Origin of the sequence: Dankookia rubra (genome assembly GCF_004355005.1) — a bacterium.
Lineage (GTDB): Bacteria > Pseudomonadota > Alphaproteobacteria > Acetobacterales > Acetobacteraceae > Paracraurococcus > Paracraurococcus ruber_A.
The window spans coordinates 1-46,596 of the sequence record NZ_SMSJ01000045.1; the positions used below are offsets into that span (position 1 = coordinate 1).

Genomic DNA, 46,596 nt, shown 5'->3' on the forward strand with positions numbered 1-46,596 from the left:
AGAGCGGGGAGCCGGTCCATCCAGAGCTTGAATCAAACATCATGCGGTTACGTCAAGCGCCCGGCGAAGCCTTCCAACGCGACCCAGCAACACCGGGGATGAGCAGCTACCATTATTGAGCTGACTCCGGTGTTCTTGAATCAAGCTGCGTAGCGAAACTGCGGATGGCGGAAGAATGCGCAACGCGCTTTGGCCGTTTGGACAGGCTGCGCATGTGGGCACCCGGGGCAGATTCACGGGCAGGGTCGAGGCGGACCCGGTATAGCAACGGCTGAAGTTGTTGGCAGACAGCGGCTTTCAAAAGCCGAACCGATCGATACTGCACCTGCGTGCCCGTGAATCCGCCCCGAGTACCGCATGTGGGTGATAACTGTCTGTTTAATGTGCCCCTTGCTGCAGGCGAGCGGCCTGGCGGTGACGGCCTGCTTGACATCATCGTTCAGGCTCTCATCCGGGTTGAGGTCGAGGCTATAGGCCAGGAGGTAGAAAACCGCGATCTGATCCTGGCGACCGTCCAGCCACGCGCGCACCAGACCTGCCCGGTGCACCTGCAACCTGTCGAGGATGAGGAACACCTTGCGGCCGGCGTCACGGACTAGGTGCTCGAGGAAGCGGATCAGGATCGGCGCCTTGATCGCGCCGTCGAGCACCATCCAGCACACCTCGCCCCTGTTGGTCACCGCCGAGACCAGGCCGACATTGGCGCGTCGGTGGTTGGGGCGAACCACCGGGGTTTCGCAGCGTGGAGCGTAGCTCCGGCCGGGCTGTGCACCTAGCCCATGCTGACGGAGAGGCCCAGAAGGTCGCGCAGGAACTCGACGCCGCCGCGGTAAGAACTGTGGCAGATCAGCGGCAGTGCGACGATCACTCGCCGCCAGTTATTGTTGCCCGCCAGCTCAAACAGCATTGCCTCGTCGGGCGTCGCAGATGAGAAGGCGTCATCCAACGCCGCGCGGGCCTTGTGCGTCTGCTGGTCGACGAATTTGCTGCTCATCCCGTGCCGAGCGGCCAAGCCGCTGACTGTCTCTGAACTGGCCAATCCCTTGATGGCCAGGTCCTTGCAGTTGCTCTCGGACAGCAGCCTGATTACCGCGCCTGGACCTCAGTCCATACCCGCCCGACCTGTGAAAGCCCGACGGTGCCAATACCCATCCCGACAGCGCCAACCCCGCATTGCGTGTGACCCGGTTTTGACCACGCCGGTGCACCGGCGTTTCTCCTTCATTGCCGCTTGCGCTAGACCTGGCACGATAGGCGGGATCACCCACGTGCTTCGCGTTGGCCAACGTCATCCCTCGCCCGGCATAGGCCCCGAAAGTTCGGCCAGGATCTCCTCGGTATGCTCCCCAAGCCGCGGCGGCAGGCGGGTTATGCCGGGCGGCGAGGCAGAGAAGCTCTGCGGGATGGCAATGGTCACCATGGTGCCCTGCGACGGGTGCTGCATGCGCCGGAAAAAACCGGTATCCGCGAGGTATGGATCGCTCCAGAGATCCTCGATGCTGTTCATCGGCGCCGCCGGCACGTCCAGTTCCTCTAGCAGAGCAAGCCACTCTGCCGTGCTACGGGATCGCATCCCCTCCGCCACGATCGCGTAAAGCGCATCGATATTTGTGGCGCGAGCGGCGTAGGTATTGAAGCGCGGGGTGTCGATCAGCTCGAGCTGGCCAAGAGCACCCAGAAGATTGCGCCAATGCGCTTGGTTCTGCGCCAGCAGGCAGATATACCCATCCTGTGTCGCGTAGGGCCGGCGGTGTGGCGTAAACATACGCGGATAGCCAAGCCCTTTCTCCGGCTCGTCCAGCACGCCGTGGTAGAGGTGGTCCGCCAGGTTGAAGGCCAGCATGGTCTCGAACATCGGCACATGCACCGCCTGGCCCTGGCCGGTCGAGGCGCGGTGTACCAGCGCCATTGCCACCATGCTGGCCGTTACCAGGCCGCACAGCTTGTCCGCCATGGCCATTGGCACATAGCGCGGCTCGCCATTCGCGCGGGCGTTCATCGCTGCCAGGCCGCTCTGCCCCTGTATCACGTCGTCATAGGCCGGCCGGTCGCGCCAGGGGCCATCTTTGTGGTAGCCGGAGGCCGCGACATGCACGAGGCGCGGATTGACCGGCGCCAGCGTGGCATAGTCGATGCCAAGCCGCTCTGCCGCCCGGGGTCGCATCGAGTGGACCAGCACGTCCGCGCCAGCGACAAGGCGCAGCAACGCATCCTTATCCGCCGGCTGCTTCAGGTCCAGTACGACGCTGCGCTTGTTGCGGTTCACCGACAAGAAGTAGGCAGCCAACCCTGGATTGCGCGCAGGGCCGAGGTTCCGCATCGGGTCGCCGTCCGGTGGCTCGACCTTAATAACGTCGGCGCCCATGTCGCCCAGCGTTTGCGTGGCCAGCGGGCCCAGCATGTTGATCGTCAGATCGATGACCCTGATGCCCGTGAGCGGCCCACTCATCGCCGTTCTCTCCTAGTGCGACCCTGCGCTATTCGATCGTAAGCCCGGCATCGCGGATGATGGGTTGCCACTTTTCGTACTCGCTCTTCACGAAGGTCAAGGTCGACTCCGGCGTAGAGTCCAGCGGCTCGGCGGCCACAGTGCGGAGGAACTCACGAAAATCCGTATCGGCAATGACCCGACGCATCGCGCCGTGCAGCGCCGCAATCGGCCTGGCTGGCGTGTGCGCCGGCGTCAGGATGGCGTTGTAGGTATAAGCAATCATCTCCGGGATGCCGCTTTCCAGCGCCGTAGGCACGTCGGCGAGCGCGCTCACCCGCCGCTCCACGAATTGCGCTAGCAGGCGAAGGCGGCCGGACCGGTGCGCATCCACTGCGTTGCCGGCAGAATCGATGTAGATCGGGACATGCCCGGCCATCACATCCTGCAACCCGGGGCCGGCGCCACGATAGGGAATGTGGTTCATTCGCAGCCCGCCGGCCTGACGCATGAACAACTCGGCCGCCAAGTGCGCCACGCCCCCGGTGCCCGAGGTGCTGAAGGAATATCGCCCCGGCTCGCGCTTCACCAGCGCGACCAGTTCGGCCAGCGTCTGCGCCGGCACCAACGGGTTCACGCCAATACAGATCGGGACGACACAGATGACGCCGACGCCGGCGAAGTCGTTCACCGGGTGAAAGCCCGGCTGGCGCATCAGGTTCGCGGCGATGGAGTGGCTGGATGAGACTGCGACCAGCAGCGTATACCCATCCGGCCGGGCCCGCGCCGCCTCGGCGCTGCCGATCGTCCCGCTCGCCCCGGTGCGATTTTCGACGACGATGGGCTGGCCCAGCAGCGGCGCCATTTTTTCCGCCAGCTTGCGCATAACGATGTCTGTCGGACCGCCGGCAGCGAAGGAAACAATGACTCGGATAGGCCGGTCTGGATAGGCCGGCTGCGCCCAGGCGCGGGGGCGAGCAGCCATGCCGGCCAGGCCACCGGCCAAGAGGGTTCTGCGCCGCATTCTATAGTCCTCCTTAGCTTCCCCGGAATTGCGGTTCGCGCTTCTCGGCGAAGGCTTCGATGGCCTCATGGTGATTCTCAGTGAAGGCAGTGCGGATCTGGTGGAGGGCCTCCAGCTCCAATATCGTCGCCAGGCTTTCCGTCTCGGCGGCGAGCAGGTTTCGCCTGATGTAGCCGTGGGCCATGCGTGGCCCGCGGGCGAGGCGCTCGGCGAAGGCGGCGATGGCAAGGTCAGTCGCCGGGTGCACCGCGCCAATAAGGCCAGTCCGCAGCGCCTCCTAAGCCGTCAGAATATCGCCCAGCGGGTATAGCTCCCGCACCTTGGCCGTGCCGAGCAGGTGGGTGAGGGTGTAGGTCCCGCCGAAGTCACCGGAGAAGGCGATCTTAACAAAAGCGGTGCCGAACTTCGCCGAATCTGCGGCCAGACTAAGGTCACAGGCGAGGGCAATGCCAAACCCGGCGCCAAAGGCGGAACCGTTGATCATGGGTTTCAGATGCTGCTTGAGCGCTAGGGGGATGCGTTGCTTCCAGAGTAGATCGTCGATCCGCTGTTCCTGAGTACGCACCGCGCGGATTACCATTGCCTTCATGTCGCCACCTGCGCAGAAGGCGCGGCCAGCGTCAGTCAGTACGATGGCGCCGATCGCGGTATCGGCGGCCAACTCCTCCAAATCCTCCAGCTCCTCCAGCGCGGCCATCAGCTCCCGCAGCATCTCGTCGGAGAAGGCGTTCAGCCGCTCCGGCCAGTTCAGAGTCAACGTGGCGACAAGGCCGTCGCGGTTAAACTTGAGATCGGCCATTTCTCAGCTCATCGTCAGGCCGCCGGAGATGCTGATCGTCTGGCCCGTCATGAAGCCGGCATCGTCCGAGAGCAAGAAGGCGATGGTTCCCGGGTAGTCCTCTGGACGTCCCAGCCGGCGGAGCGGGATCGCCTTGGTCAGTGCCTCCCCGAGCTTGGTGCCGGCCGAAGCACTGAACTGGGCAAACAAGGGCGTATCGGTCGGGCCTGGGCAAAGCACGTTGAGCGTGATGCCCTGGCGGGCGAGTTCGCGCGCCATAGTCTTGGTGAAAGCGATGACGCCGCCTTTGCAGGCAGAATAGACTGCCTCGCCCGAGGAGCCGACGCGCCCGGCATCCGAGGCGACGTTCACCACCCGCCCGAAGCCGCGCGCTGCCATGCCCCGCAGCACGATGTGCTGCAGGTGTAGCGGGCCATAGAGGTTGATGCGGATGACCTTGTCCCAAAAATCCAGCGTCGTATCGAGGAAGGGCTTGGGCAGATCCCAGCCGGCGATGTTCGCCAGCAGCTCCGTCGGGCCATGCGCCGCTTCGAAGCCACTAACTGCATGCTCCACCGCCGCATAATCAGTGATGTCGGTGGGATAGACGTGGACTGCGCCAGACGGCGCCATCGCGGCGGTCTCTCTGGCGCCTGCCTCGTTCAGGTCGAGTACGCCGACGATACAGCCTTCCTCCGCCAGCCGCAGCGTTGTGGCGCGCCCGATGCCGCTGGCGCCGCCCGTCACAATCACACGCTTTCCGCTCAATCCCCGCATGATGCCGTCCTCTGCTTATGTGTCGACCGCCATTGACTAGATCGGGTCCGCGAAGGTGGGGAAACGTTTGGCGCGAAAGCCCGCGACCCCTTCCTTGAAGTCGATCAAGTCGTTGGTTAGCAGCATGTCCCGGTTGGCCATCGATACCGTCTCGTGCGGCGTCTGGAACAGGGTCTCCCACAGCTCCGCTCTGATCAGCCGCATGGACTGCGGTAAGCAGTTGCTGGCTGGTAAAGTCGGCGGCGTAGCGCTGAATTGCCGCCGCCAACTTCTCCACCGTACGCAGCCGGTGCGCGAAGTCGAGGCAGAGCGCCTCCGACGCCGCCACCTTGCGGCCGGAGAGCAGCAGGTCGAGCGCATTGGCATGGCCCACCATCTGCCGGAGGATCCACGCTATGCCGTATTCGGCCACCAAGCCGAGCCAAGCCACCGCGTCGTTCAGCGTGCTGCTTATCGACTTGCCGATGGCCGAGAACAGCGAGTGCCGAGTCTGGTAGTAGGCACGTCGGTTCATGTTGAAGAGGCGCCGCTGCTTGGTGATCAACTGGGCCGGGTGCACGCCGCCAAACCCGCAGATATCCACACTGGCGAAGAAGGCGTGTCCTGCTCCGGTAAGCACGGTGATGCGCACGGCCGAATCTGCCTCGGCCTGCAACAGAGCCTCCACCAGACTGTCATCGAGCGTTTTCAACTGATCGGGACGGTTGAGCATGCGACCAACGACCTGCAGTAAGACGGGAGCTTCTGCCATAACTACGTGAGGCTGCCACGGCGGGCGCACGTGCGGCCACCGCCCAACCGCAAGAAACACATCCGTGGAATTTATGCGGCGTGCCCCGACCGGCTGCACTTGCATGATACGCTTCGCGGCATGCAAGAATTGTCTTCTATGTCGGCACGCTGGCTTGCCGGCAGCCTTGCCTCCCTGCTTCTCCTCCTGCCCTCTGCAGTCAGGGCGCAGGCCGAGTGGCCGCAGCGGCCGGTTCGCTTGGTACTGCCCTTCGTAGCCGGCGGCGGCACCGACATCACCGCGCGCTTGCTCGCGCAGCGTATGACCGATCGACTCCGCCAGCCGGTGCTGATCGAGAACCGGGCCGGTGGCCAGGGCAATATCGGCGCGCAGGTCGTCGCCCGCGCGGCACCTGATGGTTACACGATGCTCTACAATACCTCCTTTATCGTCACATCGCCGGCAATGACCACTGCGATGAGCTATGACTGGCGGCGTGATCTCACCCCGGTGGTCGGCACCGTCAGCGTGCCGCTCATCCTGCTTGTCCACCCCTCGGTGCCGGCGCGGACGCCGGCCGAATTTGTCACGCTGCTGAAGGCGCGTGGCACTGAGCTTTCCTATTCCTCGGCCGGAATAGGGAACACGACGCATCTCGCTGTGGTGCGCCTGCTGCGGGAAATCGGCGCGAGTTCTACGCACATTCCCTATTCCGGCGGTGGGCCGGCGCTCACCGACCTTATGCGGGGCGTGGTCCAATTCTACATGGACACGACCAACACCGCGATCGGCTACATACGCGACGGCAGCGTACACGCTATTGCCATCGGCAGTGCCCGACGGGTCGACAGCCTGGCGGAAGTGCCGACCGTTACGGAATCGATGCTTGCTGGTTACACCGCCGAAAGTTGGGCCGGTGTGATGGCGCCCGCCGGAACCGCGTCCACTATCATCGAACGATTTAGCCGCGAGATGCTGGCCGTGCTCGCCGAGCCAGAGCTGCAGGCCCGGCTCGAGCAGTCAAGCACTATCCCGACGGCACTCGGCACCGAAGCCTACCGTGTCTTCCTCGAGAGCGAGGCGGCGAAGTGGCAGGCAGTGATACAAGCCGCCAGCATCCGTTTGGAGTAGGGCCATGCCGCGCGCCGTACTGTGTGAGGAATTATCTGGCCCCGACAGATTGCGTTTGCGAGAGGTCGCCCCGCTGCCGCCGCCCGGTCCGGGGGAGGTTGCTATCAAAGTCAGGGCCGCCGGCCTCAACTTCCCCGACCTGCTAATGAGCTGGGGTCTCTATCAATTCCGGCCGCCGCTACCCTTCGTCTCCGGCTTCGACGCGGCGGGGGTCGTCACCGCGACTGGATCCGGGGTAACGCGCTGGCACGAGGGCGATGCCGTCATTGCGCTGATGCCTTTCCACGGTGCCTTCGCCGAGCAGGCGGTGGTCGCGGCGGAGCGCCTTTTCCCGCTGCCGCAGGGTTTCTCCTTCGCCGAGGGCGCCTGCTTTCATGTCGCGACTGCGACGGCCGCCAATGCCTTGATGCAGCGCGGCGCGGTGCAGCCGGGCGAAACCGTACTGGTGCATGGCGCCGGCGGCGGGGTCGGTTTGGCCAGCGTAGAGGTGGCGAAGCTGCTGGACGCGACCGTCATCGCCGTCGCAGGCGGGGCGGAGAAGCTGGCCGCGGCGCGCGGCCGCGGTGCGCACCATCTGATCGACCACCAGAGCGAGGATTTTTGCGAGCGTGTCATGGAAATCACCGGTGGCCGTGGTGCGGACGTTGTGCTTGACCCGGTCGGTGGCGACACCTTCGACGCCTCACTCCGCTGCACGGCCTGGGCCGGCCGCCTTCTTGTCGTAGGCTTCGCCGCCGGACGGATCCAAAGCATTCCTGGAAACCAACCGTTGCTGAAGGGCCTCTCGGTCGTCGGTGTGCGGGCGCTGGAAGATGCGTCGCGCCGGCCGGAGATCGGCGCGGCCTACCAGGGCTGGATGTACCGCCACGCGACCGCAGGACGGCTCCGCCCACACATCTCTCACAGATTCCCGCTGGAAGAATTTCGCGAAGCGCTGGCCGCGCTGCAGGGCCGGCATGTCATCGGGCGTGTAGCCCTCATCATGGAGTAGGTCATGACCGATCGCTACGTTCACTACCAGCGCCTGCTGTTCGACCGCCCGCATCCGCGGGTGCTGCGCGTTACCATGAACAACGGTCGAATGAATACGGCCGACCAGCGCATGCATGGCGAGCTTGGCGCGGTGTGGCGCGACATCGACGCCGACCCGACGGTCTCCGCGGTGCTGCTGACTGGCGGGCCCAAGGTGTTCTCAGCCGGCGGCGACATGGCGCTGACCGAGTCCATTGCGGATGACTGGGAAGCTCGGGTCCGCAACTGGAAGGAAGCAAAGGACATCGTCTACAACGTTATCAATTGCTCGAAGCCGATCGTCAGCGCCATCCGCGGCCCGGCGGTCGGGGCCGGTCTCGTTGCTGGGTTGCTGGCCGATGTTTCCGTGGCAGCGAAGGATGCGCGTATCATCGATGGCCATACCAAGCTAGGCGTCGCAGCCGGCGACCACTGCGCGATCATCTGGCCGCTGCTCTGCGGCATGGCGAAGGCGAAATACTACTTGCTGCTCTGTGATACGCTGAGCGGCGAGGAGGCCGAGCGCATCGGCGTCGTCAGCCTTGCGGTGGACAACGAGGCGCTAGACGTTAAGAGCCTCGAGATCGCGATCCGCTTGGCGGAGGGCCCACCCTCGTCGATCCGATGGACGAAGTATGCGCTGAACAACTGGCTACGCCAGGCAGGGCCTATCTTCGATGCCTCGCTGGCGCTGGAATTCCTCGGCTTCACCGGGCCCGAAGTGCGGGAGGGAATGGCCGCTTTCCGCGAGAAGCGGCCGCCGAATTTCCCAACGGACTCGCCGTTGTAATCACGAGGCGCGGTACCCCCGGCGAGGCGGCGGCCGCTGCCTCCTTTACCGCGGCGACGATCCGCTTCAGGCTGCGCTCGAAGCGGTCGGCAGGAGCACCCACGAGCAGCGCGGCCGAAACGCTGCCATCGGCGGCGACAATTGGAGCGGCGCATCCCGCTGCTCCCTGGATCGTCTCGCCGACGGTGACGGCAACTGCCTCCCGCCGTACCTCGGCGAGGATCTTCCGCAGCGCGGTGATGCCGGTGACGCTGCGCGGCGTGATCGCCTTCAGCGGTGTCCGCTTGAGATAGGCCTCGAGCCATTCGGGATCCTGGAAGGCCAAAAGAACGCGGCCGGCGGCGGAACTGTAGAGCGGCCGCGTGCTACCAGCCGGAACGACGTAACGCACAGGCGCGGAGCTGGCGATCACCTCAACATAGGTGACTAAACCAGCCTCACGGTCGATGGCGGTCAGGAAAACCGACTCTCCCGTCCTTTCTGCCAGCCGTTCCATTGCGCTGCGAACCTGGTCGTGGGTGCGCTGCGCGGTCAACATGCCGGTCGCCAGGCGGAAGGCCTGCGGGCCGAGGCTGTAGCGCACGCCGTCATGCTGCAGGTAACCGCGCGCCACGAGCGGCCGTAGCAGCGAGAGCAGGCTGCTCTTTGGCGCCTCCAGCGCTGCGCTGATATCCATCAGCGGCAGGCCCTGGGGCGCAGCCGAAAGTGATTCGAAAAGCCCTACCACGCGCATGAGAGAGCGCGGCGAGTTGCCAGTCTCGTCCATCATCGATCCATTGTCATGCCCGTGGCCTGTATGATCGGGCGCCATTTCAGCAATTCGGCCTGCATATACTCCCGCGTCGCCTGCGGCGATACGCCGGGAACCGGCTGCACCGAGACACTTGTCAGGAATGCCTGGAAGGCAGGGTCCGCCATCGCCCCCTGTGCCGCGTCCAGAAGGGCCTGCATTGTACTGGGCGAGATGGCGGCGGGGGCAAGCAGCGCGTTGTAGGTATTGGCGACCATCCCGACCACCCGGCCTCGATCGCGGTTGGCACTTCGGGGGCCGCGGGTGAGCGCGCGCGCGAGAAATTCGCAATGATGCGCAGCCGGCCGGCACGATGATGCTCGAGCGTGGTGGCGAAAGTGCCGATATAGACCGGCACGGACCGGCACGTGCCCGGCAAGCAGATCCTGCAGGGCCGGCCCGGCGCCGCGGTAGGGGATCTGCGTCATGAGCAGGCCACCGGGCCTGGCGCATCAGCAACTCGGCCGTGAAGTGGGCGATCCCGTCGGCGCGGGATGAGGCATAGCTGATGGCGCCGCGCGGCTCGCGCACCAGCAACGCTATGAGTTCGGGCAGCGATTGAGCGCGAAATGCCGGATGCACCGCGATCACCATCGGCACTTCGCCGATGAGGGTAATCGGCGCAAAGTCCTCAATAGGATCGAAGGTCGGCGTCCGCATCAGCGAGGCGGCGATAGCGTGGGAAGAGGAGGTGGCGATCATCAGCGTGTAGCCATCCGCCCGTGCCCGGGCGACCTCGGCCGCCGCGATGGTGCCACTAGCGCCAGCCTTATTCTCGACAACGACGGGGTGTCTGAAGGTTGACGTCAACCGCTCGGCGAAGCGCCGGGCGACTAAGTCGGTCGGGCCGCCCGCAGCGAAGCCGAGGTGAATGCGGATCGCCCGGTTTGGATAGGTGTCCTGCGCCCGCGCAGTGAGGGGCAGACTCAGCAAGCCGAGCAGAAGCAGGCCGCGCCGGTCAGTCATGCCGAAATCCTCCCGCGTTTCCGGCAGACTAGCGCAACCGCTCTTACGAACAGCATTCGAATATTCAAACCTGCGCCGATACGCCCTATGCTCGTCGGCCGGAGGACCAGCTATGGAAACCGAACCCCGCATCGTCACGCGCACCGAAGGCATGGTTGGCATCATCGAGCTTGCCCGGCCACAGGTGTTCAACTGCCTCTCCGTGCTCGGCTTTGCCGAGATCAAAGCCGCGCTGCACGGCTTCGAGGCCGATGCGGCCGTGCGGGTCGTGTTGCTGCTGGCCCAGGGCAAGCACTTCTGCACCGGCGCGGAGCTTGGCGAGGTCAAACGGATGCGCGAAAACCGTGGACTTTTGTCCGGATTTCTCGCGGCGGGGCACGAGGCGCTCGCCTCGCTCGAGGCCAGCCCGCTCCCCGTCGTTGGCGCCGTGCAAGGGCTCTGTCTGGCCGGCGGTCTGGAATTGGCGCTGGCCTGCGACATCGTCTTCGCAGCCCGTACCGCCAAATTTGGGGACCAGCATGCGCAGTACGGCCTGGCTCCGGGCTGGGGCGGCAGCCAAAGGCTGCCGCGCGCCGTCGGGCTGCGGCGAGCGCTCGACCTCATGTTCAGCGCCCGTTGGATCGAAGCCGAGGAAGCCGAGCGCTGGGGCTTGGTAAACCACGTTGTGGCGGATGAGGAACTCGCCCCCGAATCCATGAGGTACGCGGCGGCGCTGGCCGGGCGGAGCGCGTCGGGCATCGCGCTGATGAAACGCCTGGCACGAGACGGGCTGGCGACCAGCCTGGAGAGCGGGCTGCAGCGTGAGATGACGGAGGTACTGCCGGCCTTGTTCAGCGAGGATGTCAGCGAAGGGCTCGCTGCCTTCGAGGCGCGCCGCACACCGCGCTTCAGCGGTCGTTAAGGGCGATCGGCCCGGGCGTTCAAGCCTGTGCCTCGGCGATCTCGGCCGGGCTGAAGCCGGCAGCGGTCAAAATCTCCTCGGTATGCTCCCCGAGGCGCGGCGCCAGCCGGCGCACCGCGCCAGGTGATTCCGAGAAGGCGACCGGCACCGCGGGCGTTAGCATTGTGCCCTCCGACGGGTGCTCCATCGGCATGAAGAAGCCGGTTTCCTGCAGGTAGGGGTCGGTGAAGAGGTCCTTCAACGCATTGACCGGACCGTTCGGCACATCCGCCGCGTCAAGACGCTCCTGCCATTCGGCTGTGCTCCGTGAAGGCATGGACTGGTCGAGCAGGGAATAGAGCTCGTGCAGGTTGCGGCTGCGGTCGACCAGCCGGGCGAAGCGCGGGTCGGTGATCAGCTCCGGCCGTTCGATGGCGGCGAACAGCCGGGCCCATTGCTCGTCGGTATTGGCAAGCAGGCAGATATGGCCGTCCTGCGTCGGATAGGGCCGGCGATAGGGGGTGAGCATGCGGCTGTAACCGAGGCCGCGCTCCGGCTCGCCGAAGGTGCCCCAGGACATGTGCTCCACCAGGTTCAGGTTCAGCATCGTCTCCAGCATGGGGACATGCACCTCCTGCCCGCGACCGGTTCGCTCCCGCCGGAACAAGGCCATGCCGATGGCCGAGGCCAGGACGTAGCCGCAGAACTTATCCGCAATCACCATCGGCACGAAGCGCGGCTCGCCATCGCGCTCGGCATGCAGAGCAGCGATGCCGCTCATGCCCTGGATGACATCGTCGAAGGCCGGGCGGTCCCACCACCGGCTCTTCTGCCGGAAGCCGGCAGCCGAGGCATGGACGAGGCGGGGATGCGCCGCCGTGAGCGCGGCATGGTCCAGCCCCAGACGCTGGGCAGCGCTTGGGCGCATGTTGTGCACCAGGACATCGGCATCGCCGAGCAGGCGCACCAGCGCCGCCCGGCCCGCCGGCCGCTTCAGGTCCAGCACCATGCCGCGCTTATTGCGGTTGCAGTTGAGGAAGTAGCTACCCATGCCCGGGTTGCGGGCCGCGCCGACATGGCGGATGGGATCGCCCTGCGGCGATTCCACTTTCACCACATCGGCGCCCATGTCGCCGAGAATCTGGGTGGCGATGGGGCCGAGCACATTGACCGTGAGATCGATAACCCGGACGCCATCGAGCGGACCGCTCATTCGCCGGTCGTCCGTGCCTTCACCATGCGCAGCGGGTTATAGGTCAGCGCCACGCTGCCGTCCTGCTTCACCACGCGGTTGAAGGTGCGCACCAAGCCGCGGTTTGGCCGGCTCTTGCTGCGCCGGCTCTCCACCACTTCGCATTCCACGTGGATGGTGTCGCCGGCCTGCACCGGGTTTTCAATCTTCAGTTCCATCCCGAGGAAAGCGAAGCCGGTATGCTGCATGGTGGCGTGCACCAGCAGACCCTCGGCGAAGCAGTAGACCAGCGAACCCGGCGCTAGGCGCACCTTGATGTCGCTTTCCTCGCGCAGGAATTCCAGGTTGGTGAACAGCACCTCGGTAATGCCGGTGCAGTTAATGAAGGCGACGATGTCGGGTTCGGTGATGGTGCGCCCAATGGTCTGGAACTTTCGCCCGAGAGGCAGATCCTCGTAGTAGAGGCCGAGCCCGAGCACCGGCAGATCGCTCTTGTAAGTCATGTCAACGTTTTCCTGCACCGATGATGTTGCGCGCCACGATGTTGCGCTGGATCTGGTTGGTGCCCTCGATGATCTGCAGCACCTTGGCGTCCCGAAAATAGCGATTGATCGGATACTCGTTGGAGATGCCGGCGGCGCCGAACAGCTGGACTGCGTCCGTCGCCACCTTCATCGCGGTGTCGGAGACGAAGCATTTGGCGCTCGCCGCTAGCCGCGCCATTTCCCCGCCGCGCATCCCGGCATCGACCGCTGCGGCCGCAGCATAAGTCAGGTGACGTGCCGCCTCGATCTGGATTGCCATGTCCGCTACAATCCAGCGCACGCCCTGGAAATCCGAGACCTGCTGACCGAACGCCCGGCGGTCCTTAATGAAGACGACGGCGTGGTCCATAGCGCCCTGGGCGAGACCAAGGCCGCGCGCGGCGATAAGCGGGCGCGATTGGTTCAGCGCCTCCATCACGTCCTTGAACTTGCCATCCTCGCCACCTAGGCGGTTCTCTCGCGGCACCCGGACGTCGTCGAGGTAGATGGCGTAGCTCGGCACACCACGTGCGCCCATCTTGTCTTCCTTCGCTCCGATGCTGAAGCCGACGCGGTCGGTCTCGACGATGAAGAAAGAGACCTCGTCGGAGGCCTCGACTTTGCAGCCAACCATGATGAAATCGGCGACGCCGGCGTTGGTGCACCAGATCTTGCTACCGCTAAGGACGTAGTTGTCGCCGTCGCGGCGGGCGCGGGTGCGGATGCCAGCAACATCGCTGCCGGATTGCGGCTCGGTGAGGGAGAAGGCGGCGCGGGTCCACCCGGCCGCAAGGTCCGGCAGCAGGCGCTGCTTCTGCTCGGGCGTGCCGCCGGCAAGGATGGCGCCAAGTGGCGCCCACTGCACTAGCAGCAGATAGGCGGTGTTGTAGCAGACCCTGCCGAGTTCCTCGATCGCCAGCACCGCGGACAGCAAGCTCCCGGAGCCGCCATGCTCGGGCGGAAACGGCAGGGTAAAGAGGCCAAGCTCGCGCAGCAGGTCGAACATGTCTTGCGGATATTCGGCCGAGCGGTCGATTTCCGCGGCGCGGGCCGCAACGCGTTCCTGTGCCACGCGACGCACTTGGTCGCGCACTGCGATCTGTTCGTCGGTGAGACTGTAAGTCAATTGTTGTTCCTCGAACTAAGTTCTTATATCTGAACTTCGGTGCCGCTTGCCGTCAAGCCCATTGACGAGACATCTACGCTGGTGTTCGTATATACGAACAACGTTCAACAAGAGCCGGTCACCGGCGCAACAGGGAGAGTATCATGCCGCTGGACGGGAGCCGCGTCCGCCCGGCATTCCCCGGTCGGAACCCGATGGTGAAATCAGCCACGCGGGTATTGGAAATACTCGAATTTTTTGACTACGAGCGGGGCCCGACCACTGCACGGAAGCTGGCGCAGGCGCTCGGCTACCCGCAATCGAGCACCGCCGCCCTGCTGCACAGCCTAGTGGCTAGCGGCCACCTTCGGCACGACGCCAGGGCACGCACCTACCTCCCATCGCTCAGGGTGGCGATGCTCGGCTCCGGCTGGCTGGCGCCGCGACTCTGTGGGGAAGGGTCGTTGCCAGAGCTCGTCCGCGATGTCGCGGAGCGCAGTGGCCTGGCGACCGGGCTGTTGATACGCAACGCCCATCATGCCGAATCCATTCTTTCCGTCCCACCGGCGCATTCGCGCCTGCCTCGCCTGCCGTCTCGTTGCCGGCAGGACCTCGTCGCCCCCGGGCCGGCCCGTGCCCTACTTTCACGGTGTTCAGAGGCCGAGCTGCGCCAGCTGCTACATCGGCGAAACGCCGAGGCAGGTGCCAGCGGCCAAGTGGTACTCAAGGTTCAGGACTTGTTGCCCTGCATCGCCATGCTGCGCCGGCAGGGTTGGCTTGCCGCCGTCGATTTCGCCGCGCCTGACCTGCTGCAGCTGGCCGTCCCGCTGCACGGCGCTTGGGCGTCGGAGACTCTGGCCCTGGTCGTCGCGCTAGAAGCCTCGTCTAGGCCTGGTGACGTCGCAGAAGTCGCGCGGCTAGTGTTGGAACGCCGGGCGGTCCGCATCCCCGCGGCACTCGCCCCGCCCTTCGCCCGGCATCTAGGGCTGCAGTCCTGGCACACTAACGAACGCTACCAAGCAGAAGGATAATGACATGGGACCGCTCGCCGGGAGGAGGATCGTGGAACTGGCCGGCATCGGCCCCGCGCCGATGTGCTGTATGCTGCTGGCCGATCTCGGCGCGACGGTGTTGCGGATCGACCGGCCGGATCCACCGGAACTCGGTGTCCAGCGCCCGCTGAAATACAACCTGCTACTGCGCGGCCGGCATAGCCTGGCGCTGAACGTGAAGCGGCCGGAGGCCCGCGATCTAGTCCTGGAATTAGTCCAGGGTGCCGACGCCCTGGTGGAAGGATTTCGCCCCGGCGTCACCGAACGGCTCGGCCTCGGACCGGCGGAATGTCTCGCGCGCAATCCGCGGCTCGTCTACGGCCGGATGACCGGTTGGGGCCAAGATGGTCCGTTGGCGCAGGCCGCGGGGCACGATCTGAACTACATCGCGCTCACCGGTGCGCTGCATGCTATCGGCCGTGCTGGCCAGCCGCCCAGTCCGCCGCTCAACATTCTCGGCGATTATGCAGGCGGCTCGCTCTACCTTGCCATCGGCCTGCTCTCCGCCATGCTGGAGGTTAACACTTCCGGCAAGGGCCAAGTCATCGATGCGGCGATCGTGGATGGCACCGCCCACCTAATGACGGCCTTCCACGGCCTGCAGGCGGCTGGGTTGTGGCGTGACGAACGCGGGAGCAACTTTATGGACTCCGGCGCCTACTTCTATGACAGCTACGAGTGCGCCGATGGACACTATGTATCCATCGCTCCGATCGAAAGCCGCTTCCACACGGAACTGCTTCAGCGGCTGGGGATCAACCCGGCCAGCTTCCCGCCACAGGACGACCGCACCCGCTGGCCGGAAGCGCGCGAGCGCTTGGCCGCTGAGTTCCGTAGCCGGACGCGCGATGAGTGGTGCCAGATGCTAGAGGGCAGCGATGCCTGCTTCGCGCCGATTCTTACATTGGATGAGGCACGGCAGCACCCGCACATGCAGGCTCGCGGCACTTATCAGGAAGTCGCCGGCGTGCCGCAGCCGACCGCCGCGCCGCGCTTCAGCCGTACGGTGCCCGAGCCTCCCATCCCGCCTCAGCCCATTACCGCAGCGGGCGCCGAGGCGGCGCTGGAAGGGTGGTTGAGCCAGGAACGTATCGCGGCCCTGCGATCGAGCGGAGTGCTCGGCTGATGCGCGCCAGGATCCAGGCCTTGGTGGACCGCAGCCCCTATAACACTTGGCTTGGCCTGCAGGTTTTCAGGGCCGACGACGAGGGTGTGGAGATCGCGGTCGCGTGGCGCGAAGATTTCATCTCCGCGCCGGAGCGGAGGGCGGTGCATGGCGGCGTGCTGGCTGCCTTGGTCGACAGCGGCGCAGTCTTCGCGGTAATCGCGCGGACCGGGCTACTTGCGGCCACTGTAAACCTCCGCACCGACTACCATGCGATCCCGCAAGCTACGGCAATGCGACTGATCGGCACAGTGGTGCACCAGGGTAGACGCATATGCACGGCCGACGCCCGGGTGCTGGACGACGGTGGCCGCCTCGTCGCCAGTGGCCGCGCTACCGTGCTAAGCCTGGAGCCGCGCTGATGAGCCTTCACGCTTCGACGGGGGACGCAAGACGGCAGGAGGCATCATGACGTCGTCCAAAGTGGCAGGCCAAGTTCAGGACTCCGAGGCGAAATGCGCCTCCGGCGACAGTCCCGCCTTTATGCAGGGCTGGAGGCGACCCTGACCGCGTGGCGCGGGATGATCGAACGTGCCGCTATCGGCGCCTGCTGACTAGCCCGTAATCACCGTGAGGCGATGTCGAATCGCAACAGAGATCCATATAGCATGAGTCTGGACATCGCTGCCGGCCCGTTTCCGACTAGGAAAGCGAGAATGGCCTCGCCCAGGCGCTGTGGGCCCAGGGCGTTGAGCCAATCGAGATCGGCGGCGCTGTGAAACCGGCTGAACTCGATGCTCTACAAGCGATCGAGGAAGGGACTTGCGCGGGTGAGGTAATCTGACGTTTTTGGCAGAGCACTACTCTCGAGCCCATGCAACCGCCCCCGGCCCGACACCGCAGCCAGGCCCAATGCAGCATCAATTCTTCAAAGAGTAGACATGCAATAAGCGATCGCGAACCCGGCATCCTGATTTGGCTTTGCATGCGTTGGAGGGCACCGGAAAGCGAGGCCGGCCGGTGGTATTACGAGCCCCCAATTGACCGGCATGGAATGGACGGCGCAGCCTATACGACTAGAGCCATAAACATGGCCGGCGGGGGGGGGGAAAGGTATGCGCTTTCAGGACCAAGTCACGCTTATTACCGCAGCGGCAAGTGGCATCGGCCGTGCAACTGCAGATATTATTGGGCGGGAGGGCGGCACGGTCATCGCGGTGGACAGTCATGCTGAACGCCTCAACGCTGCAGTGGACGGCATTCTCCAGGCTGGCGGACAGGCGCATGCCTACCACGCGGACGCGCTAGACGAAGGCCAAGTGAACGGCTTGGTGACAGATGTAGCCAAACGCTTCGGACGCATTGATGTGCTGGTCAACGCAGTGGGCGGCAGTACCATAATCGCTGACCCGGCCGCAACAGTTGACGTCTTGACCCTCGCTGAATGGCAGGCGCTGCTGCACTTCAACCTGACCGGAACCTTTCTCCTCACCCATGCTGTCGTTCCCGTCATGCGACAGCAAAAGCGTGGCAAGATCGTCAACCTTGCCTCCATTGCTGGCCGCGGCCTCAGCGAGGCCAGCTCCGCCGCTTATGCAACGGCCAAGGGCGGAATTACTGCACTCACCAGAAAGCTGTCTATCGAACTTGGACCGCACGGTATTAACGTCAACGCTATCGCCCCGGCCACTACGCTCACCGAACGGATCCGTCCACGCTGGGAGCAGCGGCCGCCCGAGGCGCGGGCGCGAGATCTGGAGCGCACGCCGCTTCGGCGCATGGGGGATGCTGCAGATCAGGCTAAGGTTATCTGTTTCCTGGCATCCTCGGATGCCGATTTTGTCACCGGCCTTACCATCGACGTCACCGGAGGGCTGTAGCCATGGCTGGCAAGACGGGCTTTGTCGGCCTCGGCAACATGGGGGAGCCCATGGCACGCAACCTGCTGAAGGCAGGCTTTTCCCTTGTTGTGCACGACATCAATGCACGCAAGATGCAGGCCCTGGCAGAGGCGGGGGCCGAAATTGCCGCTACTCCGCAAGCGCTGGCGCGTGACACCACGCGGTCCATCTGCATGGTTGAGACCACGGCGCAGGCCGAGGAGGTGATCGCGGGCGCTGCCGGCCTCGGACAGGGTTCGGCACGTGGCCACATCGTCATCTGCATGAGCACCATCGATCCTTTCTGCCTGCGTCGCATGGGAGAAGATCTGGCGGCACGCGGCATCGCCTTAGTGGACGCCCCTGTTAGCGGCGGCACAACCGGTGCCGTAGCGGCCACCCTCTCCATTATCGTCGGGGGCGCGACGGAGACTTTTGTTGCCTGTGAGGACCTCTTCCACGCCATGGGCCGGAATGTCTTTCATGTCGGGGCACTCGGCAATGGCCTTGCCATGAAGCTGCTGAACAACATGCTGCTGCAGGTGACCAACGTCGCTGTGGCGGAGGCGATGGTGCTTGGGACCAAGGCCGGACTTGATCCACGACAGATTGAGAAGGTTATTGGCGTCAGCACCGGCCGCAGTAACGCCTTCGAACGAAGTGTGCCACGCATGATCGCGCGCGACTTCTCGCCTTCAGGCACGACCGACATCTCCTTCAAAGACCAGGAGCTGGAAACGGCCTTCGCCAAGGCACTCGGCGTACCTCTCTTGCTCGCCAATGTTACCCAGCAGGTTTATCAAATGGCGCGCGCTGCGGGCTACGGCAAGGAGGACGGGTCGGCCATCGTCAAGGTGCTGGAACGGCTTGCCGGAGTGACTGTAGGCGACCGCAGCGGCTTTCCAGAGGCAAGCTGATTTCACGTCGCCTATCTCCCTCACCGCCATGCGTGAGCAGGTGCTGGTAGCCCGTTGGTCGCTTCCAAGTACCAAGGATTTTGTGGCGGACGGCCTGTTATTGCGCTGGCCTGGGCGATCTTAGGTACATTCATAAAGACTTCGACAGCACACAACACGGCTTTCTCAACGCTGTCGTCCCGAGATTACCCAAGCCGGATCAATAGCGATGCTGAGCGGTAGGAGATGGCCTAGGCGATCTATATTATGCTTGGGTGCTATGGCCGCGAGCCTCTGGCAGAGACCATCGACGGGACGCTTCTGCAGAGCCTCACCTTACGAAATCAGTGCGGCAACTGGTTTGACATGCACTGCCCCCATACCGGCCTTGGCTCGGAATGCGCTGAATGTGCTCATTGACCAGCTTGTGGAGCTCGGAAAGCAGATCGATCAGTTGGAGGCGGGGATGAATTGTCGCTGCAAGGCGGATCCCGACGGCGCACGGCTGCTTGCCGTCCCGGGTATTGGCTCAATCACCGCGAGTGCGATCCTGGCAGGGGTTCCCGACATCCAGGGATTCCGGTCTGGGCGTGACTTCGGCGCCTGACTCGGCCTCGTGCCGCGGCAGAACTCGAACGGTGGGAAAGACCGGCTCGGACGGATCACCAAGATGGGTGACCGCACGATCCGGCACCTTGGAGGCGCTCGAAGCGGTTGGCGTAATCAACGATCGCCCGCCCGACCGGGGCTCGACAATGCTCCGTGGCCAGACAGTTATACCGGTCCGCGTTTCTATTGACTCAGACGTGAGTTGAGGCGACGCGGGCCGAGGTGATTCTGATTGCGTCCAACCCGGTTGGGGAGGACGCGATGGGTGGGCGAGCTCTGACGATCTGCACGGATGTACCGGCGGCGGAGCTGCGACGGCTGGCGCGGCGGGAGGAGGACCGTGCGGCGGCAGCGTGCATGCAGGCGATTGCGGGCGCGCTCGAGGGCCTATCGCGGGCCGAGGCGGCGCGGCTGGCTGGTATGGAACGGCAAGCGCCGCGAGATGCCGTGGTGCGCTACAACGCCGAGGGCCTTGCCGGACTGCACGACCGACCTCGCCCAGGACGGCCAGCGCGGCTGGACGGGGCACAAAAAGCGGCGCTGAAGCAAGTGGTGCTGGACGGGCCAGATGTGGAGGCAACGGGCCTGAGCGCCTGGACCTTGGCGGAGCTGTGCCGCGAGATCGAACAGCGCTGGAGCGTGTCGTACCACCCCTCGCGCATGGGCAAGCTGATGCACCAGCTTGACTTGTCGTGGCAGAAGGCGCGGCCGTCGCACCCAAAGGCGGATGCGGCAGCGCGCGAGGCGTTTGCAAAGGGGGGCTGCAGGCCGCTCTCGACGAGGCGCGAGCGGAGCACAGCGACAAGCGCCTGACGCTGTGGTTCGTGGATGAAGCCAGGTTTGGCCAGAAGGGGCGCGTCTGCCATCGCTGGTTCACCCGCGGTGAGCGCCCGCCCGGCCTGTGTGACCAGCGCTACAGCTGGACCCACCTCTTCGCCGCCGTCCGGCCAGCCACCGGTGAGGCCTTCGCCCTCGTGCTGCCGGAGGTCTCGGTCAAGGCGATGAACGAGTTCCTCACCCGGTTTGCAGCAACCCTGGCCGAGGACGAGCACGCCGTCATGGTGCTCGACCGTGCCGGTTGGCATACCGCCAAGAAGCTCGTGATCCCGAGCAACGTCGCGCTGGTCTGGCTGCCACCCTACTCACCCGAGATCAACCCGGTGGAGCGGATCTGGTTGTACTTGCGTGAGAAGCACTGGAGCCACCGCCTGCTCGACACCGGTGACGCCATCGTCGATGCGCTCTGCCGGGCCTGGAATGCACTCACCCCAGAGCGCCTACGGAGCCTCACCAGCTACCCCTACTTGAAGCAGGTCAAGATTTAGGCGGATTGGTATTATAGAGCCGGCTTGGGTGCACTTAGATAAATTTGGAAATTTTGCGGGCACCTGCGCCGTCCGCCCCACCGCATGATTCAAGATGGCCCAAGCCGGCTCTATAGGATCCCGAGAATCTGCCCGTCGGTGAACCGGCTCCGTCGCGTCGTCCTCTGCCCGTCGACGGATCCAACCGATCCCTGGCTGGAACCACGGGGAGCACGTCACGCGGGGTGCCCCTTGGGGGAGGGAGTCAGGATGGGGGTGAGGTCCGTTCGGGGTCTCCGCCCGTGGCGCCACTCCCGCCCAACCCTCTCCTCCGCCCGCAGGGAGGGCCTTTCTTCCCCCACTCCCGCCCGATTTTCCCGCGACACCGGCGCCCGTCACGGCATACCTTCGCCCCAACAACCCCAGGGAGCGAACGCCTTGAACGCAATCAAGAATCCTCGCCGCGACGCCCTGCTCGCCGCCGCGTCCGGCCCGATCGAGGGCTTCGACGTATCCAGCCCCGCCCTATACGAGCACCAGGCCTGGGGCCCCTACTTCGCCCGCCTGCGCCGCGAGGACCCGGTCCACCACTGCCCCGAGAGCCGCTTCGGCCCCTACTGGTCGCTCTCCCGCTACAGGGACATCATGGCGACCGAGGTGGACCACGCCACCTTCTCCTCGGAGATCGGCGGGATCCAGGTGATCGACCAGCCTAAAGACCTGCAGCGGCCCAGCTTCATCCGCACGGACCCGCCGAAGCACGACGAGCAGCGCAAGGTCGTGCAGCCCATCGTCGCCCCCGGCAACCTGGCGAAGATGGAGCCGCTGATCCGCGAGCGCACCCGCCGCGTGCTCGACGGCGTGCCGCGGAACGAGGAGTTCGACTGGGTCGAGCACGTCTCCATCGAGCTGACCACGCTGATGCTCGCGACCATCTTCGACTTCCCCTACGAGGAGCGGCGCAAGCTCACCTGGTGGTCGGACGTCGCGATCTGCGACGTCGCCGCCGAGGACAGCCCCGTGCGGACCGAGGAGGCGCGCTTCGAGATCCTGAAGGAGATGGCCGGCACCATGAGCGGCCTCTTTGAGGAGCGTCGCAAGGGCCCGCCGAAGTTCGACCTGCTCTCCATGCTCGCCCACGGCGAGGCGACGCGCGAGATGCCGCTGCGTGAGTTCATGGGCAACCTGGCGCTGCTGATCGTCGGCGGCAACGACACGACGCGGAACAGCATGTCCGGCGGACTGCTGGCCATGTCCGAGAACCCGGGGGAGATGGCGAAGCTGCGCGCCAACCCGGAGCTGATCCCGAGCGCCGTCTCCGAGATCATCCGCTGGGTCACGCCGGTGATCCACATGCGCCGCACGGCGAGCCGCGACGTGGAGATCCACGGCAGGAGGATCCGCGCCGGCGACAAGGTGGTCATGTGGTACGTCTCGGGCAACCGCGACGAGGAGGCGATCGAGGATCCGGACAGCTTCCGCATCGACCGGCCGAAGGTGCGACAGCACCTCTCCTTCGGCTTCGGGGTGCACCGCTGCGTTGGCAACCGGCTGGCCGAGTTGCAGCTGCGCATTCTGTGGGAGGAGCTGCTGCCGCGCTTCGAGCAGATCGAGGTGCTGGGGCCGCCGAGGCGGCTCTACAGCAACTTCATCCACGGCATCCGCAGCCTGCCGGTGCGCATCCCCGGGTAGTCCATCTGCGGGGTTGGACACGCATCCTGCGCTCTTCGGCAGGCACGGTCGCGCAGCCCGCGATGGGCAGTGGCGCGCCAGCGCCACCGCCATGGCGTCGCGCGGCGCCGTCCACGCGGCCACGCCAGGCTCCGCCACCGCCATGTTCGTCCCCGCGGCCGCTTCCGTCCTGCTAGGAAGACCGGCAAGGGCGGTGGAAAGCGGGCTCGAAGGAGCAGCCCTACCAGACCGCGGGCGGCATCTGGCCCTGGTCGCGCCACGTGGTGCAGAGGTGGCTGCGCATGTGGGACCTGGCCAAGCCGGTGATCGCGCAGGTGCACGGCCATTGCTTGGCGGGCGGCAGCGAGCTGGCGACCACCTGCGACCTGGTCTACGTCGCCGAGGACGCGCAGATCGGCTACCCGCCGATGCGGCCGATGAGCCCGCCGGACATGCAGTTCCATCCCTGGCTGCTCGGCATGCGCAGCGCCATGGAGATGTACCTGACCGGCGACGCTATCACGGGCAGGGAGGCGGCGGCTGATGGCTTCGCCAACCGCGCCTACCCAGCCGCCGAGCTAGAGGCGGAGGTGCTGAGGATCGCCTAGCGGGTTGCGAAGGTCCCGCCCGACCTGCAGTAGATCAACAAGCGCTCCGTCCACCTCGTCATAGAGGCAATGGGGATGCGCGACGGCCTGCCCGCGGGAACCGAGCTACAGGCCTTGGCCTTCTGCACCGAGAGCAGCCTAGCCTATCTCCGCCGGGACGGCGGCAGCATGTACGACCTGCTGAGCCAGCGCGACCGGCAGTTTGGGGACTACTGGGAACGGGGGAAGGAGGAGGAGTTATCCCCTCCCCTACTCCGCCGCTGCCTGAGCCGGCTCGCCACGCTCCAGTACGAAGCCCGGATAGCCCTTCGCCGCAATCTCAGCGCAGTGGCGGCGGTAGCGGGCCATGCCGCCGGCATAGGGCATGAATACCCGCGGCTTGCCAGGCACGTTCGCGCCCAGGTACCAGGAATGCGGCACCCGCGGCAGCAGGGTGGCGTTCGCCGCGCGCTCCACCTCCCTGCCCCAGTCCTCCATCGCGGCCCCGGTGGTGTCGATCCGCGCGATGCCGTTCGCGCGCAGGTGGGCAATACAGTCGGTGATCCACTCAACATGCTGCTCGATACAGACCGGCATGTTGCACAGCACGCTTGGGCTGCCGGGGCCGGTGATGGTGAACATATTGGGGAAGCCTGCCACCTGAAGGCCGAGATAGGTCCGCGGCCCGGCCTCCCATTCCTTCGCCAGGGTCTTCCCGTCAACGCCGATGATGTTCAGCCCCATCAGCGGGCCCGTCATCGCGTCGAAGCCGGTGGCGAAGACGATGATGTCGAGTTCGGCCTCCTTGCCGCTCCGCAGCCGCACGCCCTTCGGCGTGATCCGCTCGATCGGGTCGGCGCGCACGTCCACCAGCGCGACGTTGTCGCGGTTGAAGGCTTCGAAGTAGTCGGTGTCGATCGGCGGGCGCTTGGCGGCGTAGGGGTGGTCGATCTCCGCCAGCTTCGCCGCCGTCTCGGGATCCTTCACGATCGAGCGGATCTTGTCCTTCACGAAGTTCGCCAGCTTCGCGTTCGCGCCCTCGTCGAGCAGCACGTCGCGGAAATTCGCGCGGAACTGCAAGCCGCCCCGCTCCCAGGCCTTCTCGAGGATGGCTTTCAGCTCCTCGTCGGAGACCTCGTGGACCGAGCGGTCCTCGATGGTGAAGGGGTGGCCGTTCACTGTGGAGTGCATCGTCTCCCGGATCGCGGCCCAGTTGTCGCGCACCCAGGCCTTGAACTCCGGCGTCAGCGGCTTGTTCCGCGCTGGCACGCTGTAGTTGGCGGTGCGCTGGAACACCGCCAGGTGCCCAGCCTGCGCCGCGATCACCGGCACCGCCTGGATGCCAGTGGAGCCGGTGCCGATCTGGCCCACCCGCTTACCGGTGAAGTCCACGCCTTCCTGCGGCCAGCTGCCGGTGTGGTACCACTCGCCCTGGAACGCCTCGAGGCCCGGGATCTTCGGGATGTTCGCGGTGGAGAGGCAGCCCACCGCGGTGATCAGGTAGCGGGCCGAGAAGCCTTCGCCGGTCTCCGTCGAAACCCGCCACAGGTTCGCCGCCTCGTCGTAACGGCAGGCGATGACGCGGGTGTTGAACCGGATGTCGCGCTTCAAGTCCAGCCTGTCCGCGACAAAGTTCATGTAGCGCCGGATCTCCTCGTGACCCGGGTAGCGCTCGGTCCACTCCCATTCGCGCCACAGCGCCTCGGAGAACGCGTAGCAGTAGGAATGACTCTCCGAATCGCAGCGGGCGCCGGGGTAGCGGTTCCAGTACCAGGTGCCGCCCACGCCGCCGCCGGCCTCCAGCACCATCGCCTTCATCCCAAGGCGATCGCGCAGGGAATGCAATTGGTACATGCCGGAGAAGCCGGCGCCGATGATCAACGCATCCAAGGTGGGGGCGGCTGCGGTGTCGAGGGGCATCGCTCTCTCTCTCTCTGCTTCGTTGCGACGCGGCGGCGCGGGGCCGCCCTGGACTTGGCCCGGAGGTTAGGCCAGCGGTCGGTCGATCGTCAAAACCGTGGACACCCGCCGTTCCCCGTTCATGGCGATCAGTTCTAGCGTCCCGGTCGTGGGGCGCATCACCGCGGTCAGGTGCGTTCCTGGATTCGCGAGCGACGGCGCCAGCCAGGCGAAGCCGGGCGGCACGGGGCCAGCGGTCAGCACGGCCGTCATCCGTTGCTGCCGGGCATGGCTCTCCAGCCAGCGCGGGGCGCCGGGGTGGGCCAGACCATCCCAGTGGTTCGCCACAGCCACCACCGGCGCGGCGGGGCGCAGGGCATGGCCGGCCACGGCAGCGATCGGCGTCTTGCGCAGCAGGCGCAGCGCCGCGGCGTAGTCCGGTGCGGTGCCGCAGACCTGCCGCAGCAGGTGCCCGGGCGGCAGGGCGCGCGACCGCCAGGCGGCGGGGCGCGCCGCGGCGCCCAGACGGGTAATTGGCAGCGGCGGCTGGTTGATGGCCACCGCGGCGCACCCCGCCGCCAGCGCGGTGATCGCGCCGGCATCCCCGATATCATATTGAGCTGGCTTCGGTGCTCTTGAATCAAGCTGCGTAGCGGAATTGCGGATGGTGGAAGAAGGAGCGAATGCGCTCTGGCCGCCTGGAGAGGCTGCGCATGTGGTTGACGACAGCTTGCTTGAGCTGCCCCTTGCTGCGGGCGAGCGGCCTGGCGGTGACGGCCTGCTTGACATCGCCGTTCAGGCCCTCGTCCGGGTTGAGGTCAGGGCTGTAGGCCGGGAGGTAGAAAACCTCGATCTGATCCTGCCGACTGCCTAGCCACGCGCGCACCAGTCCCGCCCGGTGCACCTGCAACCGGTCGAGGATGAGAAAAACCTTGCGGCCGGTGTCACGGACCAGGCGCTCGAGGAAGCGGATCAGGCTCGGCGCCTTGATCGCGCCGTCGAGCACCATCCAACTTGCGACAGGAAAAGTCCTGGGAAGGAGGATGACGTAATCTGAAACCTTCCATCGCGTTCCAGAGGGTTCGACACCCTCCCGGCAAAGGCGCAGCCCGCCAGCCGGAAGCAAGCCTTGCATGGGCGCGGGCAACGACGCTCGTGAAGCGTAGGCAGCGGAGACCAAAGCCCGGGGTTGAGCCCCGATATGTGACCCGCTGGAGCCTTCGGTGTGTTGGACCCGGGGGCAGCACCGGCAGGACCGCCATGGCGAGGTCCTGCTGGTCCGGCCGGGGTCCGAGAGCCGGGCAAAGGTCTGGGATGGAACGTCAGGAAACCTGTGAGATCCCTTGTAGGTCCTCAGGCAGAGTGCCGGACAGGGCAGCCCGGCTCATCAAGGCCCAGGCCCGGACGCGGATCCCTGCCGCGCCGGGAGCGCTTCGGCGAGCACGAAGACAGGGAAGCCTGGGGAGCCTGGAACCGAACCCATAAGGGACCGGGACATGCCTGCGAGGGAAGTCGTAGCGCCTTCATAGTACCTGCGAAGTCGGGGAACCGGGCTCGCTGGGACCCGACGGAGGGAAGGGAGGCGTCACGGGGAGAGAGCCGGTGGCGGGAAACGTGGGAGGGGACACTGAACCCCACAAACCTGTCCACAGAACGCCAGCGGATAGCCGATCGAGCTATGCCGGAATCTGGGTGACGCGGTGATCAGGCGGCGTCCTGCGCTGGCGTGATGATGACCTCGACGCCGTCCCTGAATGTGACGCCCTGGATGACCTTGGGCAACTGGTTCTCTCCCTTCAGCTTGCGCCAGGTCTTGGCGGCGGCCATCACGAGCTTGAACACCATCAGCCGGGCCGTGTCCTGCGACAGCGCGCCCTTGGTCCGCACCGTGCGGTGCCGGACCGTGGCAAACACGCTCTCGATCGGGTTGGACGTTCGCAGGTGATCCCAGTGCTCGGCAGGAAAGTCGTAGAAGGTCAGTAGGGCGTTGCGGTCCTTGAGCAGGCAGGTGACCGCCTTCTCGTATTTGGCCGCGTACTTCTCGGCGAAGGTCCCGATCGCCGCCGCGGCAGTGGTGCGATCGGGCGCCATCCAGACCTCGCGCAGGTCGGCTTTGGCTGCCGGCTGGACCGACTTCGGCAGCTTGTCCAACACGTTGGCGGTCTTGTGCACGGTGCAGCGCTGATGCCGGGTGGTCGGCGAGACCTCCTCCAGCGCCTTCCAGAAACCGAGCGCCCCGTCGCCGGTGGCCAACTCGGGCGCGATGGCCAGGCCGCGCGCCTTGAGATCGACCAGCAGCTCCCGCCAGCTCTGCGCGCTCTCGCGTATGCCGACCTGGAAGCCGAGCAGTTCCTTCCGGCCCTCCGGCGTGGCGCCGATCAGCACCAGCATGCATTCAGCCTGCGGCTCCATCCGCGCCTGTAGATAGATGCCGTCCGCCCAGATGTAGACATACCGCCGGGCCGCCAGGTCGCGCCGTTGCCAACGGGCATAATCCGCCTGCCAGGTATCCCGCAGCCGGGCGATCACCGACGGCGACAGGTTCGGGGCCGCCTTGCCCAGCAGTGCCCCAAGCGCCTCCTGGAAGTCGCCCATCGAGACCCCGCGCAGGTAGAGCACCGGCAGCAGCGCATCCAGGCTCGGCGTCCGCCGTGCCCAGCGTGGCAGGATCGCCGAGGTAAAGCGGATCCGCTCGGCCGCCGTGCCGGGACTACGGTCGCGGAGCTTCACCCGCCGCACCGCGACCGGGCCGATCCCAGTCTGCACCTGGCGCTCCGGGCCATGTCCGTGCCGCACCAGGCGCTCACGCCCGTCCGGCAGCGGCGCGCCCTTCATCGCTGCCAGGAACGCCTCGGCTTCCGCCTCGACGGCCTGGGCCAGCAGCCGGCGGGCGCCGCTCCGCAGGATAGCCGTCAGCGGATCGTCGATGGTCTCTGGCTGACGCAGGGGGACAACGGTGGTAGTGCTCGTCATGGCGTATCGCTCCTTCGGGAGGTCCTGGCAGGCTTCGTCACCCGCCTCGATACGCCGCCTTTCTCAGCCCGCCATCACCCAGTTTCGGCCGTAGCTCTAGCCGATCTACGCGTCGCCACATGATGGCGAGCGAAGCTCTCCCGTGAGGAACCGGATGCGGGAAATCTGCACGTCCGGGTCTGTGAGGGGTGGGGACGGCAACGTCCCCACCTACTCGGCGCAGTTCGCCCCTGTTGGTCACCGCCGAGACCAAGCCGACATTAGCCCGCCGGTGGCTGGGGCGAACCACCGGGGTCTCACCGCGTGGGGCGTAGCTCCGGCCGCGTACGTCGTCCGAGCGCAGGCCGCTCTCGTCACCCCAGAAGATCACTCCCTTCTCCGCCTTGGCCCGCGCCGCGATCGTCGGGTAATCCCGGCGCAGCCAGCGCCGTACCGCGGCCGGGTCCTGCTCGTAGGCCCGCCGCAGCGGCTTTTGCGGGGTGTAGCCCCAGCGCGCCAAGTAGCTGCCCATGGTCCGCACCACCACTCCGACGCCGAAGCGCTGCCAGACCAGCGCCTGCACCGCTGCCCGGCTCCAGAGCGCAAAGTCCAGCCCCAACGCATCCGGCATCTGCTGCCGGATCAGGGCCTGGACCGCCGCCTCCTGCTCTGCCGTCAGCAGACAGCCGTGTCCTGGCGCCGGCCCACGCGGCTGGCTTTTCAGCCCCGCCGGGCCACGCTCCGCAAAGCGCTTGCAAATGTCAAAGACCCCGGTCGGGGTCAGCCCGACCTGGGCCGCGATCGCCGCATAGGTCTGCCCCGCCTGGCGCAGCCCAATCACCTGCCGCCGTCGCTCCTCTTGCGCCTCCGGCGTCAGGCTCCGCATGTCTACGTGCCTCATTGCTCCGGCTATCTGAGGACAGCAGGCAGATTCCTCAAGAACACCGGAGCCAGCTCAATAATGGGTCGCGATCCACGTTCGTCGCTGCCGGACCGCGCGCTCTACAGCTTCTTTTCTCTCCTTTGATGCATTCATCGCTGTTGTGGTGGCTGTGGGCTTGTGGGCAACGCGTAGCGTTGTCCATCAAGCCACAGCCTAGCATTACAGCTGCACTCTTCCGGACCTGACGCGTTGCTCGCCTTTGCCGAGGGGTGAACTGTTGAGCGGTGCATCGATCGCGACGACGCTGGAGCTGTGGGCGTCGTCGCTGCGCGACATTAAGGCGCGGATCCGTCCCTTGTTCACCCAAGACCCGGTGGCAGCATCGGCTGGTGGGTTCCTCGATGGGCTGCTCAGCCCTGAGCGGCGCAAGACAGGCTGGATGCGGGCGGAGGCGGCGGGAGACCCTGGGCCGTGGCTCATCTTGCGGTTCGACCGAAGTTGACATCCTTCCGTCCCGACCTGCCGGCCGGCAGAGCGCCGCGCGCAAGCGCAGTCCAAGAGGCCGCGCTGCGCGCCGGCGCGCAGCGTCCTGGACGGCGCAAGCACGGCGCTACGCTTGAGTGGTCGGAACGGCTCCGTCCATCCCGCCAGGTATCCTCGCTCCCGCCGGCGATTGGGCCCTTGTGGCGGGTAGGAAGTCCCATCGGCACCACCTGTGGGGCCGCCTCCGAACCAGCGCGTGCCGTCGCCGTTGTGGCGCTTGGCGGCCAGGCTAATCGCCCAGCCGAGTATTGCGCAAAAGGAACGTCACAATGAATCGACGCGGTATCCTGCTCGGCTCAACCGGGGTCGCGACCTTCGCGCTTTCGCCCAGATTAGTCCTGGCGCAGGTGCGGACCGTGCCCCCCGTTTCAGGTACCGAGTACCTAGCCACAACGCTGATGGGCGGCACACTGGCAAAACAAACCAGCCAGCTGGCGCTGGAGCGGGCGACGAACCCGAAGGTCAAGCAGTTTGCCGGCTTCGAGATTGCCGAGCAGACCGCGCTTGCCCAAGTGCTGACCGACACTGAGAACCCGCCTCCGGTACCCCTCGACGCCAATCACTCGGGCGTGCTGCGCACGTTGCAAGCGCAGTCCGGTCCAGGCTTTGACCGTGCCTACATTCTCAGCCAGATCACGCAGCACAATGCGCTGCTGCTCGCCCAGCAGGGCTACCTGGAGAACACGAACCGCAGCACCGACACGCAGCACATTGCCGTGCTGGCACGCATGTCGATCCAGCAGCACCTGGTCATGCTGCAGGAGATTCAGCAGATGCTGACCTGACGGGCGTTGGTGCAGCGAGCCGCCGGAAACTGAGGTGGATGGCTCTACAGCGAGGCGAAGGCCGATTACCACGGGTAACGCATAACACGCGCTCGATCCCGTTTACCGCGCAAGCCTGTCGCATCCGCCTGTGGTGGTCGGCAGGCAGCGGCTGCGTGGCGCCGGTTCGGGACGCTGCGTCACACGGCGCGCAGCATGGCACAGACGGCATCGGCGAGCTGGCCCAGCGACACGCTCATAGCCGCGACGATGTCAGCCGTTGCCGTTGTGCGCGTTGGTACCTCCAACCGCACGGCCCGGGTCGGCCCGACACGCCGGTAGCCCGGGCGGCGCACCGCGGCCTGCGCCAGCAGCGTAATACCAACCCGATTTGGGACTGACTCTCCTGTGTCTTCTCGAGCCGCTGGCAGGCTGATTCGATGAGCCCTGTATCGATTCGGCAGAGAGGGCCTCATGGGTGCGGCAGTGGCGGTGACCCGGGACGAGTTTACGCCGCCGCAGCTGCGGGCGGCAGCCCGTGCGAGTGAGGATCCGGCCCAGGTCCGGCGATTGCTGGCGGTTGCGTTGGTCCTGGAGGGTGTATCGCGGCAGCAGGCGGCCGAGCAGTGCGGCATGGATCGGCAGACCCTGCGGGACTGGGTTCACCGCTATAACGAGGGCGGTGTCGCCAGCTTGCAGTCGCGGCCCAGCCCCGGCCGTACGCCACTGCTAACGCCCGAGCAGAAAGCTGAGCTGAAAACCCTGGTCGTGGCAGGGCCGGACCCGGAGCGGGATAAGGTGGTGCGGTGGCGCTGCGTCGACCTACGCGCCGAGGTCGCACGCCGGTTTGGGGTCGAGGTGCGCGAGGGCACGATTGGCGGATGGCTGCACGGGCTTGGCCTGACGCGGCTGCAGCCGCGACCGCATCACCCGAAGAAGGACGCCGCGGCGCAGGAGGCATATAAAAAAACTTTCCCGAGCTGCTGAAGACAGCGTTGCTCGGCTGCACCGCTGGTACGCCGATTGAGATCTGGTTTCAGGACGAGGCCAGAGTAGGACAGAAAGGCAGCCTGACCTACGTGTGGGCTCCCGTCGGCTCGCGCCCGGCGATGGTGCGCGACAACCGACACAGCTCGGCCTACCTGTTCGGCGCGATCTGCCCAGCCCGCGGCGTCGGCGCTGCAGTGATCACGCCGGTGGCCAATATGGCAGCGATGAACGTCCACTTGGCCGAGATCAGCACTCAGGTTGCTCCAGGCGCCCAGGCAGTCCTGCTGCTCGACCGCGCCGGCTGGCATCAGCGCGGCAAACGCCTGTGCGTTCCGGCAAACATCACCTTGCTCGATCTGCCCGCCTATAGTCCCGAGCTCAACCCAATGGAGAACGTCTGGGAATTCCTGCGCGGCAATAAACTGTCCGCCCTGGTTTGGGACACCTACGAGGCCATCGTCGATGCCTGTGTCAGCGCGTGGCACTTCCTCATTGGTGACCCAGAGCGCATCCGCTCCATCGGCACCAGGGACTGGGCATGTGTCAGTGTTTAATCGGGTTGGTATAACCTGCCCTTCCGCATTGGCGTCGAAGCGCTGCACGTCGATTTCCACCAAGGCATTCCCATCTGCCGAGAGTCCGCCTGCCTCGGTGAAGACCGTGCTGCCCGGCAGACGCTGCGTCAAATCCTCCGCCAACACGCGGCCGAGCATGTCGCCGAAGGGTTCCGCCCAGGGCGCGTCGCCCGAGAGGTCGACCCGGTAGGGTCCGGTGGAGCGGACGATCTCCGGCCGGTCCAGATAGCCGGCCAAATGATGTCCGCGCTCCGAAACGCGGATGACAATCCGCCGTTTCGACGAAGTGGCTATAGGGAGGGGCGGGCCGCCCAGTCTTCCCCAGATAGACGGCCCTCGCCATCGCTGGCGCCCCCGACCGGAAGGCCGCACCCTCCGGTCACGCCGCCGAACGCACCCGCCGCCCCCTGGTTTGAGCAGTAGCGTACACAGGCCCAGCGCCGACCGAACGGATCGGCCGCAAGGCTGCTCAGCAGGGCCAGTCGCCCCCCGACCGGGGGGCTGGACAGCCCCGCCGCGTCGTCATGCGACGGGGCGAAATCGTCTGCGGTAGATTCAGTCGACCGCAGGACTTATGCGACCTTTGCCTGTCCCTCGATGTGGCGCTGCGGCTGCGGGCCGCGGAGCACTTTGTTTCCGGCACTGCCGACCTCGATGCGGCGCGGCTGCATAGCCTCGGGTATCTCGAGCTTGAGCTCGATCGTGAGCAAGCCATCGGCGAGATCCGCGCTCGCTACCTTCACATGGTCGGCCAGCTCGAAGCGGCGCTCGAAGGAGCGGCCGGCGATACCGCGATGGAGCACTTGGCGCTGTCGCTCACCGCCGTTTGCCTCGGCACGGCTCCGCCGCTCGCCAGTGACGACCAGCATATTCTACTGGGCTACCACGTTCAGGTCGTTGGGCTTGAAGCCGGCCACCGCGAGCGTGACACGGTAGCTGTCCTCGCCAGTTCGCTCGATGTCATAGGGTGGGTAGTTCTCGTCCACGCCGCCACGCATCGAATGCTGCAGCAGGTCGAACATCCGGTCGAAGCCAACGGTCGAGCGGAACAGCGGGCTGAAGTCGTACTCGGTCCTCATCTCCACATCCTCCTTGCGAAGCATCATGGATACGGGCGGCGCCAGGTCCCCCGGCAGCTCCCACCGGACCTCATCGGGGCGTTCGGCGGCCATGATGCAGGGATTGCTGGAGCGTCGTTCAAGATCCTCGCGACGGCTTATAGAGCCGGCTTGGGCTATCTTGAATCACGTAGTGGGGCGGAGGGCGCAGGTGCCCACAAAATTTACGAACTTATCCAGGTCCACCCAAGCCGGCTATATAACTGCAGCAAGGTGGCTATCGGTGGGTGGCGGGAGATGCTTTTAAGGCTGGACGTCCGCTAACGCCGGCTCGGCGAGCGGGATTAGGGGCCAGAGCAGCGGTCCACTCCCGGAAAGCTGCGGTCCTTTGAGAATCAGCGGGATGTCAGGTTTCAGCCCAACTCGCCCCTGCCACCTCCTCTGGACACGCCAGCCGATACCGGTCCGAGGCCGCCTGGCCTCGCCACTCCGGTCGTTGCCCGAATCCCTTCGGCCACCATCCGAGACCCCTCATCCAGCAGCGTCGTCGTCGGCCCGTGCGGTCCCGGCCACCCGGGCGAGCCCGGCCCGCGCCTTCCGGATCGCCTCGTCCACGGCCTGCATTGCCGCTTCCAGGTCGCCGTAGTCGAAGGCGCGCCGCTCGAGCGGCCCGGCGCGCGGCAGCGACGGCGGTGGCAGGACCTCGGGCGGCTCCTCCACCACGGCCGGCAGCTCGCGCGGCCGCCCCCGCCCCCGCCCGGGTTGCGGCCGGCGCGGCGGCGCCGCCACCTGCCGCAGGGGCGCGAGGCCGGCGAGGCCGAACAGGCGACGGCTGTGGCGATGCGTCACCTCCACCACGACCTCCAGCCGGACGAGTTCGTCAAGGATGGCGCAGGCCGCCTTCACCGACATCTCCAGCGCAGCGGCCAGCGTCGTGGCCGAGACGAGCGAGACGGCAGCAAGCAGATCCACCGCCGCGGGCGCGCGCGAGGTCCTGCGCCGCCCGGCGGCCACCGCCGCCCGTGCGGTGAGCCATCGCCGCTCCATCTCGACCAGCAGGTCGAGGGCTGCCCCTGCCTCCGCAGTGACCGCCCGCAGGACTGCGGGAATCCAGAACGCCGGATCCCAGGGCTGGTCGGGCCCGAGCGCGGCCGCCCCGGTGATCGGCAGCGGGGCACGAAGCACGCCCACCGTGCCCCAGCGTCGCACCAGTGCGGCACGCAGCGGCGGGCGCGTCCCGCCGCGCTCGAGCCAGAGCCAGGCGCCCCAGGCGGCATCAAGCAGCGGGACGCCGTAAGGGCACTGCCCTTCGAGCGCGGCCAGGGCGACCAGGACCTGGTCCTCCGCGTCGCCGTCAGGTGCTGCGAGCCAGCGGTGGTAGTCGAGGGCAAGGCGCGCGGCGTCCTGGAGCGCGCCCGCGTCCCTCACCCACTCGCTGTCCCGAATGGCCCGCAGCGGCAGGCCTTCCAGCGTGGCGGCGAGATGCCAGGGATCGATCAGGTGCCCGTCCGCGGCAGCCTGGCGCCGGGCCGCGTCGAGCCGGGTTCGGTGCAGCAGGGCCGGCAGCAGGGGATGGAGGGTGGTGGCCGAGTCGAGCCGCGCGAGCGCGGCGCTGGCTGCGGCAAGAGCCGCCAGCAGGGTCGGGTCTCCGAGGTGTGGGGGCGCGTCAGGCCGTTTGCTCGATAGCAGCGACACCGAGGGCCTCCTTCCCCTGCGATCAGCGCTCATTTACCTTGAAATAGGCTTAGGTTCAAATCGTCCCTTTATTGGGACCGGCTACACCTTAGGCGCTCCGCCGCAAGGTGCCACGGTGCCTGTCGAGGCCCTTGGCATCGCCGCAAAGCAGATTTCAGAGCTGAAAGCCGGGCCGTACAGCGCGCCACGAACGCCAGGGCACGACGCCCCGGACGCGGCAGAATGCTGGTCCGACAAGGGTTTGAGCGTGGACCCACGGCGGCGCCCCGGTGCCCACCTAGGGCGCCTCGGCGGCAGGCTGGGGCAGGTGGTCGGGCTTCGGCTTGGGCTCTTGATGCGCGACTAAAGGACCGTTTCCCGGCATCTTGCTGCATTTGACAAACCGCCCCGCCAGGGCCCATGCCGTTCCGGATGCAGGCAGGACATCGTCCGATGGCGCTGGTCGGCTACGCGCGCGTGAGCACCGAGGACCAGGCCACGGCGCGCCAGCTCGACGAGCTTAGCGCCGCCGGCTGCCGTGAGGTGGCCGAGGAGCACGCCTCGGGCGGCGACCGCGACCGGCCCGTGCTGGCCCGCACCCTCGCCCGCCTCAAGCCCGGCGACACCCTCGTGGTAGTCTCGCTCGACCGTCTCGCCCGCTCGCTGTCGCACCTGCTTGGGGTGCTCGAGGACCTGCAGGCCCGCGGCGCGCACTTCCGCTCGCTCCGCGACCCGGTCGACACGGCCAGCCCGCAGGGCCTGTTCACACTGCAGGTCCTCGGCGCCGCTGCGCAACTCGAACGCGCGCTCATCCGCGAACGCACCCGCAGCGGCATGCGCGCCGCCGCCGCCCGCGGCAGCCGGCCCGGCAACCCCGGCCTGCGGGCCGGTGATCCGGCGGCCCGGCGGGCGACCTCGGAGGCACGCCGGGCGTCCTACCTCGCCCGACTGGTGGCCGGCGCCGATGCCTGGCTGCCGGCGGTGCAGCGGCTGCGGACGGATGGCCGCGCCTGGGACGATGTCGTCCGCTACCTCAATGCCCGCCGCGCCCTGGGGGCGCCGCCCTGGACCTCGGAACGCCTCGTCCGGGCGGTGCGGCGGATGGTGGCGGAAGGCCTGGCTGAGCCCGCGCTGCTCGCCGCGGCCCGGCCGGCCCCAGCCCCCGACCGGCTGCTGGCCGTCGTGGCCGGCATCCTCCGGTCCGACCCGGGCGCCACACTGCGCCAGATCGGCGCGCGGCTGGAGGCGATCCGCGAGCCGACGCCGCGCGGCGGTGCGACTTGGCAGCCGGGATCGGTGGCACATGTCGTCGCCCGCGCCAGGAAGGCCGGCCTGTTGCCCGGCCCGTAGCAGGCGCGACCGACAGCGTGCCGATCAACCGACCGCAATGTCGGCCAGAGCAGATTAGTCGCATCAATGAGGAACCGCGACACATCCGTTGGAGAGGGGGAAGCGCGGAGATCTCGTGTCAGCGGAGTGCTGCGGGAGACCCTTTGCAGCGCTAGGAGGGCGGTAATGGGGCGTGAGCGCGAGAGCCCGGCGTTCGGGAGGAAGGGTCTGACCGGCAGGGGCAATCCCAACGTCACGGCCAAACCGTAGCAGACGAACGACCGACGGCGGCACCGGGCCCCTCACCAAGCTCATCCCATCCCCTACTGGAGGCAAGTGTCCGGCAGCGCAACGTTCAGCCCGAGCCGCTCGGCCACGGCTTGCAGCGCGGCAACATCGCCAGCGCGCCATTGCCGACGGGTCAGCAGCCCTGCCGCCTCGGCAGCGGGCATGCCTACCGCGGCACCGATCGCCACCGGTGTGGTCACGCCCATGTCCTCCAGGTAGGTGTTGATCCTGTATCGCAGGCGGATGGCGATCAACCGATCGGCCTGCCGGGTGGGGTCGCGCATGCCCCTGCCCTACTGCTTTGCGGTGACGACGGCCAGCACCCTCCCGGTGCAGCGCTACGCGTCGGTCCAATCATCACTCCGACCTGAGAGGCACCAAAGCCAGGGAGACCAGGCGCCGGGACCATTGCCACAGCATTCAGCCAAGCGGATGTGGTACCTGGTGCAGTGCCGGCCATTCGCCAGGGTTTCATCTGCAGCACCGCCTCGGCGACAATGCGCAGGAAGTGACCACCCCGTTCTTTCGCCAGCAGATTCAACAGGGGCAGTCTGGGCTCGGTCATCGGGTTCTCGACCGGTCAGGAGTAGGAATCTTGCGTCTCCACCCGCCCGCCAAGTCCGATGGTCGTCCAAGCCCTCCACCCCGGCGGACCCGGAATTTCAATCACCTCAGCAGATGTCGCCCAACGTCTTGGGCTCAGTCCGGCATCGGGTCAGACGAGCACGAGTCGAGTCGGCCGATGCGGGTGGGGGGATCACTCACCCAGGATCACTCCACAGGCTGGTCAGTTATCCCGGGGGGAACACTCACCGATTTGGGGGGATTCCTCACCGAATCGAGGTTATCCCCGGGGAGATCACTCACCTACTCAACTAGACTAAGATTCAACACTCTTCCAATAGCCCTGTGAGTAATCCCCCCATTGACCATGCCGTGGTTGCAAGGCTTCGGTGTTGTACGAATGGCAGTTGGAGCTTGAACCATGGGCATTGAGGAGGAGCCGGACCACGGGGCACGTCGTCTCGTACTCGTCCATGGTCGTGAACAAGCCCGACAAATGGTCGAGCCCGAACACAAGCGGCTGGTTGATATAGCCGCTGAAGTCATGGCCGACGAGGCAGCGAAAATCGGTATTACCTACACCGGCTTCTGCCTAACTGGCTTGCCGCACAAACGGCTCAAAGACGATCAGCCTTGGGAAAAGCGCGGGCATCGCGTAATTCTTTCGATCGAGCCGGGCCGACTGCGGGTCGGTCTGGGAGCAGCGAAGCTATTCGGCGTTCCATACGGCGCGCGTGCCCGCATGATCCTGCTCTATTTGCAAACCCAGGCAGTTCGGACCGGCTCTCGCGAAGTAGAGCTCGGCCGGAGCATGCGTGATTGGCTAAGTAGGATGGGTCTCTCCTGGGGAGGCGAAACTGGCAAGGCACTCCGCGAGCAAGCGGCCCGCATCGCGGCATGTTCGCTCAAGTTCTACTGGGAAGGAGACAACGCGAGCGGGTTCGACAAAGGCGGTTTCGTCCGATCCGGTCTGCGGTTTCACCGGGCCAGTGATGACGGCCGACAGACCGATCTGTGGGAAGACCGTGTTGTTCTCGATGAAGTTTTTTATGAGACGCTGCGAAAGCACCCCGTTCCGCTCCGCGAGGCAGCATTGCGTGAACTCTCGGATCGTTCTACGAGCCTCGACGTCTATATTTGGCTGGCCTATCGCCTCCATACTCTTAAGGGACCCACGCCAGTACGCTGGGCTGCGCTCCGGGAGCAGTTTGGTACCGGATATGCAAAAATTAGCGCTTTCAGGCGCGACTTTCTGACTGCGCTCGGACAGGCCGTGTCTGCCTATCCAGAGGCTCGTGTGGAACTAGCCGACGAAGGAGTCATGCTTTACCCGTCGCGTCCCCCAGTTGCACCGCGGCTGATTGCGGTGAGTGGTCCCCCAACTCAGGACGGCCACTCCGCTGTTCGCCGCCGGTGAGTAATCCCCCCATCCCTGAAACCAGCCAAGGGCGTGCGGGAGCCAGTCCGTGGCCACGACGCTGTAGAATGGAGCATCAGAACTAGACTACGCCAGCTACATTAAGACCTCGATGCCCCGGTCTAGCAACTTGCTCTCGGCAGGCTGTTTCACACGCGTCTAATCACTGTAGTGAGGGTGCTCACTCGAAGTAAGTCCTGGCCTGAACCAGGTCGATCCGATGAGGATGGCGGCAGGATGCGGCGCCAATCCTTGAGGCTTCGGATGGTACGCTCGACGATGTTGCGGGCCTTCCGGTTGAAGGGCTGCGGGTACTTGCGAGTGAACTTGTTCGGGATCAGCGGCGCGGTGATGCGCTCAGTCAGAAAGGGGCGCAGACCATTACTGTGGTAGGCGCTGTCGGACAGGAGGTGGATATTGGTCCCCCAACTGGCGCGCGAGCAGCCTATGGCTTGGCGCTCGACATCCATTTTCCGTCGGCTGCCGAACGGTTTGCCTTAGTGGTGGTGCCATCGATCAACTGCAGCCCGCCAGGGGTCGGCTCAGCCAAGGACGGCCAGCATGCCGGACCAGAGGCCGCGACCGAGTTCTCCACCAGGTGCAGTTGCAGCGGCACGGCGGCGCTTCCATGCAAAGCATTAGCCGCCTGAGTTGAGCGGTGAGTGATCCCCCCACCTGAAGTCCATAGCTCTGAGAAGCGTTCGCTAGGTTGCACTATCGCTTGGCTAACTGCCGCAAGAGCGGCCGTCCGACATTTATGATTTCCGCCTAAGCGACTAGCAATCATTAGATCGGCATCGGATAGGGCCGACCTCTATGCTCCTTGACCGCTGTAGGTCCAGGTTGCCGTAGCGCGCGCCAGTTCCAAATTCTGGAATCCCATGCTGGTTGAGCTGAACGCTGAACGCTGGACGCGAGCCTACTAGGGTTTCCACAGCGCCAGACCTTCATAATGATATCGAATTCAGTTTTGCATGCAAAACTTGCGTTGCTTGATCGCTGCGCCGATGATCTGCCGCAGGGGTGATGATCGGGGGATCTAACATGCGAGCAACGGGAGCGACCAAACGGCCGCCTGGGGGGCGGATCGTGCTCTTGTCCTCGCCGAAGGGCGGAACAGGTAAGAGCTCACTGGCACGCAACCTCCTCGTCTGCGGCGCCCAGGCTGGGCTTAATGTGCTCGGGATCGACTTCGATCGCCAGAGCACCTTGCACAAGTGGTTCCTTCGGCGAGAGAGGCTACGCGAAGGCATTCCCGAAGCTCCCCGTGTCGAAGTCCGACCGGCAGCACTCGCCGATTGGCGTAGGGTGCTTGACGAGACCGCGGCTTATGACCTCGTTGTTCTTGATACGCCGCCCAGCATAGAGGACCATTACAACGCGGCAGTAGGCTTGGCTGGTGCATCCCACCTGGTTCTCGTGCCATGTGGCCAGACACAGGACGACATAGACAGCGTCAGTCCTTGGATGGCAACGCTCGTCAAGTCGGGCGTGTCTGCGGCATTCGTTCTGAACAAGGCCAACCGCAGGACCAAGAGTTACGAAGCTGCGCGCGGGCGGCTACTTAAGGTGGGAGCGCTTGCACCCGTCGAGATACCGGCGTTGGAAGACATCCATCTTACGGCCGGAAAGGGCTTGTCGGTCCTCGATGTCAAAGGCGCGAAAGCCACTGAGAGCTTTGACGCCCTCTGGTCCTACATCGCTCGGGAAGCCGGCCTTCAGCTCGGGTTAGCCGCATGAGCACACTCTCCCGCCGCCGGCTTAAAGAAATTGCTATTGAGGACGATCCCCCCGAGGGCGCCCTTCCTGACCCTCGGCAGCAAGACATTGGGCGGTTCATCACGGTCAACGGAGACGTCCTCGACACCGTTCGAGAGGTTTTCCAAGGTACGGCACTGGCTGACGACCCTGCCAAGGTTCGGGCGCTGCTGCAGGCACGCGGACAAGTCGCCGAGGCGTGGAGCAACGCAAAGGCCGCCTACTTAGAGTGCGGCCGCGCACTGCTCGCAGTCGATGAGGTGCTAGACGACACGGAGCGGGACGCACTGCGCCGCGGCTTCGGTCGCCTGTTCCCCTTCAGCGAAACGGTAGCCAGCCAGTTCAGGCAGATCGCCAGGGCGGTAGATAGCGGGCGTATCCCACTGGAGGCCTGTCCAGGGTCGTATTCCACCGCCTATCAGCTTGCTTTGCTTACTCCGGCACAGCTCGAGATCGCGCAAGCGCGCGGGCTGCTCCGCCCCGACGTTTCACGGCACTTAATTCTTGCTTTTCGCCGGGAAATTCGCATCGAGCCAAACCGGATTCGTGAATCAATCGACATGCCCAAGCTCCGTGCTGAACTCCGTAGGATCGACGCTGAGGTCCGGCGGGGGCTCGAGACACTGGCGACTTTGCGCCGGCGCCGCCGAGAGATCCGCGCTGTCTTGGCCGAAGGCGCCGATAGCTAACTGTAAAAATGCCGCCGCCGAACATCTGGGGCGTTAGCCGACGCCAGTTTGATGGCACGGTTAGTCGTGTTTCATAATCGACAGGATGAACTCAGTAGGTCCAGCCCTGTCTGAAGTCAGGCTGTGGTGACAGAGATCGGGTGTCCCATCTTGCAGCATGCAATTCATGGCGCTGGTGGCAACGTTCACCGCGGTCGCCCAACGCTGGCCCGTGTGACAGCGCAGCTCATCACCGATCAGCTGCTTGAAACTGCCAATGCAGGCTGCTCTTCTGCGCCCGGTGATGCTCTGCAGAAGGTCATCCCGCTGTGTTGGCGCGCTTTGTCGCCTCGCTTGGCGTGGCCACGAAGCGCGGCGGCACGGTGACGAGTGCGTCTGGATCACGCCCGTCCAATGTAGCGGCAGCTCCTTTCTGATCGTAGGCACCACCCCCGGTGAACGAGGCCACTGGTGCTTTCGCGTTTTCGAGCGGAGGACCGATCCGAGAGCCATCATCGACGTCGTTGGTGGTCAGCGCCGCCGCGACGATCTGGCCAGTCTCGCTGTCCATGCCGATGTGCAGCTGCCGCCAGGACCGGCGTGTTTTAGTGTAATGCTTCTCCAGCAGCCACTCGCCTCCGCCGCACAGCTTCAGACTGGTGCTGTCGACCAGCAAGTGGACGGCGTCATCTTGAGTGTGCAGCCGGAGCCGCGGCACTTCCAGCGCCTCTGCCCGGAGGCAAAGGGTGGTTTTGGTCGTGCACCACCAGAGCCAGCCCGAGTAGGTGGAGCACGGAGCCTATCAGCCCTTTCATCTGGCGTAGGGCTAAGCGGAACACGGCCAAGGGTCAGCGCCGTCAGGATCGTCAGTCGGGAGTGGCAGAGTTGCTCGCCAGGGGTGGTGCGCGGTGCTGCGCGTCAGTTTTCGATGGCCGCGTCCGATAACGACCCGGTCAAGCTGCCGCGCTGGTACAGGCTGGCGTTGTACTCACGCCACTTCTGAACCTTATAGATCTGCTAGGGGATATGGTGGTGGCGATCTTGGTTCAGTTTGAATGGCAAGATGGGCACACGGAGATCAGAACAAGGGCAGGCCTCGTACGGCGGCTTGGCCTGTACCGCCACCGGCCGGGTCCGTTCACCAACGTCAGGAGCCAAGTCACCAGTTCTGCCAGGGCGAGAAATCGCAATCATTCTTGCGAACTCACGGCAGGCCCAGAGCGACGTGCGCGGTGTTCGTAATCGGCAAGGTCCGTGTACGCGACGCGCTCTGTGCCGGCCAGAACGTACACGAGTAACTGGCCACTGTGCACAAGATTCTCGACTCGATTTCGTGGAAGCCTCCAGCGTGCAGCGACTTCATCCAGGCGGTTTTGTCAGCGCTCGTGCCAAACCTGACGGCGTGAGTTGGAAGACGAGTTCGATCTACGCCGCCGTGAGAATGAGGAGCGCGATAGTGGCACGGCGGAGGTGGAGTAGGCGACGGCGGCTGGCTGGGACAGATTGATTGTGGCGGACGCGGGGGCGGAGGAAGTTGCGGAGCTCATCGTAGCCTCGACAGAAGCGCTCCGCCGCGTCGAAGCTCTTGAAGCCCCGCATACATCGTGTGCGGCCTTTGACGCCGCGGTGATCTTGTTCCATTCCGTTGTTCCTATAGGCGCTGTGGGGTGCGGCACGGTTCGATGAGACAGCCGACTGCGGTAGAGGTCACCGCAACCGGAGGTCAGACCGATGGACCAGAACCACAGCGACAAGCCCGCGGGGGCGCCGACGTGCGCCCAGAACGCTGACGCTGGCGCCCCCACGGGCGGTACCGGGCCGGAGCGTCGCAACTCCGCCCGGCGCAAGCTGGCGGCCGTTACCCGCCTGCTGCGCGGTGAGCCGCTGGAGACCCTGGCCCGGGAGCTCAACGTCACCGTCGCCCGCCTGAGCGAGTGGCGCGACCGCGCCCTGGTCGCGGCAGAGGTGGCGATGAAGGAGCGCGAGCGCGACAGCCGCGATGAGGAGTTGCTCCGTCTCAAAGCCAAGCTCGGCGAGGTCACCATGGCCAACGAACTGCTGGAGCAGAAGATCGCCGCCCTGGAGGGCGGCCGCCCTTTGGCCCGCCGGAGGTCGAGGCGGTGAGCCGGGCCGTCTCCCTGGCCACGGGCCGCGCCTACGGTCTGGCCAGGGTCGCCCGGGTCTGGCGGCTCTCCCGTGCCACAGTCTACCGCCATCGCGCGGCGCCCGACCCTGCGGCACCGGCCGGTCCGACACGCCGGGGCCCGGTAGGTGCCTGCTCTGATGCCGCGTTGCTCGAGCACATCCGCGCCCAGATCCTTGGCTCGCGCCTGCACGGCGAGGGCTACCGGAAGATCTGGGCTCGGCTGCGCTATGCCGGCATCCGCACCTCGGCCCGCCGGGTCCGGCGCCTGATGGGCCAGCACGGCCTGCTGGCGCCGCACCGGGTCGGCCGTCCCGAGCAGCGCGCCCATGACGGCACCATCACCACCACGGTGGTGGACGCGATGTGGGGGACCGACATGACCGAGACCGTGACCGTCAGAGACGGCCGGGCCCGGGTCTTCGTTGCCGTCGACCACTGCTCCGGCGAGTGCGTCGGCAACCATGCCGCCCGCTCCGGCAACCGCTTCGAGGCACTCGAGCCGGTGCGCCAGGGCGTGCTGCGCCACTTCGGCCGCATCGAGAAGGACGTGGCCAAGGGTCTCTCCCTCCGCCACGACCACGGCTCGAACTACATGTCGGGCGACTTCCAGGACGAGATCGCCTTCCTCGGCATCGAGAGCTCGCCCTCCTTCGTCCGCCAGCCCGAGGGCAACGGCGTCGCCGAGCACTTTATCCGTACCCTGAAGGAGAACTTCCTCTGGGTGCACACCTTCGACACCATCGAAGACCTGCGCCGCGGGCTGCAGGATTTCGTGGCCCATTACAACGCCACCTGGCTCGTCGCCCGGCACGGCTACCGCACCCCGAACCAGATCCGCGCCGAGCAACGCAGCCTTGCTCAGTGCCCACCGGCCAACCTACCCTTGGCCGCCTGAACAGCGCAGCCAGCTGTCTCAGCAACCGGGCGCACTACATTCCTATAGGCGCTGGTCCGATGCGCGACGCTCCGGCCGAGTGTCGCGCGGATCGCCCGCGGGTAGGAGCCGTGTCCGTCGGTGGTGACGCGCTCGGGCGTGACGCCGGTGGCGGCGTTGGCCGAGCGAAAGAAGGCCTGCGCCGCTGCCATGTCGCGGTGCTCGCCCAGCATGGTGTTGACGAGATTGCCACCACGGTCGATTGCCCGGTACAGATCGGCCCAGTGGCCGCGCACCTTGATGTAGGTTTCATCCACGTGCCAGTGCCGGCCACAGGTGCCGCCTTTGCTGTGCCGGCGCCGACGGAGTTCCTCGGACAGCACCGGCGTGAGTTTGGCTTCCCACTCGCGCACGACTTCATGGCTGAAGACGATCCCGCGCTGGAGGAACATCTCGGCCAGATCGCGCAGGGTCAGCCGGTAGCGCAGCCGCCACAGCACCACGAGGGCGATCACGTCGGAGGGGTACTGGGCGTGGTTCAGCACGGTGCCGCTGCGATCGTTGTACTGCTTGCCGCAGTCGCGGCAGCGGAACCGGCGGTAGCCCCGGGCCGTGCGCTCCGGCCGCTCTGTCACGACGGCGGAGCCGCAGGCCACGCAGTCCATCCCCGATTCCCGCTTCGCTGGTCCCGGAGCCTACCCGCCACACCTCGATTGGGCAGACGGCGCCCCTGGCGCGAGGCCTGACAAAACCCTTGCTCGACGCCGATGCCGAGGAAGCCCTGGCTCTGATTCGCCGGCGGCTCGGCTGCAAGACCGCCACCGATGCAGTTATCGCCGCCATTACGAACCAGGCGCGGCTATTGGAAGCGACCGAGGCAGCCTGACTTTCGGGGCATTGGTAAACCTCTCCCTGGTACCGCCGCGGGCCCGTGGTGGTTCCATAATGGCACCGAATGGCGTAGGCAGGCAGCACGCCGGTAATACCCAGCGTGCTACAAGGAAGCCAGCAAGACAGCCAGAAAGCCAGGAGGCAGGTCAGTGCAGATCATCACTCTCGCCAGTCGGAAAGGGGGCGCCGGCAAGACGACGGTCGCGCGCAACCTCGCCGTCGCGGCCGAACTGGCCGGCGAGGGGCCGGTTGCTCTGGTCGACATTGACCCCCAAGGCGGGCTTGCCGCTTGGTGGAACCGGCGCGAGGCGGAAACCCCCGCCTTCATCAACTGCGACACGAGCAATCTGTCGGCCGAGATCCTCCGGCTCCGATCTGCCGGGTTCGCCTATTGCATCATCGACACCCCGCCGAGCGTCGAGGACACTGCCCGGCTGGCGATCCGGCTGGCGACCCTGGCGGTGGTCCCGGTCCAGCCCTCCCCAAGGCGATCTGAACGCGATCGGCGGCACGATCGACATCGTCGAGGAAGAGGACCGCCCCCTGGTGTTCGTGGTCAGTCGCGGCACCAGGCGGGCAAAATTGACCGCCGAGGCGGCCGTGGTCCTGTCCCAGCACGGCACTGTTGCCCCGGTTACGCTGCACCAGAGCGTGGCGTTTCCATCGGCCGCGATCAGCGGCCTGGGGGCGCAGGAATACGAGCCGGCCGGCACATCAGCCGCCGAGGTCCAACAGCTCTGGACTTACATCCGTGGAAAAGTAAACAAGCAAGCTAGCAAGCCAGCCAGGAAGCCAACCCATGTCTAAGCCCGATGCCGCCTTGTCATCCGTTTCTGTGCCTCGCGCCGCGAAAGGGATGGCCCGCCCGGCGGCGCCCGCCCGGATTGCTGCGCCGCAGTCGATCAGCGAGGTCCCCCGCAAGACGATCAGCACGCGCCTGACGGTCGACGTCCAGGAGCGGCTCCGGAAGTACGCTTTCGACATGCGGCAGGACAAGCAAGTGGCGATCGAGGAGGCCTTGGACGCGTACCTGCGTCAGCACGGCTACTGAGCGCGAAGGGGTGACCTGGCTCGCCTTCGTCGCCGCCATCGTGGGTTCGCTGGCGTGGCCAACCGCCCTCGTCATCCTAGCCTTCGGTTTTCGGAGACAGATCACAACGAGTCTTGGTCGACTGACCAAGGCCAAGGGCTTCGGCGGCGAGCTGGAGTTTGCGCAGGGGCTGGACAAGGCCGAGGATCTCGCCCCTCCAGCCATCGCCAAGCAGGACGTGGTCTTGCCACTTCCGACGCAGCACGCCACCGCGACGACGGGAGAGGCCGAAAAGGCCGACGGGGAGCCGTCAGCGTCGACCTACCGGCTGAATGCGAAGCGGAGCGATCCCCCCGAATACCGGGTGATGAGCGCCTGGAATTTGCTTAGCACCGAGATTGCCAAGGTTGCAGAGATCCGCGGCGTCCCCATACCGAAAATCCTCAACAGCCGGGGGCTCAGTGCGATTGCGCCAGCCCTCGGTCTATCTGCCGACGACATCACCCAGATCGACGAACTCCGGAAACTGAGGAACCAGTCAGTGCACATCCAGGGCACGCTGACCGATTCTGATGCCAACCGTTACGAAGACTTGGTGCTGAACCTGCTCATACGCCTCGAGGACGCGGCCCGGAACATCAGGCGTGAACCATAGCGAAGCCCGGCGTGGCGTCTGTTTCGGCGACCTCTAAGCTGGCCAGATCGCTCGCAGCCCGTGGCAGGGTGAGGGGGACCGTGGCAGTCGAGGGGCGCCGCGTCATCAACTCGGCCAGGATATCTCCCAGCTCGATCCCAATATCGCCGTCAGGCGCCGGTAGGTAGGTGACAGACATCGTCGTCTCCTGGGTGTGCGTTGCGTGGCGGAACCATAGGTCAGAATGTCCTAGCGCCGTATGAAAGACAGCAAGCAAGCCAGCAAGAAGGATGCTTTAGGGGCCTGTTCTTATTAAACTGAGATGGTCCCTAGATTTCGGACAGGTGGGTAAGCTCGGTTCGCCTGTGAGAAGGACGAACCCGGATGACGGGCAAGCGGACGCGGTATTCGGCAGACTTCAAGGCGAAA

Annotated in this window: 46 protein-coding genes and 9 pseudogenes; 28 read left to right on the forward strand and 27 right to left on the reverse strand. The window is 65.8% G+C overall.

Features of this window, described 5'->3' with window-relative positions:
• Positions 1–233: 233 nt before the first annotated feature.
• The 6 genes and pseudogenes from E2C06_RS23775 to E2C06_RS23805 all read right to left on the reverse strand — a co-directional run bounded on the left by E2C06_RS23775 (position 234) and on the right by E2C06_RS23805 (position 4,983).
• Positions 234–878, reverse strand: a complete 645-nt coding sequence (locus E2C06_RS23775; protein WP_133291088.1) for a transposase — start codon at positions 876–878, stop codon at positions 234–236.
• Positions 773–994 (reverse strand): hypothetical protein, encoded by a 222-nt coding sequence (locus tag E2C06_RS23780; RefSeq protein ID WP_133291089.1) that lies wholly within the window; start codon positions 992–994, stop codon positions 773–775. Before E2C06_RS23780 ends, E2C06_RS23775 begins: the two co-directional genes overlap by 106 nt.
• Positions 995–1,288: 294 nt before the next feature.
• A complete protein-coding gene (locus E2C06_RS23785) occupies positions 1,289–2,449 on the reverse strand; it encodes a CaiB/BaiF CoA transferase family protein (protein WP_133291090.1) in 1,161 nt (386 codons plus the stop codon).
• A 28-nt stretch (positions 2,450–2,477) separates the two neighbouring features.
• The gene (locus E2C06_RS23790; RefSeq protein WP_165982616.1) at positions 2,478–3,452 is read right to left on the reverse strand and encodes a Bug family tripartite tricarboxylate transporter substrate binding protein; all 975 of its coding nucleotides are present in this window, start codon (positions 3,450–3,452) and stop codon (positions 2,478–2,480) included.
• 13 nt (positions 3,453–3,465) lie between these two features.
• A pseudogene (locus E2C06_RS39670) lies at positions 3,466–4,251 on the reverse strand (enoyl-CoA hydratase-related protein).
• 3 nt (positions 4,252–4,254) lie between these two features.
• A complete protein-coding gene (locus E2C06_RS23805; RefSeq protein ID WP_206664667.1) occupies positions 4,255–4,983 on the reverse strand; it encodes an SDR family oxidoreductase in 729 nt (242 codons plus the stop codon).
• A gap of 157 nt (positions 4,984–5,140) precedes the next feature.
• Here E2C06_RS23805 and E2C06_RS23810 point away from each other — a divergent pair, with 157 nt between their 5' ends.
• The 4 genes from E2C06_RS23810 (at position 5,141) to E2C06_RS23825 (ending at position 8,669) form a co-directional block, all read left to right on the forward strand.
• A complete protein-coding gene (locus E2C06_RS23810) occupies positions 5,141–5,740 on the forward strand; it encodes a hypothetical protein (RefSeq protein WP_165982618.1) in 600 nt (199 codons plus the stop codon).
• Positions 5,741–5,896: 156 nt separating this feature from the next.
• The gene (locus tag E2C06_RS23815; protein WP_165982619.1) at positions 5,897–6,868 is read left to right on the forward strand and encodes a Bug family tripartite tricarboxylate transporter substrate binding protein; all 972 of its coding nucleotides are present in this window, start codon (positions 5,897–5,899) and stop codon (positions 6,866–6,868) included.
• A gap of 4 nt (positions 6,869–6,872) precedes the next feature.
• Entirely contained in the window at positions 6,873–7,859 is a 987-nt protein-coding gene (locus E2C06_RS23820; protein ID WP_133291096.1) for an NADPH:quinone oxidoreductase family protein, read from the forward strand.
• A gap of 3 nt (positions 7,860–7,862) precedes the next feature.
• A complete protein-coding gene (locus E2C06_RS23825) occupies positions 7,863–8,669 on the forward strand; it encodes an enoyl-CoA hydratase/isomerase family protein (protein ID WP_133291097.1) in 807 nt (268 codons plus the stop codon).
• On the opposite strand, the gene E2C06_RS39675 is transcribed toward E2C06_RS23825, so the two are convergent.
• The 3 genes and pseudogenes from E2C06_RS39675 to E2C06_RS40865 all read right to left on the reverse strand — a co-directional run.
• Positions 8,587–9,438 (reverse strand): IclR family transcriptional regulator, encoded by an 852-nt coding sequence (locus E2C06_RS39675; RefSeq protein ID WP_241671441.1) that lies wholly within the window; start codon positions 9,436–9,438, stop codon positions 8,587–8,589. The two genes, E2C06_RS23825 and E2C06_RS39675, sit on opposite strands and share 83 nt — an antisense overlap.
• Positions 9,435–9,887: a tripartite tricarboxylate transporter substrate-binding protein gene (locus E2C06_RS40380; RefSeq protein ID WP_277751866.1), complete on the reverse strand. Its 453-nt coding sequence runs from the start codon at positions 9,885–9,887 to the stop codon at positions 9,435–9,437. Before E2C06_RS40380 ends, E2C06_RS39675 begins: the two co-directional genes overlap by 4 nt.
• 31 nt (positions 9,888–9,918) lie before the next feature.
• Positions 9,919–10,590 (reverse strand): annotated as a pseudogene (locus tag E2C06_RS40865) (tripartite tricarboxylate transporter substrate-binding protein); the annotation flags it as partial.
• Here E2C06_RS40865 and E2C06_RS23835 point away from each other — a divergent pair.
• Positions 10,538–11,326, forward strand: a complete 789-nt coding sequence (locus tag E2C06_RS23835; RefSeq protein WP_133291099.1) for an enoyl-CoA hydratase/isomerase family protein — start codon at positions 10,538–10,540, stop codon at positions 11,324–11,326. The pseudogene E2C06_RS40865 and the gene E2C06_RS23835 sit on opposite strands and share 53 nt — an antisense overlap.
• A gap of 19 nt (positions 11,327–11,345) precedes the next feature.
• Here the strand turns inward: E2C06_RS23835 and E2C06_RS23840 are convergent, their stop codons facing one another.
• From E2C06_RS23840 to E2C06_RS23850, 3 genes are read right to left on the reverse strand one after another with little or no spacing between them, the layout of a single operon-like run.
• On the reverse strand, positions 11,346–12,518 hold the full coding sequence (locus E2C06_RS23840) for a CaiB/BaiF CoA transferase family protein (protein WP_133291100.1): 1,173 nt from the start codon (positions 12,516–12,518) through the stop codon (positions 11,346–11,348).
• A complete protein-coding gene (locus E2C06_RS23845; protein ID WP_133291101.1) occupies positions 12,515–13,000 on the reverse strand; it encodes an FAS1-like dehydratase domain-containing protein in 486 nt (161 codons plus the stop codon). The genes E2C06_RS23840 and E2C06_RS23845 overlap by 4 nt, the downstream gene beginning before the upstream one ends.
• 1 nt (position 13,001) lies before the next feature.
• A complete protein-coding gene (locus tag E2C06_RS23850; RefSeq protein WP_133291102.1) occupies positions 13,002–14,147 on the reverse strand; it encodes an acyl-CoA dehydrogenase family protein in 1,146 nt (381 codons plus the stop codon).
• Positions 14,148–14,290: 143 nt separating this feature from the next.
• Between E2C06_RS23850 and E2C06_RS23855 the strand changes: the two genes are divergently transcribed.
• From E2C06_RS23855 to E2C06_RS23905, 10 genes and pseudogenes are all read left to right on the forward strand, one after another.
• Positions 14,291–15,157, forward strand: a complete 867-nt coding sequence (locus tag E2C06_RS23855) for a helix-turn-helix domain-containing protein (RefSeq protein WP_133291103.1) — start codon at positions 14,291–14,293, stop codon at positions 15,155–15,157.
• A 4-nt stretch (positions 15,158–15,161) separates the two neighbouring features.
• Positions 15,162–16,304, forward strand: a complete 1,143-nt coding sequence (locus tag E2C06_RS23860) for a CaiB/BaiF CoA transferase family protein (protein ID WP_133291104.1) — start codon at positions 15,162–15,164, stop codon at positions 16,302–16,304.
• Positions 16,304–16,705 carry a PaaI family thioesterase gene (locus E2C06_RS23865; protein ID WP_133291105.1) on the forward strand — a complete coding sequence of 134 codons (402 nt, stop codon included), beginning with the start codon at positions 16,304–16,306 and terminating at the stop codon, positions 16,703–16,705. Before E2C06_RS23860 ends, E2C06_RS23865 begins: the two co-directional genes overlap by 1 nt.
• 693 nt (positions 16,706–17,398) lie before the next feature.
• Positions 17,399–18,163, forward strand: a complete 765-nt coding sequence (locus E2C06_RS23870; RefSeq protein ID WP_133291106.1) for an SDR family NAD(P)-dependent oxidoreductase — start codon at positions 17,399–17,401, stop codon at positions 18,161–18,163.
• Between the two features lie 2 nt (positions 18,164–18,165).
• Entirely contained in the window at positions 18,166–19,080 is a 915-nt protein-coding gene (locus E2C06_RS23875) for an NAD(P)-dependent oxidoreductase (RefSeq protein ID WP_133291107.1), read from the forward strand.
• A gap of 481 nt (positions 19,081–19,561) precedes the next feature.
• Positions 19,562–19,756, forward strand: a pseudogene (locus E2C06_RS39685) (transposase); the annotation flags it as partial.
• Between the two features lie 134 nt (positions 19,757–19,890).
• Positions 19,891–20,481 carry an IS630 family transposase gene (locus tag E2C06_RS40385; RefSeq protein ID WP_133291110.1) on the forward strand — a complete coding sequence of 197 codons (591 nt, stop codon included), beginning with the start codon at positions 19,891–19,893 and terminating at the stop codon, positions 20,479–20,481.
• Between the two features lie 11 nt (positions 20,482–20,492).
• Positions 20,493–20,993: an IS630 family transposase gene (locus E2C06_RS40390; RefSeq protein ID WP_165982615.1), complete on the forward strand. Its 501-nt coding sequence runs from the start codon at positions 20,493–20,495 to the stop codon at positions 20,991–20,993.
• Positions 20,994–21,410: 417 nt separating this feature from the next.
• On the forward strand, positions 21,411–22,664 hold the full coding sequence (locus E2C06_RS23900; RefSeq protein ID WP_206664668.1) for a cytochrome P450: 1,254 nt from the start codon (positions 21,411–21,413) through the stop codon (positions 22,662–22,664).
• A 263-nt stretch (positions 22,665–22,927) separates the two neighbouring features.
• Positions 22,928–23,251 carry an enoyl-CoA hydratase-related protein gene (locus E2C06_RS23905; RefSeq protein WP_277751869.1) on the forward strand — a complete coding sequence of 108 codons (324 nt, stop codon included), beginning with the start codon at positions 22,928–22,930 and terminating at the stop codon, positions 23,249–23,251.
• Between the two features lie 249 nt (positions 23,252–23,500).
• Here E2C06_RS23905 and E2C06_RS23910 read toward each other — a convergent pair whose 3' ends face one another.
• The 5 genes and pseudogenes from E2C06_RS23910 to E2C06_RS23930 form a co-directional block, all read right to left on the reverse strand.
• Positions 23,501–25,150 (reverse strand): flavin-containing monooxygenase, encoded by a 1,650-nt coding sequence (locus E2C06_RS23910; protein WP_133291113.1) that lies wholly within the window; start codon positions 25,148–25,150, stop codon positions 23,501–23,503.
• 66 nt (positions 25,151–25,216) lie between these two features.
• Positions 25,217–25,690: a C45 family peptidase gene (locus E2C06_RS23915; RefSeq protein ID WP_133291114.1), complete on the reverse strand. Its 474-nt coding sequence runs from the start codon at positions 25,688–25,690 to the stop codon at positions 25,217–25,219.
• A gap of 79 nt (positions 25,691–25,769) precedes the next feature.
• Complete coding sequence (locus E2C06_RS23920; RefSeq protein WP_165982622.1) at positions 25,770–26,138, reverse strand: transposase; 369 nt, start codon at positions 26,136–26,138, stop codon at positions 25,770–25,772.
• 695 nt (positions 26,139–26,833) lie between these two features.
• Positions 26,834–28,102, reverse strand: a complete 1,269-nt coding sequence (locus E2C06_RS23925; RefSeq protein WP_133291116.1) for an IS256 family transposase — start codon at positions 28,100–28,102, stop codon at positions 26,834–26,836.
• 217 nt (positions 28,103–28,319) lie between these two features.
• Positions 28,320–28,982: pseudogene (locus E2C06_RS23930) on the reverse strand (IS630 family transposase); the annotation flags it as partial.
• 259 nt (positions 28,983–29,241) lie between these two features.
• Here E2C06_RS23930 and E2C06_RS23935 point away from each other — a divergent pair.
• From E2C06_RS23935 to E2C06_RS23945, 3 genes and pseudogenes are all read left to right on the forward strand, one after another.
• A pseudogene (locus E2C06_RS23935) lies at positions 29,242–29,439 on the forward strand (IS701 family transposase); the annotation flags it as partial.
• A gap of 337 nt (positions 29,440–29,776) precedes the next feature.
• A complete protein-coding gene (locus tag E2C06_RS23940) occupies positions 29,777–30,292 on the forward strand; it encodes a DUF4142 domain-containing protein (protein WP_133291117.1) in 516 nt (171 codons plus the stop codon).
• A 453-nt stretch (positions 30,293–30,745) separates the two neighbouring features.
• Positions 30,746–31,815, forward strand: a protein-coding gene (locus tag E2C06_RS23945) for an IS630 family transposase (RefSeq protein WP_133291118.1) whose coding sequence is annotated in 2 segments (ribosomal slippage) — positions 30,746–31,235 and positions 31,235–31,815 — 1,071 coding nt in all. Because the reading frame shifts where the segments join, the coding sequence is not laid out codon by codon here.
• A gap of 24 nt (positions 31,816–31,839) precedes the next feature.
• Here the strand turns inward: E2C06_RS23945 and E2C06_RS40870 are convergent.
• From E2C06_RS40870 to E2C06_RS23960, 4 genes and pseudogenes are all read right to left on the reverse strand, one after another.
• Positions 31,840–32,208: pseudogene (locus E2C06_RS40870) on the reverse strand (PqiC family protein); the annotation flags it as partial.
• Positions 32,209–32,408: 200 nt separating this feature from the next.
• Positions 32,409–32,705, reverse strand: a complete 297-nt coding sequence (locus E2C06_RS41225; protein ID WP_338324228.1) for an Hsp20 family protein — start codon at positions 32,703–32,705, stop codon at positions 32,409–32,411.
• Positions 32,706–32,708: 3 nt separating this feature from the next.
• Entirely contained in the window at positions 32,709–32,915 is a 207-nt protein-coding gene (locus E2C06_RS41230) for a hypothetical protein (protein ID WP_338324229.1), read from the reverse strand.
• A 510-nt stretch (positions 32,916–33,425) separates the two neighbouring features.
• Positions 33,426–34,589: a hypothetical protein gene (locus tag E2C06_RS23960; protein ID WP_241671442.1), complete on the reverse strand. Its 1,164-nt coding sequence runs from the start codon at positions 34,587–34,589 to the stop codon at positions 33,426–33,428.
• Positions 34,590–35,021: 432 nt separating this feature from the next.
• Here E2C06_RS23960 and E2C06_RS23965 point away from each other — a divergent pair, with 432 nt between their 5' ends.
• Positions 35,022–35,918, forward strand: a complete 897-nt coding sequence (locus E2C06_RS23965; protein ID WP_206664671.1) for a recombinase family protein — start codon at positions 35,022–35,024, stop codon at positions 35,916–35,918.
• A gap of 302 nt (positions 35,919–36,220) precedes the next feature.
• On the opposite strand, the gene E2C06_RS23970 is transcribed toward E2C06_RS23965, so the two are convergent.
• A complete protein-coding gene (locus E2C06_RS23970) occupies positions 36,221–36,469 on the reverse strand; it encodes a hypothetical protein (protein ID WP_133291120.1) in 249 nt (82 codons plus the stop codon).
• A 701-nt stretch (positions 36,470–37,170) separates the two neighbouring features.
• Between E2C06_RS23970 and E2C06_RS23980 the strand changes: the two genes are divergently transcribed.
• Entirely contained in the window at positions 37,171–38,166 is a 996-nt protein-coding gene (locus E2C06_RS23980; protein ID WP_133291122.1) for a replication protein RepA, read from the forward strand.
• Positions 38,167–38,315: 149 nt separating this feature from the next.
• Here E2C06_RS23980 and E2C06_RS23985 read toward each other — a convergent pair whose 3' ends face one another.
• Entirely contained in the window at positions 38,316–38,636 is a 321-nt protein-coding gene (locus E2C06_RS23985) for a hypothetical protein (RefSeq protein ID WP_133291123.1), read from the reverse strand.
• A gap of 619 nt (positions 38,637–39,255) precedes the next feature.
• On the opposite strand from E2C06_RS23985, the gene E2C06_RS23990 reads away from it, so the two are divergent.
• Positions 39,256–39,906 (forward strand): ParA family protein, encoded by a 651-nt coding sequence (locus tag E2C06_RS23990; protein WP_241671443.1) that lies wholly within the window; start codon positions 39,256–39,258, stop codon positions 39,904–39,906.
• The gene (locus E2C06_RS23995) at positions 39,903–40,613 is read left to right on the forward strand and encodes a hypothetical protein (protein ID WP_133291125.1); all 711 of its coding nucleotides are present in this window, start codon (positions 39,903–39,905) and stop codon (positions 40,611–40,613) included. The genes E2C06_RS23990 and E2C06_RS23995 overlap by 4 nt, the downstream gene beginning before the upstream one ends.
• Positions 40,614–40,911: 298 nt before the next feature.
• Here the strand turns inward: E2C06_RS23995 and E2C06_RS38845 are convergent, their stop codons facing one another.
• The gene (locus E2C06_RS38845; protein WP_206664672.1) at positions 40,912–41,268 is read right to left on the reverse strand and encodes a transposase; all 357 of its coding nucleotides are present in this window, start codon (positions 41,266–41,268) and stop codon (positions 40,912–40,914) included.
• Between the two features lie 749 nt (positions 41,269–42,017).
• Positions 42,018–42,260 (reverse strand): annotated as a pseudogene (locus E2C06_RS40875) (DDE-type integrase/transposase/recombinase); the annotation flags it as partial.
• A 63-nt stretch (positions 42,261–42,323) separates the two neighbouring features.
• Here E2C06_RS40875 and E2C06_RS24010 point away from each other — a divergent pair.
• Positions 42,324–43,633, forward strand: a pseudogene (locus E2C06_RS24010) (IS3 family transposase).
• Here E2C06_RS24010 and E2C06_RS24015 read toward each other — a convergent pair.
• Positions 43,597–44,277, reverse strand: coding sequence for an IS6 family transposase (locus E2C06_RS24015; protein ID WP_133291127.1), 681 nt, complete (start codon positions 44,275–44,277; stop codon positions 43,597–43,599). The pseudogene E2C06_RS24010 and the gene E2C06_RS24015 overlap by 37 nt on opposite strands.
• 89 nt (positions 44,278–44,366) lie before the next feature.
• Here E2C06_RS24015 and E2C06_RS40395 point away from each other — a divergent pair, with 89 nt between their 5' ends.
• The 5 genes and pseudogenes from E2C06_RS40395 (at position 44,367) to E2C06_RS24030 (ending at position 46,188) form a co-directional block, all read left to right on the forward strand.
• Entirely contained in the window at positions 44,367–44,498 is a 132-nt protein-coding gene (locus tag E2C06_RS40395; protein ID WP_277751867.1) for a hypothetical protein, read from the forward strand.
• Between the two features lie 154 nt (positions 44,499–44,652).
• A pseudogene (locus tag E2C06_RS40880) lies at positions 44,653–44,961 on the forward strand (AAA family ATPase); the annotation flags it as partial.
• Between the two features lie 88 nt (positions 44,962–45,049).
• Positions 45,050–45,310 carry a hypothetical protein gene (locus tag E2C06_RS39695; RefSeq protein WP_241671444.1) on the forward strand — a complete coding sequence of 87 codons (261 nt, stop codon included), beginning with the start codon at positions 45,050–45,052 and terminating at the stop codon, positions 45,308–45,310.
• Positions 45,303–45,554 carry a hypothetical protein gene (locus tag E2C06_RS24025; protein ID WP_133291129.1) on the forward strand — a complete coding sequence of 84 codons (252 nt, stop codon included), beginning with the start codon at positions 45,303–45,305 and terminating at the stop codon, positions 45,552–45,554. The genes E2C06_RS39695 and E2C06_RS24025 overlap by 8 nt, the downstream gene beginning before the upstream one ends.
• Positions 45,555–45,564: 10 nt before the next feature.
• Positions 45,565–46,188 (forward strand): hypothetical protein, encoded by a 624-nt coding sequence (locus E2C06_RS24030; protein ID WP_133291130.1) that lies wholly within the window; start codon positions 45,565–45,567, stop codon positions 46,186–46,188.
• Here the strand turns inward: E2C06_RS24030 and E2C06_RS24035 are convergent.
• The gene (locus tag E2C06_RS24035) at positions 46,172–46,366 is read right to left on the reverse strand and encodes a hypothetical protein (RefSeq protein ID WP_133291131.1); all 195 of its coding nucleotides are present in this window, start codon (positions 46,364–46,366) and stop codon (positions 46,172–46,174) included. The two genes, E2C06_RS24030 and E2C06_RS24035, sit on opposite strands and share 17 nt — an antisense overlap.
• Positions 46,367–46,596: the final 230 nt, after the last annotated feature.

Excerpts from the sequence above, each read along its gene's own strand:
- E2C06_RS24015 (WP_133291127.1), bottom strand. The coding sequence starts at position 44,277 with ATGGACTGCGTGGCCTGCGGCTCCGCCGTCGTGACAGAGCGGCCGGAG.
- E2C06_RS24035 (WP_133291131.1), bottom strand. The coding sequence starts at position 46,366 with ATGTCTGTCACCTACCTACCGGCGCCTGACGGCGATATTGGGATCGAG.
- E2C06_RS23910 (WP_133291113.1), bottom strand. The coding sequence starts at position 25,150 with ATGCCCCTCGACACCGCAGCCGCCCCCACCTTGGATGCGTTGATCATC.
- E2C06_RS23840 (WP_133291100.1), bottom strand. The coding sequence starts at position 12,518 with ATGAGCGGTCCGCTCGATGGCGTCCGGGTTATCGATCTCACGGTCAAT.
- E2C06_RS41225 (WP_338324228.1), bottom strand. The coding sequence starts at position 32,705 with ATGCTGGTCGTCACTGGCGAGCGGCGGAGCCGTGCCGAGGCAAACGGC.
- E2C06_RS23865 (WP_133291105.1), top strand. The coding sequence starts at position 16,304 with ATGCGCGCCAGGATCCAGGCCTTGGTGGACCGCAGCCCCTATAACACT.
- E2C06_RS23965 (WP_206664671.1), top strand. The coding sequence starts at position 35,022 with ATGGCGCTGGTCGGCTACGCGCGCGTGAGCACCGAGGACCAGGCCACG.
- E2C06_RS23920 (WP_165982622.1), bottom strand. The coding sequence starts at position 26,138 with ATGGTGCTCGACGGCGCGATCAAGGCGCCGAGCCTGATCCGCTTCCTC.
- E2C06_RS24025 (WP_133291129.1), top strand. The coding sequence starts at position 45,303 with ATGTCTAAGCCCGATGCCGCCTTGTCATCCGTTTCTGTGCCTCGCGCC.
- E2C06_RS23820 (WP_133291096.1), top strand. The coding sequence starts at position 6,873 with ATGCCGCGCGCCGTACTGTGTGAGGAATTATCTGGCCCCGACAGATTG.
- E2C06_RS23970 (WP_133291120.1), bottom strand. The coding sequence starts at position 36,469 with ATGCGCGACCCCACCCGGCAGGCCGATCGGTTGATCGCCATCCGCCTG.
- E2C06_RS23925 (WP_133291116.1), bottom strand. The coding sequence starts at position 28,102 with ATGACGAGCACTACCACCGTTGTCCCCCTGCGTCAGCCAGAGACCATC.
- E2C06_RS23790 (WP_165982616.1), bottom strand. The coding sequence starts at position 3,452 with ATGCGGCGCAGAACCCTCTTGGCCGGTGGCCTGGCCGGCATGGCTGCT.
- E2C06_RS23835 (WP_133291099.1), top strand. The coding sequence starts at position 10,538 with ATGGAAACCGAACCCCGCATCGTCACGCGCACCGAAGGCATGGTTGGC.
- E2C06_RS23845 (WP_133291101.1), bottom strand. The coding sequence starts at position 13,000 with ATGACTTACAAGAGCGATCTGCCGGTGCTCGGGCTCGGCCTCTACTAC.
- E2C06_RS23825 (WP_133291097.1), top strand. The coding sequence starts at position 7,863 with ATGACCGATCGCTACGTTCACTACCAGCGCCTGCTGTTCGACCGCCCG.
- E2C06_RS40380 (WP_277751866.1), bottom strand. The coding sequence starts at position 9,887 with ATGACGCAGATCCCCTACCGCGGCGCCGGGCCGGCCCTGCAGGATCTG.
- E2C06_RS23980 (WP_133291122.1), top strand. The coding sequence starts at position 37,171 with ATGGGCATTGAGGAGGAGCCGGACCACGGGGCACGTCGTCTCGTACTC.
- E2C06_RS23860 (WP_133291104.1), top strand. The coding sequence starts at position 15,162 with ATGGGACCGCTCGCCGGGAGGAGGATCGTGGAACTGGCCGGCATCGGC.
- E2C06_RS23815 (WP_165982619.1), top strand. The coding sequence starts at position 5,897 with ATGTCGGCACGCTGGCTTGCCGGCAGCCTTGCCTCCCTGCTTCTCCTC.
- E2C06_RS23985 (WP_133291123.1), bottom strand. The coding sequence starts at position 38,636 with ATGGATGTCGAGCGCCAAGCCATAGGCTGCTCGCGCGCCAGTTGGGGG.
- E2C06_RS39675 (WP_241671441.1), bottom strand. The coding sequence starts at position 9,438 with ATGATGGACGAGACTGGCAACTCGCCGCGCTCTCTCATGCGCGTGGTA.
- E2C06_RS41230 (WP_338324229.1), bottom strand. The coding sequence starts at position 32,915 with ATGAGGACCGAGTACGACTTCAGCCCGCTGTTCCGCTCGACCGTTGGC.
- E2C06_RS23785 (WP_133291090.1), bottom strand. The coding sequence starts at position 2,449 with ATGAGTGGGCCGCTCACGGGCATCAGGGTCATCGATCTGACGATCAAC.
- E2C06_RS23870 (WP_133291106.1), top strand. The coding sequence starts at position 17,399 with ATGCGCTTTCAGGACCAAGTCACGCTTATTACCGCAGCGGCAAGTGGC.
- E2C06_RS23940 (WP_133291117.1), top strand. The coding sequence starts at position 29,777 with ATGAATCGACGCGGTATCCTGCTCGGCTCAACCGGGGTCGCGACCTTC.
- E2C06_RS23855 (WP_133291103.1), top strand. The coding sequence starts at position 14,291 with ATGCCGCTGGACGGGAGCCGCGTCCGCCCGGCATTCCCCGGTCGGAAC.
- E2C06_RS23875 (WP_133291107.1), top strand. The coding sequence starts at position 18,166 with ATGGCTGGCAAGACGGGCTTTGTCGGCCTCGGCAACATGGGGGAGCCC.
- E2C06_RS23995 (WP_133291125.1), top strand. The coding sequence starts at position 39,903 with ATGAGCACACTCTCCCGCCGCCGGCTTAAAGAAATTGCTATTGAGGAC.
- E2C06_RS23780 (WP_133291089.1), bottom strand. The coding sequence starts at position 994 with ATGAGCAGCAAATTCGTCGACCAGCAGACGCACAAGGCCCGCGCGGCG.